At 67.8% G+C, this 45,494-nt stretch carries 46 protein-coding genes; 31 read left to right on the forward strand and 15 right to left on the reverse strand.

Going from position 1 to position 45,494, the window contains the following annotated elements; all coding sequences use genetic code 11:
- Positions 1–57: 57 nt before the first annotated feature.
- A complete protein-coding gene (locus tag EV647_RS25485) occupies positions 58–729 on the forward strand; it encodes a GPP34 family phosphoprotein (RefSeq protein WP_134007016.1) in 672 nt (223 codons plus the stop codon).
- On the opposite strand, the gene EV647_RS25490 is transcribed toward EV647_RS25485, so the two are convergent.
- Genes EV647_RS25490 through EV647_RS25500 form a run of 3 tightly spaced genes read right to left on the reverse strand, consistent with a single transcriptional unit; the run spans position 715 to position 4,218 of the window.
- Positions 715–2,280, reverse strand: a complete 1,566-nt coding sequence (locus EV647_RS25490) for an AMP-binding protein (protein WP_134007018.1) — start codon at positions 2,278–2,280, stop codon at positions 715–717. The genes EV647_RS25485 and EV647_RS25490 overlap by 15 nt on opposite strands.
- Before the next feature lie 10 nt (positions 2,281–2,290).
- Positions 2,291–3,412: a DUF5938 domain-containing protein gene (locus EV647_RS25495; RefSeq protein WP_134007020.1), complete on the reverse strand. Its 1,122-nt coding sequence runs from the start codon at positions 3,410–3,412 to the stop codon at positions 2,291–2,293.
- A complete protein-coding gene (locus tag EV647_RS25500) occupies positions 3,412–4,218 on the reverse strand; it encodes an SDR family NAD(P)-dependent oxidoreductase (protein WP_134007022.1) in 807 nt (268 codons plus the stop codon). Before EV647_RS25500 ends, EV647_RS25495 begins: the two co-directional genes overlap by 1 nt.
- Positions 4,219–4,420: 202 nt before the next feature.
- On the opposite strand from EV647_RS25500, the gene EV647_RS25505 reads away from it, so the two are divergent.
- Complete coding sequence (locus EV647_RS25505; protein WP_202872285.1) at positions 4,421–5,047, forward strand: TetR/AcrR family transcriptional regulator; 627 nt, start codon at positions 4,421–4,423, stop codon at positions 5,045–5,047.
- A 22-nt stretch (positions 5,048–5,069) separates the two neighbouring features.
- On the opposite strand, the gene EV647_RS25510 is transcribed toward EV647_RS25505, so the two are convergent.
- On the reverse strand, positions 5,070–5,615 hold the full coding sequence (locus EV647_RS25510) for a hypothetical protein (protein WP_238177385.1): 546 nt from the start codon (positions 5,613–5,615) through the stop codon (positions 5,070–5,072).
- Positions 5,616–5,656: 41 nt separating this feature from the next.
- Entirely contained in the window at positions 5,657–6,370 is a 714-nt protein-coding gene (gene deoD, locus EV647_RS25515; protein WP_134007026.1) for a purine-nucleoside phosphorylase, read from the reverse strand.
- 39 nt (positions 6,371–6,409) lie between these two features.
- Between deoD and nudC the strand changes: the two genes are divergently transcribed.
- Positions 6,410–7,333, forward strand: coding sequence for an NAD(+) diphosphatase (gene nudC, locus EV647_RS25520; protein WP_238175548.1), 924 nt, complete (start codon positions 6,410–6,412; stop codon positions 7,331–7,333).
- On the opposite strand, the gene EV647_RS25525 is transcribed toward nudC, so the two are convergent.
- Positions 7,334–9,691, reverse strand: a complete 2,358-nt coding sequence (locus tag EV647_RS25525) for a hypothetical protein (protein WP_238177386.1) — start codon at positions 9,689–9,691, stop codon at positions 7,334–7,336. It lies immediately after the preceding gene.
- A 92-nt stretch (positions 9,692–9,783) separates the two neighbouring features.
- Complete coding sequence (locus tag EV647_RS25530; protein ID WP_131285498.1) at positions 9,784–10,023, reverse strand: mycoredoxin; 240 nt, start codon at positions 10,021–10,023, stop codon at positions 9,784–9,786.
- Between the two features lie 100 nt (positions 10,024–10,123).
- Here EV647_RS25530 and EV647_RS25535 point away from each other — a divergent pair, with 100 nt between their 5' ends.
- The 4 genes from EV647_RS25535 (at position 10,124) to EV647_RS25550 (ending at position 13,496) form a co-directional block, all read left to right on the forward strand.
- Positions 10,124–12,250 carry an ATP-dependent DNA helicase UvrD2 gene (locus EV647_RS25535; RefSeq protein WP_134007030.1) on the forward strand — a complete coding sequence of 709 codons (2,127 nt, stop codon included), beginning with the start codon at positions 10,124–10,126 and terminating at the stop codon, positions 12,248–12,250.
- A 362-nt stretch (positions 12,251–12,612) separates the two neighbouring features.
- Positions 12,613–12,810: a hypothetical protein gene (locus EV647_RS25540; protein ID WP_131467411.1), complete on the forward strand. Its 198-nt coding sequence runs from the start codon at positions 12,613–12,615 to the stop codon at positions 12,808–12,810.
- Positions 12,811–12,959: 149 nt separating this feature from the next.
- Positions 12,960–13,247 carry a WhiB family transcriptional regulator gene (locus tag EV647_RS25545; RefSeq protein ID WP_131285495.1) on the forward strand — a complete coding sequence of 96 codons (288 nt, stop codon included), beginning with the start codon at positions 12,960–12,962 and terminating at the stop codon, positions 13,245–13,247.
- Positions 13,248–13,355: 108 nt separating this feature from the next.
- Positions 13,356–13,496 (forward strand): hypothetical protein, encoded by a 141-nt coding sequence (locus EV647_RS25550; protein ID WP_238150791.1) that lies wholly within the window; start codon positions 13,356–13,358, stop codon positions 13,494–13,496.
- A 66-nt stretch (positions 13,497–13,562) separates the two neighbouring features.
- Here the strand turns inward: EV647_RS25550 and EV647_RS25555 are convergent, their stop codons facing one another.
- Positions 13,563–14,090: an NUDIX hydrolase gene (locus EV647_RS25555; RefSeq protein WP_134007032.1), complete on the reverse strand. Its 528-nt coding sequence runs from the start codon at positions 14,088–14,090 to the stop codon at positions 13,563–13,565.
- Between the two features lie 49 nt (positions 14,091–14,139).
- On the opposite strand from EV647_RS25555, the gene EV647_RS25560 reads away from it, so the two are divergent.
- The gene (locus tag EV647_RS25560; RefSeq protein ID WP_134007034.1) at positions 14,140–14,928 is read left to right on the forward strand and encodes an alpha/beta fold hydrolase; all 789 of its coding nucleotides are present in this window, start codon (positions 14,140–14,142) and stop codon (positions 14,926–14,928) included.
- Between the two features lie 46 nt (positions 14,929–14,974).
- A complete protein-coding gene (locus tag EV647_RS42170; RefSeq protein ID WP_166680432.1) occupies positions 14,975–15,148 on the forward strand; it encodes a hypothetical protein in 174 nt (57 codons plus the stop codon).
- Between the two features lies 1 nt (position 15,149).
- Here EV647_RS42170 and EV647_RS25565 read toward each other — a convergent pair whose 3' ends face one another.
- Positions 15,150–15,941, reverse strand: coding sequence for a DUF899 domain-containing protein (locus EV647_RS25565; protein WP_134007036.1), 792 nt, complete (start codon positions 15,939–15,941; stop codon positions 15,150–15,152).
- A gap of 95 nt (positions 15,942–16,036) precedes the next feature.
- Here EV647_RS25565 and EV647_RS25570 point away from each other — a divergent pair, with 95 nt between their 5' ends.
- Positions 16,037–17,509 carry an MFS transporter gene (locus EV647_RS25570; protein ID WP_134007038.1) on the forward strand — a complete coding sequence of 491 codons (1,473 nt, stop codon included), beginning with the start codon at positions 16,037–16,039 and terminating at the stop codon, positions 17,507–17,509.
- Here the strand turns inward: EV647_RS25570 and EV647_RS25575 are convergent.
- Both EV647_RS25575 and EV647_RS42175 read right to left on the reverse strand, forming a co-directional pair.
- Positions 17,496–18,809 (reverse strand): AarF/ABC1/UbiB kinase family protein, encoded by a 1,314-nt coding sequence (locus EV647_RS25575; RefSeq protein ID WP_134007039.1) that lies wholly within the window; start codon positions 18,807–18,809, stop codon positions 17,496–17,498. The two genes, EV647_RS25570 and EV647_RS25575, sit on opposite strands and share 14 nt — an antisense overlap.
- A gap of 154 nt (positions 18,810–18,963) precedes the next feature.
- Positions 18,964–19,122, reverse strand: a complete 159-nt coding sequence (locus EV647_RS42175) for a DUF5679 domain-containing protein (RefSeq protein ID WP_012922897.1) — start codon at positions 19,120–19,122, stop codon at positions 18,964–18,966.
- A 523-nt stretch (positions 19,123–19,645) separates the two neighbouring features.
- On the opposite strand from EV647_RS42175, the gene EV647_RS25580 reads away from it, so the two are divergent.
- From EV647_RS25580 to EV647_RS25595, 4 genes are all read left to right on the forward strand, one after another.
- A complete protein-coding gene (locus EV647_RS25580) occupies positions 19,646–20,182 on the forward strand; it encodes a M48 family metallopeptidase (RefSeq protein ID WP_134007041.1) in 537 nt (178 codons plus the stop codon).
- Between the two features lie 187 nt (positions 20,183–20,369).
- The gene (locus EV647_RS25585; RefSeq protein ID WP_134007043.1) at positions 20,370–22,565 is read left to right on the forward strand and encodes an MMPL family transporter; all 2,196 of its coding nucleotides are present in this window, start codon (positions 20,370–20,372) and stop codon (positions 22,563–22,565) included.
- Between the two features lie 145 nt (positions 22,566–22,710).
- Positions 22,711–23,016: a hypothetical protein gene (locus EV647_RS25590; RefSeq protein WP_134007045.1), complete on the forward strand. Its 306-nt coding sequence runs from the start codon at positions 22,711–22,713 to the stop codon at positions 23,014–23,016.
- A 34-nt stretch (positions 23,017–23,050) separates the two neighbouring features.
- Complete coding sequence (locus EV647_RS25595; protein ID WP_134007047.1) at positions 23,051–23,593, forward strand: uridine kinase; 543 nt, start codon at positions 23,051–23,053, stop codon at positions 23,591–23,593.
- A 121-nt stretch (positions 23,594–23,714) separates the two neighbouring features.
- Here the strand turns inward: EV647_RS25595 and EV647_RS25600 are convergent, their stop codons facing one another.
- A complete protein-coding gene (locus EV647_RS25600) occupies positions 23,715–24,308 on the reverse strand; it encodes a CGNR zinc finger domain-containing protein (RefSeq protein WP_134007049.1) in 594 nt (197 codons plus the stop codon).
- A gap of 62 nt (positions 24,309–24,370) precedes the next feature.
- Here EV647_RS25600 and EV647_RS25605 point away from each other — a divergent pair, with 62 nt between their 5' ends.
- Both EV647_RS25605 and EV647_RS25610 read left to right on the forward strand, forming a co-directional pair.
- A complete protein-coding gene (locus tag EV647_RS25605) occupies positions 24,371–25,540 on the forward strand; it encodes an MFS transporter (RefSeq protein ID WP_134007051.1) in 1,170 nt (389 codons plus the stop codon).
- 36 nt (positions 25,541–25,576) lie between these two features.
- Entirely contained in the window at positions 25,577–25,840 is a 264-nt protein-coding gene (locus tag EV647_RS25610; protein ID WP_134007053.1) for a hypothetical protein, read from the forward strand.
- A 5-nt stretch (positions 25,841–25,845) separates the two neighbouring features.
- On the opposite strand, the gene EV647_RS25615 is transcribed toward EV647_RS25610, so the two are convergent.
- Positions 25,846–28,098, reverse strand: a complete 2,253-nt coding sequence (locus EV647_RS25615; RefSeq protein WP_134007055.1) for an FdhF/YdeP family oxidoreductase — start codon at positions 28,096–28,098, stop codon at positions 25,846–25,848.
- 146 nt (positions 28,099–28,244) lie between these two features.
- Between EV647_RS25615 and EV647_RS25620 the strand changes: the two genes are divergently transcribed.
- The 13 genes from EV647_RS25620 to EV647_RS25680 all read left to right on the forward strand — a co-directional run bounded on the left by EV647_RS25620 (position 28,245) and on the right by EV647_RS25680 (position 42,194).
- Positions 28,245–28,982, forward strand: coding sequence for a 3-hydroxybutyrate dehydrogenase (locus EV647_RS25620; protein ID WP_134007057.1), 738 nt, complete (start codon positions 28,245–28,247; stop codon positions 28,980–28,982).
- A 16-nt stretch (positions 28,983–28,998) separates the two neighbouring features.
- Entirely contained in the window at positions 28,999–30,306 is a 1,308-nt protein-coding gene (locus EV647_RS25625; RefSeq protein WP_134007059.1) for an MFS transporter, read from the forward strand.
- A 4-nt stretch (positions 30,307–30,310) separates the two neighbouring features.
- Positions 30,311–32,077, forward strand: coding sequence for a helix-turn-helix domain-containing protein (locus EV647_RS25630; protein ID WP_134007061.1), 1,767 nt, complete (start codon positions 30,311–30,313; stop codon positions 32,075–32,077).
- A 149-nt stretch (positions 32,078–32,226) separates the two neighbouring features.
- Positions 32,227–32,988, forward strand: coding sequence for an AAA family ATPase (locus tag EV647_RS25635; protein WP_134007063.1), 762 nt, complete (start codon positions 32,227–32,229; stop codon positions 32,986–32,988).
- A 46-nt stretch (positions 32,989–33,034) separates the two neighbouring features.
- A complete protein-coding gene (locus EV647_RS25640; RefSeq protein WP_134007065.1) occupies positions 33,035–33,385 on the forward strand; it encodes a type II secretion system protein in 351 nt (116 codons plus the stop codon).
- A gap of 85 nt (positions 33,386–33,470) precedes the next feature.
- Entirely contained in the window at positions 33,471–34,565 is a 1,095-nt protein-coding gene (locus EV647_RS25645) for a type IV pilus twitching motility protein PilT (protein ID WP_134007067.1), read from the forward strand.
- Positions 34,562–36,196, forward strand: coding sequence for a GspE/PulE family protein (locus EV647_RS25650; RefSeq protein ID WP_134007069.1), 1,635 nt, complete (start codon positions 34,562–34,564; stop codon positions 36,194–36,196). Before EV647_RS25645 ends, EV647_RS25650 begins: the two co-directional genes overlap by 4 nt.
- Before the next feature lie 3 nt (positions 36,197–36,199).
- On the forward strand, positions 36,200–37,405 hold the full coding sequence (locus tag EV647_RS25655; RefSeq protein WP_134007071.1) for a type II secretion system F family protein: 1,206 nt from the start codon (positions 36,200–36,202) through the stop codon (positions 37,403–37,405).
- Positions 37,402–37,851, forward strand: a complete 450-nt coding sequence (locus tag EV647_RS25660) for a prepilin-type N-terminal cleavage/methylation domain-containing protein (protein WP_134007073.1) — start codon at positions 37,402–37,404, stop codon at positions 37,849–37,851. The genes EV647_RS25655 and EV647_RS25660 overlap by 4 nt, the downstream gene beginning before the upstream one ends.
- On the forward strand, positions 37,845–38,477 hold the full coding sequence (locus EV647_RS25665; protein WP_134007075.1) for a type II secretion system protein J: 633 nt from the start codon (positions 37,845–37,847) through the stop codon (positions 38,475–38,477). Before EV647_RS25660 ends, EV647_RS25665 begins: the two co-directional genes overlap by 7 nt.
- Positions 38,474–40,603 carry a hypothetical protein gene (locus tag EV647_RS25670; RefSeq protein WP_134007077.1) on the forward strand — a complete coding sequence of 710 codons (2,130 nt, stop codon included), beginning with the start codon at positions 38,474–38,476 and terminating at the stop codon, positions 40,601–40,603. Before EV647_RS25665 ends, EV647_RS25670 begins: the two co-directional genes overlap by 4 nt.
- On the forward strand, positions 40,585–41,370 hold the full coding sequence (locus EV647_RS25675; RefSeq protein ID WP_202876310.1) for an A24 family peptidase: 786 nt from the start codon (positions 40,585–40,587) through the stop codon (positions 41,368–41,370). Before EV647_RS25670 ends, EV647_RS25675 begins: the two co-directional genes overlap by 19 nt.
- A gap of 158 nt (positions 41,371–41,528) precedes the next feature.
- Complete coding sequence (locus EV647_RS25680; protein ID WP_134007079.1) at positions 41,529–42,194, forward strand: response regulator transcription factor; 666 nt, start codon at positions 41,529–41,531, stop codon at positions 42,192–42,194.
- On the opposite strand, the gene EV647_RS25685 is transcribed toward EV647_RS25680, so the two are convergent.
- Positions 42,191–43,153: an NADP-dependent oxidoreductase gene (locus EV647_RS25685; protein WP_134007081.1), complete on the reverse strand. Its 963-nt coding sequence runs from the start codon at positions 43,151–43,153 to the stop codon at positions 42,191–42,193. The genes EV647_RS25680 and EV647_RS25685 overlap by 4 nt on opposite strands.
- A 103-nt stretch (positions 43,154–43,256) precedes the next feature.
- Here EV647_RS25685 and EV647_RS25690 point away from each other — a divergent pair, with 103 nt between their 5' ends.
- A complete protein-coding gene (locus tag EV647_RS25690; protein ID WP_133785548.1) occupies positions 43,257–43,661 on the forward strand; it encodes a helix-turn-helix domain-containing protein in 405 nt (134 codons plus the stop codon).
- The gene (locus EV647_RS25695; protein ID WP_134007083.1) at positions 43,658–44,281 is read left to right on the forward strand and encodes a DUF2064 domain-containing protein; all 624 of its coding nucleotides are present in this window, start codon (positions 43,658–43,660) and stop codon (positions 44,279–44,281) included. The genes EV647_RS25690 and EV647_RS25695 overlap by 4 nt, the downstream gene beginning before the upstream one ends.
- 485 nt (positions 44,282–44,766) lie before the next feature.
- Here the strand turns inward: EV647_RS25695 and EV647_RS25700 are convergent, their stop codons facing one another.
- Positions 44,767–45,309 (reverse strand): NUDIX hydrolase, encoded by a 543-nt coding sequence (locus EV647_RS25700; RefSeq protein ID WP_134007085.1) that lies wholly within the window; start codon positions 45,307–45,309, stop codon positions 44,767–44,769.
- Positions 45,310–45,494 lie beyond the last annotated feature (185 nt).

Raw genomic sequence — 45,494 nt, forward strand, 5'->3', positions numbered from 1 at the left:
GGCAAGTACGCCGCGCGGCGGATGTGCCGCAACCGCGGGCAGGCCTACGTTGGAGGCATGTTGATCGCCGAAGACCTCTTGTTGCTGCTGTACGACGACGAGACCGGAAAGCCGATCACTGGGTCGCCCGGTCTCGACTACGCGCTCGCGGGTGCGGTGCTGATCGAGCTGACGCTGAGCCGGAAGCTCGACATCACCATCGACGGCAAGGTGGGTCGTCTGCAGGTGCTGGACGGCGCACCGACCGGGGACGCGATCCTGGACGAGCGCTTGGCGTACGTGGTCAACAAGCCTGGCAAGAAGCCGAAGGACCAGATCGGTGCGCTCTCGAAGCGGCTGCGCAACCAACTGCTGGCGCGGCTCGCGGAGCGGGGTGTGCTGGAGGAGGACGAGGGCAGGGTGCTCGGTCTGTTCCCGGTGACGCGCTGGCCGGCCAAGGATGCGCGGCACGAGGCCGAGGTGCGTTCCAAGCTCGAGAGCGCGCTGAAGGTGGGTACGACGCCGGACGAGCGCACCGCTGCGTTGATCGCCCTCCTCAGCGCGCTGAACGTCGTACCGAAGGTCGTCACGGATGCGGTCGACAAGAGGGCGTTGAAGCAGCGCGCGAAGGAGATCGCCGACTCGGACTGGGCTGCCGCCGCGGTGAAGAAGGCGGTCGCCGAGATGCAGGCCGCCGTCACAGCAGCCATCGTGGTGGCATCAACCGCAGGAGCGTCAGGTAGCAGCTAGTCGAGCCTTGATGTCCGGCTTGACCACCTTGCCGACCTTGGAGCGTGGCAGGTCGGGCCAGACGAGCACCTCTTTCGGCGCCTTCACGCTGCCGACGCGTGCCTTCGCGAACGCGATCAGCTCAGCCGGCTGGATCTCACTGCCCGGCTGGAGCTGAACGACGGCCACGACCCGCTCGCCCCACTTCTCGTCCGGCAGGCCGATCACTGCGCAGTCCTGTACGTCGGCGTGCGCCATCAGCGCCTGCTCGACCTCGGTGGAGTACACGTTGAAGCCGCCGGTGATGATCATGTCCTTCGCCCGGTCGACGATGTAGAGGTAGTTGTCGTCGTCCAGGTACCCGATGTCGCCGGTGTGGTGCCAGCCGTACGCCGAAGCTGCTGCGGTGGCCTCGGCGTTCCGGTAATAGCCCTGCATCACCAGCGACCCTCGCACCACGATCTCACCGCGCTCACCGTGCGGGAGCAGCGTGCCGTCCGCTCCCATGATCGCCACCGTGACCAGCGGGGACGGCCGTCCCGCGGATGACAGCCGTCCCCGCGCAATATGGCCTGCGGTGTCGAAGTGTTCAGCGGGCGGCAGCATCGAGATCATCATCGGGGCCTCGGTCTGCCCGAACAGCTGGGCCATCACCGGACCGATCCGCTGCAGTGCCTCCTCGAGCCGGGCGACCGACATCGGTGCAGCGCCGTACCAGAAGCACCGCAGCGACGACAGGTCCGTGGAGTCGAGCTCCGGCGCTGCCAGCACCATGTAGATCAGCGTCGGCGGCAAGAACGTGTGCGTCACTCCGTGTCGCGGTATCAGCTCCAGGAACGCATGTACGTCGGGAGCTCGCATGATCACGATCTCGCCGCCGGACGCGAGCACCGGGAAGCACAGCACGCCTGCTGCGTGTGTCAGCGGCGCCAGCGCCAGGTAGACCGGTCGCTCGCCGAACGGATACCCGATCAGCGTAAGCGCGGTCATCGTCTCCAGGTTGCCGTTGCCGAGCATGACTCCCTTCGGACGCCCCGTCGTACCGCCGGTCCCGACGATCATCGCCAGGTCGTCCGGATCGGTCAGATCAGGTGCCGGCTGGGACGCGCCCCCGCAGAACGCGTCCCAGCCGACGGACCTCCGGCCAGCAGGGTGGGGGGTGAGGCCGGAGGTGGAGGGCTCCCCGTCGAGACACACAAAGGTGTGGATCTTCGGCAGTGAGTCCCGAATGCGGTCCACCAGCGACGCGAACGCCGCTTGGTAGATCAGCACTTCGCAGTCGAACTGGTCGAGCAGTTCACGGTTCTCGGCGGCTTCGTTGCGCGGGTTGATCGGGCACCAGACCGCACCGGCCCGACTGATCCCGAACACACAACTGAACGCCACCGGGTCGTTCGCGGACAGGATCGCCACCTTGCCGCCCGGCCGTACGCCGGTTGCCGCCAGCGCACCAGCGATCCGGTACGAGAGCTGCTGTACGTCGCCGTACGTCAGCGTCTCGCCGTCCGTGGTCAGGCAGGAGGCGTCCGGCGCCAGCGATGCGCCCTTGTCCAGGTAGTCGACCAGCCGCACGGCAACTCCTCTAGCGCTGCACCGTCAGCTGCGGCTCGGACACCAGCCCGAAGCTCCGCAGTACGCCGAGCAGCTCGCGGTGACCGAACGCCTGGCAGCCACTCGCGAAACCGACCCGCTTCGGCGGCGTCTGCAGCAGCGAGTACGCCGCGTACGCCTGAAGCAGACCGGTCTGCTGGTAGTTGCTGTTGCCGTGGATGACACAGTGCGCCCGTCCGAGCGGTCCGGAGGCGTGCACCGAGTCCAGCGTCTTGTTGACGCGTGGATTCTCCCGGGGCGGCATCTCGTTCATCACCTGGCGAGCTGTCTCGGTCAGTGCGATGTTGCGGTCCTCGGGCGACATGTCCTTCGTGGCTTCCAGCGCCGCGGCGACGATCTGCGGGACCCCGTTCATCAGCGCGGCGTTGAACACACCGCCCTGCGCCTTGCAGTTCGCGACCCGCGGATCGCGCTTGAACCACACCGGGTGCGACATGCCGCCCCAGGGCAGCGACAGCGCGAGCTCGTGCTGTCCGGGAACCACCAACGGCACCAGACCCTGCTCGGGGAACTCCGCGTACTGGTTGTTCTCCAGGTAGTGCGCCTTCGACGTCGCAGCGTTCACCAGAATCGTGCGGGTCGACGCAATGGTCGGGCTGCCGCCCCAGAACACGGCGACGTCCAACGTGTCCAGACCGGGCTGCTCGAGACACAGCTGCGCAGCGATCTCGCTGGTGGTGTACATCTGCGCGATACCCGGGGCCAGCACCAGGTTGGCCTCGGCGAACTGCGGACCGTACTTCTCGTCGCAGGTCATCAGCCAGTCCTGCTCACCGGTCGTGTCGGTGTAATGCGCACCTGCTGCGAGTGCTGCTTCCACAGCCGCCGGACCGAGCTCACTGAACGGTCCGACGGTGTTCAGTACGACGGAAGCACCCGAGAACAGCTCGGTGAGCGCAGCGACGTCATGGTCGACCGCAGCGATCTCGTAGTCTGCGGTCTCGATGCCAGGAACATGTGCGTCCATAGAGGCCTTGAGCTTCGCCTCGTCTCGCCCAGCCGCCACAAACGGCACGTGGTACTGCCGCAGGTACTCACACACCAGCCGGCCGGTGTAGCCGGAGGCACCGTAGACAACAACAGGCTTTCCCATCACATCCCCATTCCGCCGTCGACCGGCAGGCCGATGCCGGTGATGAACCGGGACTCGTCGGACGCGAGGAAGACGACCGCGTCGGCCATGTCGGCGACCTCGCCGAGCCGGCCTGCCGGGGTCAGTCCGATCACCGCGGCGACCGCGGCGTCGGGCGACTCGAACAGTCCGAGCTGGGCCACGTCGTTCGCCAGGCCGGCGCCCATCGCGGTCGGGACCAGGCCCGGGTAGATGCAGTTGACGCGGACGCCGTACCCGAGCTTGCCGGACTCCATCGCGGCGACCCGGGTCAGCCGGTCGACGGCGGACTTGGTCGCGGAGTACACGGCGATGCCGGGGAAGGCGATGGTGGCGGCGACCGACGCGACGTTGATGATCGCGCCGCCCTGGCCGGCCAGGCCTTCGGGACGCATCGTCCGCAGGCCCCACTTGATGCCGAGCGTGGTGCCGAGGACGTTCACCTCGAGCATCTTGCGGATCTGGTCCGCGGTGACCTCGGTGAGCAGGCTGGTGATCTCCACCCCCGCGTTGTTCACCAGGATGTCCAGGCCGCCGAGGATGTCGTTGGCGGCGACCACCGCGTTCTCCCAGTCGCCGTCGTCGGTGATGTCGTGGGCGATGAAGCCGTTGCCCGCGCCGTACTCCTGGTCGAGCGCGTCGGCGACCGCTTCGCCCAGGTCCTTCTGGATATCGCTGATCACGACTTTGGCGCCGGCGGCCGCGAGGGCCTTCGCCATCCCCTCGCCGAGTCCCTGCGCGCCGCCGGTGACCAGGGCCTTGCGGCCGGAGAGATCGAGTGAACCCATCTGAAGCTCCTTCTGCTTGCCGGGGTGTTTCACACTCTGGCCAGCCTTTTGACAGTCGTCAAGACTTTGTTTGACACTTGTCAAGAAATCTCCCCGCACCGGGACGCGCCTGGCCCGGGGCGGGGTACCCTGACGCATCGACCATGTCCGACCAAGTCCGAGCTGATCCGAGCCGGCCCGAGCTGGAGAGTGGGTGATTGCCGTGGCGTCCGCTGCTGAGGAGCGGCCTGCCCGTGTCTCCGGGATCGACAAGATCGAGCGCCGCCGGGTCGCGCTGGCGGAGTCGGCGCTGAAGACGCTCGGCGAGCTCGGGTACGCGCGCACCAGCCTGCGCGAGATCGCGAACAACTCCGAGTTCACGCACGGCGTCGTGCACTACTACTTCCGCGACAAGATCGACCTGATCAGTTACTGCGTGCGCTACTACAAGACCAAGTGCGCCCGGCGGTACGACGAGGTGGTCGAGACCGCGACGTCCGCCGACGAGCTCGCGACCGGCTTCCTGGGCAAGATGACCCAGACGCTGGTCGAGGAGACTCCGATGCACAAGCTCTGGTACGACCTGCGGGCCCAGAGCATGTTCGAGGAGCAGCTCCGCCCGGACGTCGAGGCGATCGACCAGCTGCTGGAGGAGATGATCTGGCGGATCCTGTCCCGGTACGCCGATCTCACCGGCACCACGCCGACCGTGGACGCGCCGACGGCGTACGCGCTGATCGACGGCCTGTTCGAGCAGGCCGTGGTCGGCTACGCCGCGAACCCGGAGAAGGTCCCGGACCTGCTGACCGGTCGGCTCCTGCAGGTCCTGCCCAAGCTGGTCGCGGCGTAACCAGACCTACTCCGCGCCGGTACTACTCGGCCCCGCAGTTCACCTTGCAGAGCTTGTCGGTGAGCGTGAGGATCGCGCCCGGCGCTTCGGAGTCGGACTCGGTCGAGAACTCGACGTTCCAGTCGCCGAACGTCGTCTGCGCGGACGTCTTGCCGGACTGCTGCTTCAGCCAGTCGACGATCTGACCCCGTGGGTTCACGTGCGCCAGCTCGAGTGCCTCCGGCGCGAACTCGGTCAGCTTCGTCGTTGCCTCAGCTGCGACCCCGGACGCCTGCAGCGACAGCACCGGCGGACGCGGGTGGTCGCCGATGAGCACCTGGACCGACGTGGTGCCCTGACTGCAGGTGTCGTACGCCTCGTCGGTGCTGCACTTGTACTGCTTCCCGGTGAACGCAGCCACGACCTGTGCGGCCGTGAGATCCGGCAGCGTCTCCTCAGGTCCTGCCGAGCTGTTGCTCGCGGCCGGCGTACTAGCGGCCGGCGTACTAGAGGTAGAGGTGCTCGTAGTCGTGCTGGGGCTCCCGTCCGACTCCGGCTTGTCACCGGAGCAGGACGTGGCACCTAGCACCAGTGCGGCGCAGGCCAGGACGGCAGCGCCGTACCGGCGGTTCAGACCGGCACCTCGATCGCCGCGTCGAGGGCGATCGTGATCATCTCGGAGAACGTCGTCTGGCGCTCCTCCGCGGACGTCACCTCGTGCGTGATCAGGTGGTCCGACACGGTCATGATGCCGAGCGCGCGGCGGCCGAACTTCGCTGCCAGCGTGTAGAGCGCGGCGGCTTCCATCTCGATGCCGAGTACGCCGTACTCCGCGGTGCGCGAGACCAGGTCCGGGCGGTCGTTGTAGAACAGGTCGCCGGAGAACACCTGGCCGACGTGCACGTTCAGCCCGGCGGTCTCGGCGGCGTCCACGGCCGCGCGGAGCAGCTTGTAGTCGGCGGTCGGCGCGTAGTCGATGCCGTGGAAGCGCAGCCGGTTCATCTGCGAGTCGGTGCTCGCGGACATCGCCACGATCACGTCGCGGACCCGGACCGCCTCGGTCAGCGCGCCACAGGTGCCCACCCGGATCAGGGTCTGTACGTCGTACTCGTCGAACAGCTCGTTCGCATAGATGGAGGCGGACGCCTGGCCCATGCCGGAGCCCTGCACGGAGATGCGCTCACCCTTGTAGGTGCCGGTGAACCCGAACATGTTGCGGATCTCGGTGTAGCAGATCACGTCCGACAGGTAGGTCTCCGCGATCCACTTGGCCCGCAGCGGGTCGCCCGGAAACAGCACCCGCGGTGCGATCTGCCCCTTCTCGGCGGCGATGTGAATACTCATGCGGGGATGCTCTCACGGGCGCGGGATATGTTGAGGCACGTGGCCTACTCCATCGCACCTGGTTCGCTAGCCCTGTCCCGGTCCGTACTGGACCGCGCCGCCGACCGCCGCCGTGACGACGACTGGCTCGAGAAGGCCTGGGCCGCGCCGGACACACAGGTGGTGGTCGTGGCCGGCGACCAGATCCAGGTGGTCGAGGACCGCTCCGCCCTGCGGTTCGTGGCACCGTCCGAGGCGCCGGAGGGCATCCGCGTCTTCCTCGGCATCGACCGCGAGTCCGGAGCCGGGATGACCGCGGAGGGCCGCGCGGTGTTCGGCGTACTGGTCGACAGTGCGGCCGACGAGTCGTACGGCGGACTCCGCGAGCTCGGTGCACTGCTGAACGACCGCGAGGCCGGCCTTGCCGTGCACGTGATCGGGCTGTCCAACTGGCACGGCGTCCACACGCACTGCGCGAACTGCGGCGAGCACACCGAGGTGGTGGAAGCCGGACACGTACGGCGCTGCCCGGCGTGCGGGCTGTCACACTTCCCGCGCAGCGACCCGGCCATCATCGTTCTGGTCACCGACGACCAGGACCGCGCACTGCTCGGTCGCAACGAGGCCTGGCCCGTCGGCCGCTACTCGACACTGGCCGGGTTCGTGGAGCCAGGTGAGTCGCTGGAGGCCGCCGTACGGCGTGAGGTCCTCGAGGAGACCGGTGTGATCGTCGGTCCGGAGATCGAGTACGCGGGCAGCCAGCCGTGGCCGCTGCCCGCGAGCCTGATGCTGGGGTTCTACGCGAAGGCGACGAACTTCGACATCGACGTGGACCAGGACGAGATCGCCGAGGCGAAGTGGTTCACCCGGGAGGACCTCCGCGCGCTGGTCGAAGCCGGCACGATGGCCCTCCCGGGGGCGATCTCGATCTCCCGCCGCCTGATCGAAGGCTGGTACGGCGAGAGCCTCAGCGGGAGCTGGTGATCACCGGCCCACGTCGGACCGGGCCGCTGCGATCCTGATCAGGACGCCCTCCCAGCGCTCGACCGAGCCGTCCGCCTCGAGCTGCCTGAGCTTGCGGTTGACCGCTTCGACGTACGCGCTGTGGCTCGGCCAGTCCGCCTCCGCGTCCGGTAGTACATCGGTCAGCGTGCAACCGTACGTCAGGAAGCGGTTCTGGACGTGGCTGTCGATGTTCCCGGTCCAGACCGTCGGCCGGACGTCGGACTGCGGACACGGGTCGACCGGTGGCGTGTACGAGGCCAGGTTGGTCGGGTTGATGTAACCGTCCGGACGCAGCAGCGTGTAGTAGGTACCGTCCGGCGTCTGGGTGAGTCGGTTGAGGCCGTGGTCGCGCAGTACGGTCGTGTGGCCGCTCAGGATGTCCAGGACGAACAGCCGGCCGCCGGTCACGCCGTACAGGTAGCCGTCGCGCCAGGACAGCGCGCCGTCCTGTGAGCCAGTGGCTCCGCTGAACACGGGCAGCATGCGCTGCACCTCACCGGTGGACGGGTTGACGGCGAACACAATGCCGTCCGCAAGACCCCAGATGTTGCCGTCCGGTCCCGTGATCAGCTCGTTGATGCTGGCCGCACCGGACACCGGAACGACGTCGGTGAGCACCTCTCCTGTCGCCGGGTTCACCTTGACCAGGTGCGCCTCGCTGGCCCTTGGGTCGGTGCCCTGACCACCCTCGATGCTGGAGCCGACCCAGACGTCAGCACCGGACGGAACGATGGAGGAGATCGTCTGGTCGGTCACCAGGTTGCGGTAGACCGTGTGGCCGCCGGTCGGTACGTCGTACACAGTCAGCGCGCCGCCGTACTCGCCGTACGCCGGTGTGGTGCCGACGTACACGCGGTTGCCGGCGGGGACCACTGCGACGGGCCTGTTCTGGTGGTCGCTGTCGACGAGGCTGAACAGTTCCTTCGGGTTGGTCGGGCTGTCCGGTTGCCGCGGGTCCCAGAGCGAGAGCCTGCCGTACGGGTAGATGCCGACGTACATCTTGCCGGTGCCGTCCCAGGCCCAGCCCTCCACCTGTCCCTGCCGGGTGGTGACAGTGGACTTGCCGGTCGCCGGGTCGTAGATGGAGGTGGCGCCGTTCAGGTAGACGTTGACGAACACCTTGCCCGTGCTGGGGGCGGCGAGGGTGTGCATGAGCGGCGACGGCACGTACTGGAACGGTGAGCTCCACTGCGCGAGCGTCCCGTCCGCCGGGTTGTAGCGGAACGTTCCACCGGAGTAGTTACCGGCCAGGCCGTACAGCACCGGTACGCCGTTCTCAGTCACCCAGCCGTAGCCGATGGACGCACCACGGGTCAGTGTGCGCGGCGGCGAGACCGGACCGACCGTGTTGGTGTCCAGGTCGTAGTGCGTGAGGGACAGAGTGTTGTTGGTGAAGTAAACGCCACCTGGCCCGGCTGCGGAGACACCGCGCGCAGCGATCGGGTAGTCCATCACCAGCTGGCCTGTGGTGCTGTCGGTGTACTTGACCTGCTCGCCGGTCACCGCGTCGACCACTACCAGGCGGCTGCTCGCGTTTGCGAAGACCTTGCCGCCGGCGTAGTCCAGGTCGATGAAGTCCTTCGCCGTCGTACCAGGGGGAGTGATGTCCTCGACCGCTTTGGTGTCCACGTCGATGCGGAGCAGCCTTGCGTTCGGAGTGGAGACGCCGACGAACAGCTTGTTGTGGTCGGGGTCGTAGACCGTGGACCGCGCGTACTGCTGCACCGGGTCGAGTGAGCCGTAGTCGGTGACCTGTCCGGTCGTCGCGTCGTACTTGAACGCGTGGGCGGTCGGGTACGTCCCGGCGTACACGTTGCCGGCCTGGTCGGAGGTGAGGCCGTAGATCTGGGACTCGCCGGGAATGGGCTGCCCCAGGTCGGTCACCTCACCCGTGGCCGGGCTGTAGCGATACAGGTGCGCGTTGGCATAGGTGCCGAGGTAGACGTCTCCGTTCGGCGTCACGACGATCGCCCAGCCGCCGGCGGCGCCGGGTAGCGGCACGGTCCTGACCAGTTGGCGGCTGTGCAGGTCGACGACGTTCAAACGGGCGTTTTCACCGGCGGGTACGGCGTACACGACGTCGCGGCCGTCCGGCGTGTGGCCGATCGCGCCTTCCATGATCGTGAGCGAGCTGACCGGCGAGCCGAGGTCCTTGATGACATCGCCCGACGGCGCGATCGGCCGCGTCGGGGTGCCGAGCGGCCAGTTCTCGGATGGAAACGGATCCGGCAGATCCCCGGGCGGGCCCGCGGTGGCCTGCAGGCCACCCGTCGCGAGCAGGCCGAGCGCGGCCGCGAACGTGACTAGGGCATACCGGAATTGACGGCGAGAGAACATGGGCGGACTCCCTGCGGCGTAGTTCACCGCAAGGTATAACGGTCATGACCGTAAAGTCCATAACTCAGGCGCTATGACCTGAGTCGGGTTTGTCAGGCGACGAGTTTCTCCGCGACCTGGGCGAGTGACGGGTTCGTCATCGCGGTGCCGTCGGGGAAGACCACGGTCGGCACCGTCTGGTTGCCGTTGTTGACCTTCTCGACGATCTTGGCGGCCTCCGGGACCTGCTCGATGTCGATCTCGGTGAACTCGATACCGGCCCGCTTGAGCTGGCCCTTGAGCCGGTGGCAGTAGCCGCACCAAGGCGTTGAGTACATCGTGAATGCCGACATCGGCGGACTCCTTGTGGAGTGGGGAGGGGTTTTGTCGGGCCGCCCGTCTAGGGTTGCCCTCGACGTATCCGAACCATGATGCAGGTGGTGCTGTTCCCGCATGTCCCAGCCCGTGAGCGACTTCACACGATCTGCCTCTGCCGAGAGCCTTCTGGAGGCTCTCGACCCGGAGCAGCGTGCCGTCGCGACCACGTTGCACGGCGCCGTCGCGGTGCTGGCGGGCGCGGGGACCGGGAAGACGCGGGCGATCACCCACCGGATCGCGTACGGCGTGCGCACCGGGACGTTCGACCCGGTCCGCGTGCTCGCGGTGACGTTCACCCAGCGGGCCGCGGGGGAGATGCGCGGCCGGCTCGCGCAGCTCGGCGTCCAGGGCGTGCAGGCCCGCACGTTCCACTCCGCCGCGCTCCGGCAGGCCCGGTTCTTCTGGCCCAAGGTGTACGGCGGGGAGCTGCCGCCGATCGTGGACCGCAAGTTCCCGCTGCTGACCGAGGCCGCGTCCCGCTGCCGCGTCCGGGTGGACACGCCCGCGCTGCGCGACCTGGCCGGTGAGGTCGAGTGGGCCAAGGTGAGCAACGTCCGGCCGGACGACTACGCGCGGCTGGCGCCCAAGTCGGCGCGGGCGCTGGCGGCCTTCGACCCGGCGACGATCGCCCGGATCTTCGCGGCGTACGAAGATGTGAAGCTGGAGCGCGGGCGGATCGACCTGGAGGACGTGCTGCTCTGCACGGTCGCGCTGCTCGCGGAGGACGAGCGGGTGGCGGCGGAGATCCGGCGGCAGTACCGCACGTTCGTCGTGGACGAGTACCAGGACGTCTCGCCGCTGCAGCAGAGCCTGCTCGACCTGTGGCTCGGCGGTCGCGAGGACGTCTGCGTGGTCGGCGACCCGGCGCAGACGATCTACTCGTGGGCGGGCGCCGACCCGGAGAACCTGGTGCGGTTCGCCTCCCGGCATCCGTCGGCGACCGTGATCAAGCTGGTCCGCGACTACCGGTCGACGCCGCAGATCGTCGACGTGGCGAACAAGATCCTCGACGCGGCCGGTCCGACCGGGCTGCCGGGGCGGGTCACGCTGCGGTCGCAGAAGGAGGCCGGTCCGGTTCCGGTCTACCGCGAGTACTCCGACGAGGTCGCGGAGGCGGATGCGGTGGCGCGGGCCGTCGTACGGCTCAAGGACGAGGGCGTCGCGCTGCGGGACATCGCCGTACTGTTCCGGACCAACGCGCAGTCGGAGAACTTCGAGCAGGCGCTGGCCGAGCGGAAGATCCCGACCGTGCTGAAGGGCGCGGAGCGGTTCTTCGAGCGCGCGGAGATCCGGCAGGCCGCCGTACTGCTGCGCGGGCAGGCCAAGGCCGGTCAAGCCGGGGACGACCTGGTGACCACGGTGACCAGCGTGCTGGGTGGTGCCGGGTGGACGCAGGAGCCGCCGACTGGGACCGGCGCGGTGCGGGACCGCTGGGAGTCGCTGAGCGCGCTGGTGACGATGACGGCCGACTTCGCGGCGGAGCATCCGGAGGCCCGGTTACCGGAGCTGATGGCGGAGCTGGACCGGCGAGCGACGATCCAGCACGCGCCGCTGGCGGAAGGCGTCACGCTGGCGACGCTGCACGCGGCCAAGGGCCTGGAGTGGGAGTCCGTCTTCATCGTCGGGGCACACGAGGGGACGCTGCCGATCAGCTACGCCCAGACGCCGGCACAGGTGGAGGAGGAGCGGCGGCTGTTCTATGTCGGCGTGACGCGGGCCAAGCAGCAGCTGTTCATCAGCTGGTCCACCTCCCGCTCGCCAGGCGGCCGGGGTACGCGGGGGCCGACCCGCTTCCTGGACCCGATCGGCGTCCGTACGGCGCGTTCCGAGTGGACCCCGTCGTCGTCCGTCGGCTGGGAGCGCCCGTCCCGCTCCGAGCGCTCCGAGAAGTCTGGGCGGCCGATCCCCAAGTGCCGGGTCTGCGGCCGCAGCCTGACCGACCCGGGCGCCCGCAAGCTCGGCCGCTGCGAGGACTGCCCGTCCTCGATCGACCAGAAGCTGTACGACGCGTTGATCGAGTGGCGTGCCGAGCAGGCGGAGTCCGAGAAGATGCCGGCGTTCGTGATCCTCACCGACGCGACGCTGACCGCGATCGCCGAGACCAAGCCCAGCGACGCCCAGGCGCTCCGGCAGATCCCGGGCATCGGTCACACCAAGCTGACCAAGTACGGCGAGCACATCCTCAACCTCTGCACACGCTGACCCGTGCCCTTTCGGGCAAACCTGTTGCCAGGCACGAGATTCGCGGCGCATCCTGGAGGACGTGCCGCGTTCTGCTCCCGGCAGACGTGGCAGTTAGGTGACAGAGGCAACGATCCCGGAGCGTGCGGATGGCGTCCCGGAGCGTGCCGGAAGACCACCTGATCGCTGCGTCGGCAATGAGATCGTGCCGCCGCAGCGGCAACTTCCGGCCAACTTCGCAAACTGGCAATAAATAGTTTGCGGGCTCCGGCGCGGACGGCGTACTGTTCTTTCTGCGGTCGAAGCCTGGCCGAAAACTTCAAACCACCATAGCGATCGAGCTAACCGCCCGCTTCGCCACAACGAGAGGAGGTGCCCTGGAAATGATCACCAACACGGTCAAGAAGCCGTTCAGCGACGCTGCCGCGCTGCCGTGCGCCCCGATTCAGGGTGCCTCGCCGCGCCTGCACGTCGCGACCGTTGTGCTCATGGCCTCCGGCGCTGCCCAGTTCAAGGGCGGAGCTGTCGGCGATGTGAAGTACGGCGGTTCGGGTTCTCGAGCATGGAGTCCACCGGTCTGACAGACGTCAGAGCCGGCACCTCCAGGCCGCGGAACCCACCTAGGGTCCCGCGGCCCTTTTGTTTGTCCCCAAGATTTGGCGGCCGTCACCCGGCAGCCGTCACCGACGACAAGAGATCAGCAACCAAAAGTCACTGGGAGGTGACCGGAATGAGCGTGAGCTTCCTCGATGTCTTCACCGAGGTCGCAACGTCGCAGGACCTGCCCTGTCGGTCCTACGCGCCAGAACTCTTCTTCGCCGAATCGCCGGCGGATGTCGAGTACGCGAAGTCTCTCTGCACGACCTGCCCGCTGAAGGCCGAGTGCCTGGCCGGAGCGCTCGAGCGTTCCGAGCCGTGGGGAGTGTGGGGTGGCGAGCTGTTCGTCCAAGGTGTGGTGGTTCCGCGCAAGCGGCCCCGTGGGCGTCCCCGCAAGAGTGACACCGTAACCGCCGCCTGAACGACTACAACCCATCCGAATCGAGTCAACGTGACCACTCAGACTTTCACCAGGAGCACCGAAATGCATTTACTTCATGAAGATCTCGCCCGCGCGCACTGTCGTAGCTTGCTGAAGGACGCAGAGCAGAACCGGCGCTTCCGCCTCGCTCACCAGATCGAGAAGGCGCAGAAGCAGGCCGAGCGGGCAGGCCGGCGAGCTGAGAGGGCCAGCGCACGCGCGCGCCTCGCACTCGCCCGCCTCGTCTGATCCACCAGAACCACAGCCTGACCAGCTGAATCACTGAGAGGCGGCACCCAAAGGGGGTGCCGCCTCTCAGCCACGTTCGGAGAGCAGTAACTGCTGCAGGCCGAGCAGGGTGATGCCGCTGACGATCTCGTGCCGGGCGATCATTCCGGGGATGTCAGCGAGCGGGATCCACTCGATCCGGTCCGACTCGTTCAGCTCGGTCGGCGGCCCGGCGTACTGCGCACTCGTCGCTCGGTACACGAAATGCAGCGAGTCCATGATCCCGGCGGCCGGCTCCGAGCGGATGAGCTCGGTGAGCCCGTCCGCCCGCCACCCGGTCTCCTCCTCGAGCTCCCGCGCCGCGGCAACCTCCGGAGTCTCCCCGGCCTCGATGATCCCCATCGGGATCTCCCACGCCCAGGTATCGGTCAGGAACCGGTGCCGCCACATCAGCAGCACGCAGTCGTCCCGGGTGACGACCGCAGCGGCGATGTGCTTCAGGCGCACCGCGTGGTAGTCGAACCGCTCACCGTCAGGCTGCTCGACGTCCAACCGCCGTACGCTCAGCCACGGATTGGACCAGGCCTCTTCCTCACCATGGATCACCCAGCGCATGCTGAGGAGCATAGGCCGGGCACGGGGCCCGGTCGGGGAGGCTCCGACCATGGAGCTCGTCGAGATCGCCGGCCGGCGGATCGCCTACTACCGAGCCGGCTCCGGGGAGCCGCTCGTACTGCTGCACGGCGGCTGGAGCGACGGCCGGGCGTGGCGCCCCCAGCTGACGGGGCTCGCCGACAGCTTCGACCTGATCGCCTGGGATGCACCGGGCTGCGGCGGATCGGAGGACCCCGCGGGCCCGATGACGATGTCCGACTACGCCGATGAGCTGGCCGAGCTCGTCGCAGCCCTGGACATCGGCCCGGCGCATCTGTGCGGTCTGTCCTGGGGCGGCGGCCTAGCCATTGCTGTCTGGCAACGCCACCCGGAGCTGGTGCGGTCACTGGTGCTGGCAGGGGCCTATGCCGGTTGGAAGGGCTCGTTGCCGGCAGCAGAGGTCGAGGCGCGAGTACTGCGGGCGCGCGCGGAGGCCGAACGACCGCCGGGGGACTGGATCGACGGGTACCTGCCGAGCTTCTTCGCCGGTCCGGTGCCGGCCGAGGTGCTGGAGCTGAATCGGACGATGATGGCCGAGAGCCGTCCAGCGGGGATGCTGCCGATGCTGACAGCGTTCGCCGAGGCGGATCTGAGCGCGGTGTTGCCCACGATCGAGGTCCCCACGCTGCTGTTGTGGGGTGAGTGCGACCAGCGTGCGCCGGTCGGAACCGTCGCGCGGACGCTGCACGCGGCCATACCGGGTGCGGAGCTCGTGCTGTTGCCCGGCGTGGGTCACTACAACAACCTCGAGGCACCTGACGCGTTCAACGCCGCCGTACGACGGTTCCTCGGGGACTGAGCAAGTCAGCCCGGTCGGGGTACCGGTGAGGCGGAGGTGCACACTGATGCCCGTGATGAAAGCTACCTGTGCGTTGTGTGGTCAGCAGGCGCCGTCTGAGGACGTGCCGCTGACCTGGATGACCTCGATCGAGGACGGTCGCAAGCTGCTGTACTGCGACCGGTGTGCCCGGGAGAACGTCCGCAGCATCGAGGGAAAGCTCGACTCGGTCTACTGGTGATTCACACGTCGTACCGGTCGGGGACGCGCATCGCGGGTCCGCCGACGTGGAGACCGAGCGGCTCGGCCCGCCCCTTCGGCTCCTCCCAGGCCTCCTGCCGGCCGAGGACGGTCAGGTCGAGGTACCGGTAGCAGTTGTGGAAGTCTTCGATGCCCCGGCCGAAGGTCGAGTAGGTGTGGAACACCTCGTCGCCGACCCGGACGAACGCGCTGATACCCGGCAGCTCCTCGCCGTTCATGTCAGGGGTCCAGGGGCCGTCCGACCACGGCGTCCCCTTCTCGTTCGCCAGCTGCTCCTGGGTGCGGAAATGCAGCAGCACCGGCGCGACCCGGTCGTCGAGCGTGGCATGGAAGTCGTAGTTGAAGTCGCTCCCGTACGACGAGTACCAGGGAAACGTCCACCCCAGCCGCTCCTTGAACGCGGCGATCTTCGGGTACGGCGCCCGCGACACGGCGACCAGTGACGTGTTGCGTACGTACAACTGGCGGAGGTTGCCGATCTCGTCGGCGGCGGACGAGCAACTCGGACAGCCCTCGTCCCAGTCCGGGCCGAACATGAAGTGGTGCATCACCAGCTGGTCCCGTCCGTCGAACAGGTCCAGCAGCCCGACCTCACCGTCCGGGCCTTCGAAGACGTAGGGCTTGTCCATCCGGACCATCGGCAGCCGCCGGCGCTCGGCATTCAGGCGGTCGCGTGCGCGCGTCACCTCCTTCTCCAGCCTCAGCAGCTCCAGACGCGCCGTGAGCCACTCTTCCGGCGACACGACCTCAGGCAGGTTATCCATCGTTGTCATCCCGACCTCCTGGAAGATTCAGTACCCCGCTGTCGATCTCGCAATATGCCGTCCGACGCAGTGAGTGACAACACTTCTGTGAAAGGACCCGGATCATGACCCTCAGCCTCGTGGCGGACCCCGTGTCCACCGGCAAGCGGCAGTGGATCGCGCTCGGCGTGCTGTGCCTCGCGTCCCTGCTCGTGTCCCTGGACCTGTTCGTGATGCTGCTGGCCGTGCCGGCCGTCACCGACGCGCTCGGCGCCACCAGTAGCCAGCAGCTGTGGATCCTGGACGTGTACGGGTTCATGGTGGCCGGCCTGATGATCACGATGGGCAGCCTGGGCGATCGCCTCGGTCGCCGTCGGCTGCTGCTGATCGCCGCTGCCGTGTTCGGGGTCGCCTCGATCGTGGCGGCGTACTCGGTCAACCCCGGCATGCTCATCGGCGCCCGCGCGGTGCTGGGCATCGCCGGAGCAGCGATCGCGCCGTGCACGTTGTCGCTGATTTCCACGCTGTTCCCGGACGAGCGGCAGCGGGCCACCGCGCTCGGCGTCTGGGGCGGCTGCTTCACCGTCGGTGCAATCGTCGGACCGATCGTCGGCGGAGTGCTGCTCAACCACTTCTGGTGGGGCTCCGCCTTCCTGATCGGCGTCCCGGCGATGGTGGTTCTGCTCGCGGTCGGGCCGTTCATCCTCCCGGAGTACCGGAACGAGAAGGCCGGGCGGATCGACGTACCGAGTGTCGTGCTGTCGCTGGCGGCGATCCTGCCGGCGATCCACGGGCTGAAGCACCTCGCCTCGCACGGCGCCGGTGCCCAGTCCATCGGGGCCCTGCTGATCGGTGGCACGTTCGGCTGGATCTTCGTACGGCGTCAGCGGCGGCTGGACGACCCGCTGGTCGACGTGCGGCTGTTCGCGCGGCGGACGTTCAGCGTGACGCTCGGCAGTATGACGGCGTACTCGATGCTGTCCGGCGGCGTGATGGTCTTCGTCGCGCAGTACTTCCAGCTGGTCAAGGGGATGAGCCCGCTCGACGCCGGCCTGGCGCTGGTCCCGGGCATGATCACGTCGACGATCGGCTTCCAGCTCGCGCCGCGGCTGGCGCAGCGGATCCGCCCGGGCATCCTGATCCCGGCCGGTGTCGCGTTCACGGTGGCCGGTATGGCTGTGGTCAGCCTGACCACCTCCACCACGGTGCTGGTCGTCGCCTTCGCGGTGCAGTGCCTCGGGCCGGGCGCGCTGGTCATCCTGGGGACGAACCTGGTCATCGGCTCGGTTCCGCCGGAGAAGGCCGGCTCGGCCGGTGCGCTGACCCAGACCGGCAACGAGTTCGGGTACTCCCTCGGCATCGCCGTCCTCGGCAGCGTGGTCACCGCGGTCTACCGCAGCCGGACGGATGGTCGTAGCGGCAACTCGCTGGGAGAGGCGGTCAGCCAGGGCGCGTCGGCCGACGTACTCGATCAGGCCCGGGACGCCTTCACCTCCGGACTGCACGTGGCTGCCGGGATCACTGCCGTCGCCCTGGCCGGGATGGCGATCCTGCTGGCGGTCACCCTCCGCGCCCTGCCCGCGCTCAGTCGTCGTTGAAGCCGGGCAGGAGCTCCTCCAGGACCGAGCGGAACGGGGCCTCGGCCTCGAGCTGGGACAGGACGGCCATGCCGCCGATCCAGACGCGGTGGATCAGCAGGTACGACGGCGGCATGTTGAGGCGGAGGGCGAGGGACGCGTTGGGGGACCGGAAGTCGCTGGTCCGGTTCGCCTGCGCACGCATCCAGTCCCGGCTGAACTGGAAGCGGTCTTCGCGGGCCGGCTCCGCGAACGGCGCGAGGTAGTCCATCAGCTGATCCGGGTCGATCTCCATCCGCGGCTTGATGAAGCCCTCGGCCTTGAGCCCGTCCCGGACCGCCACGCCGTCGCCCTTCAGCGAGATCCGCAGCAGCCGCCCGATCGCCGGCGGCAGACCGTCCGGGAGCCGCGCGCAGAGGCCGAAGTCGACCACGCCGAGCCGCCCGTCCGGCATCACCCGGAAGTTGCCCGGGTGCGGGTCGGAGTGCAGCAGACCGGCGTACTTCGGCCCGCTGAACATGAACCGGACGTACTTCAGCCCGATCGCGTCCCGCTCCTGTTTGGTGCCGTCGGTGATGTACGACGACAGCGGCCGGCCCTCGATCCACTCGGACACGATCGCCGCGGGGGAGTGCTTGATCACCCGCGGGACCACGAACTCCGGGTGGTCCTTGAACGCGTCGGCGTACTGCTGCTGGGCCTGCGCCTCGCGGTCGTAGTCGAGCTCCTCGCCGATCCGCTCCTGGAGCTCGGCGATGAGCGGCTTCACCTCCAGGCCAGGGACCAACGAGCCGATGGTCCGCGCGACCCGGCCGAGCTGACGCAGGTCCGAGCGGAGCGCTTCGGCGGCGCCCGGGTACTGCAGCTTGACCGCGACCTCACGGCCGTCCTTCAGCCGTCCGCGGTGCACCTGGCCGATCGACGCCGCGGCCGCGGGCACGTCGCCGAACTCCTCGAACCGGTCCCGCCAGCGCTTGCCGAGCTCACGGCTGAGGATCGTGTCCACGGTGGAGGCCGGCATCGGCGGGGCGGAGTCCTGCAGCTTGGTCAGGGTCGCCCGGTACGGCGCCGCGAGCTCCTCAGGCATCGCGGACTCCATCAGGCTGAGCATCTGCCCGAACTTCATCGCGCCGCCCTTGAGCTCACCCAGGACGGCGAACAACTGGTCCGCCGTACGGCGCTGGAACTCGGCGTACACGGCCTCCGCGGGCGCGCCGCCGATGCGCTTGCCCAGGCCGACCGTCGCCCGCCCGGCGGCACCGAGCGGCAGGCTGGCAAGTTTCGCGGTCCGGCTCAGCGCCTTACGAGGAAGGTCCGACACTCCTCCATTCTGTCCGGTCGCCCAAGCCCCGGCTGCGGTGGGGCCCCAAGTGTGTCGCCGTGTGTCGCCGTGTCGCTTGCCCGGGTACGACGAGAGGCGGTGCCCGGCACGCGCAACGTGCCGGACACCGCCTCTACGACTTGGTGCTGGTGCGTCAGGCCTTGCCGAGGATCCGGTTCAGGTTCGTACCGCACTCGGGGCACTTGGCCTTGGCCATGCGCGTGCCCTTGTCGTTGACCTTGACCTCGCCGTCGGCGGTGCGCTTGGCCTTGCACTTGACGCAGTAAAACTCGCCGCTCCAGGTCTCTGCCATGAGGGCCCTCTCCTTGCTCTGAATTCCAGCCCGGGGTCTCGCCCCGGGCAGTCGTTGGATGCTAACGGCAGACCGTCCTGCCGTAGGCCGTTCGGCCCAGTCGGGATTCACCCTACGGCCTCCTGGCGCAGGCTCAAGCGCACCTGCCGGTCCGCGTGCCGCGTGATTCCCCCGAGGAAAGCCCTTACCGAAACTTTCGCCGACGCGGAACAGGCTCCCGGTGATCCGCCTCCGTGACCACTCGGCTTCCCCTCCGAGCGGCCCCGGTAGCGGTCCGGGAGCCTGTTGCCGATGACGCTAGGAGGTACCGGCGGCGGTGGCAAGCCCGGGTTGTCCACCCCTGTGGATAACTCTGTGAGCAACCTGTGGGACGCGCCGCCGGACACTGTGGACGAGCGGGGGAACAGGATGTGAACAACCAGGGTCGGCAGGTTCAAGATCTGGCGTCTGACCTGCGGAAACGTCGATGCACAGGATGTGGACCGAAGAAAGTTGTCGGATTCGGGGGGTACATTTTTGAGCCATGGCCGACTCTCCACTGCGCCCGATCCCGCCTCACGTGGACATCCGTCGCAGCAAGCGCCGTAAGCGCACGGTCAGCGCATACCGGGACGGCGACCGGGTGGTCGTGCTGATGCCCGACCGGCTGTCCGCCGCCGAGGAGGCGCGCTGGGTCGAGACCATGCTGGCGCGACTCGAGAAGCAGCGCAGCCGATCGCGCGTGTCGGACGAAAAATTGTTGGCCAGAGCACACGAACTCGCGTGTCGCCACCTCCCGGAAGTGCCCGAACCTGCGTCGGTGAGGTGGGTTTCGAACCAAAACAGACGGTGGGGATCGTGCACCCCGGCGGACCGATCGATCCGGTTGTCGACCCGTCTGCAGTCGATGCCGGCCTGGGTCGTCGACTACGTCCTGGTCCACGAGCTCGCCCACCTGATCGAGCCGGCCCACAACGCCGCCTTCTGGGCCCTCGTCCACCGCTACCCGAAAGCCGAACGCGCCGAGGGCTACCTCGAGGGCGTCTCCGCGGCCTCGTCGCTCGACCTCGAAGACTTCTGAGGTCCGATCACCCGGGGTGCGTACGGCGTACGGGAAAGGGTGGGGTGGGGTTTGCCTCAGGGTGACCTGGGGGGCTTCCTGCATGGCCGCGACCGGGTCGCGGCAGCCAGGCTTCTTCCCGTAGCCAGCGCCACGCCAAGGAGCGCTGGGTGGGGCGCCGGTGGGTGCGCAGAGGGGCAGGGAACGTATGGCCAGGGGACAGATCACGGTCCGGGCAGCGCGCTGGAGCGCCAGCCATCCGTGGCGGGCGATCGCGATGTGGGTTGTCGTCGTGATCGCCTGTTTCGCGCTCGGGCAGGTGACCGGGACGAAGGAGTCGAAGAACGAGGGTGACATCGGTGAGGTGACCCGGGCGGACAACATCGTCAAGTCCGGCAACTTCGACGACCCGGACGTCGAGAGCGTGCTGATCACGGCGCCGTCCGGACAGCTCGACCACACGGCGGCGAACAAGGCCGCGGCAGTGGTGATCCAGCAGATGCGCGCCCTCGGTGGGGTCGCGGAGGTCGGTCAGCCTATGCCGTCGCCGAAGAACGACGCGGTGATCGTCCGGGTGACGATGAAGGACGTGCCGGAGGGCTCGGACGACGATGCCAGGGTCCAGCCGTTGCTCGACACGACCGCCAAGGTCCAGCAGCAGTACCCGGACCTGCGGATCGAAGAGGTCGGTGGACTGTCGATCGGCAAGGCGCTCAACGAGACGCTGGGCAAGGACTTCAAACGGGCGGAGATGTTCAGCCTGCCGGTGACGCTCGCGATCCTCTTGATCGCCTTCGGTGCGCTGATCGCCGCGTCCGTCCCGCTGGTGCTCGCGCTGTCCGCGGTGGCTGCCGCGATCGGCCTGTCGGCTGCGGCTTCGCAGTTGGTGCCGGCTGTGGACGCGGTCAACAGCGTGATCCTGCTGATCGGTATGGCGGTCGGCGTCGACTACTCGCTCTTCTACCTACGCCGCGAACGTGAGGAGCGCGCCAAGGGCCGCGGTCACGTCGACGCGGTCGAGATCGCCGCGGCGACCTCGGGCCACGCAGTCGTCGTGTCCGGTACGGCGGTCATCATTTCGATGGCGGGACTGTTCCTCGCTCGCGATGCCGTCTTCTCGTCCTTCGCGGTCGGCTCGATCCTCGTGGTCGCGGTGGCTGTCGTCGGTTCGCTCACCGTGCTTCCCGCCGTACTGGCGAAGCTCGGGCGCTGGGTGGACAAGCCGCGGATCCCGCTCGTCTGGCGGCTGACGTCCGGTAACAAGGAGCCGCGGTTCTGGCCGACGGTCCTCAAGCCGGCCCTGAAGCACCCGGTCGCCACTCTGCTCGTCGCCGTCACCGCACTGCTCGCGGTCGCGTCGCCGGCGCTGGGGATGACGCTGAAGTTCCCGGGCACCGAGGATCTGCCGCGTGACACCGCGGTGATGAAGGCGTACGACCGGCTGACCGCGGCCTTCCCGAGTACGGGTACCAGCCACGAGGTCGCCGTACGGGCGCCTGCGAACCAGCAGCCTGCGGTGAAGGCCGCGTTGGCCGAGCTGATGCAGAAGACCAAGGGCGACAACCTCTTCGCGTCGGACGGTCTCGAGGAACCGCGGTTCTCCAAGGACGGCACGGTCGCGACGCTCGAGGTCGCCACGCCGTACGAGGGCGGTAGCGACCAGGCGCGGGACTCGCTGACCAAGCTGCGCAAGGAACTGATGCCGGAGACGGTCGGCAAGGTGCCGGGAGTCGAGTACGCGGTCGGTGGGTTCGTGGCCGCGGACGTGGACTACGCGGCACACACGCGGGACAAACTGCCGCTGGTGATCGGGTTCGTGCTGCTGCTGACGATGATCGTGATGATGGTGACGTTCCGGTCGGTGGTCGTCGCGATCACGGCGATCGGGCTCAACCTGCTGAGCGCGGGCGCGGCGTACGGCGTCGTCACCGCGGTCTTCCAGAACACGTGGGCCGAAGGACTGCTGGACTTCCGGTCGAACGGCGCAGTGGTCAGCTGGCTGCCGTTGTTCCTCTTCGTGGTGCTGTTCGGGCTGTCGATGGACTACCACGTGTTCGTGGTCAGCCGGATCCGCGAGGCAGTACTGCGCGGTGTGCCGACGAAGCAAGCGGTGGCCGACGGCATCACCGGCTCGGCCGGCGTGGTGACCAGCGCGGCGGCCGTGATGATCGGCGTGTTCGCGGTCTTCGCGACCCTGAGCACGCTGGACATGAAGCAGTTGGGCGTCGGCCTCGCGGTCGCAATCCTGATCGACGCAACGATCATCCGCGCCGTCGTCCTCCCCAGCATCATGACCCTCCTCGGCGACGCCAACTGGTGGGCCCCCAGGTGGCTCCGCGGCAACACCGCCAAGCACGCCACCCCAACCCCGGAAGAAGAACGCGAACTGACCCCGGTCGGCTGACGGCCGATCGGACCGCCGCGGCCCACCTGGATTCTGAATCCGGGTGGGCCGCGTCTGTACGTCTAATGTCTCCCCTGAGCACCGAACGCGGCGGTCAACTGCTGGACGTTCTGGGCGACTTGGCTGGAGAACGGAGTTGATCGCGATGGCTGTCAGGATCGAGTTGTGGATCGACGGTCGCGTGGTCGATGGGGCTGAGCAGTGGTGGGACGACATCGAGGCCGCCCTCGCAGCTGACGACAGGGAAGCTGAGTTTCCGATGCTCGGCCGGGTGGACGCCTACGGGGACGTGCTGTTCGAGCGCGAGGAGCTAGGCGCGCTGGCGGCCGACGTCCGGCGGTTCATGTCCCACGCTCCGGAGAGTGTTCGTCCCTTCCTGGAAAGACTCACCGAGCTGTGCGAAACAGGCGACCGCGGCACCGCGGCGGAACTGCGCTTCCTCGGCGACTGACCGTTCCGATGGGAAGACGACGCTGGCTGATGAGTTGGCGGAGGTGCTGCGGGGGCGGAGTGGGCGGGAGGTTGTTCGGGCCGGGCTCGACTACTTCAAGCGGGCGCCTGAGTTGCGGACGGCGTACCCGATTGATTCGGCGGAGAGCTACTACTTCGAGATGTACGACTACGACGCGATCCGCGAGAAGCTGCTGCGGCCGCTGGGGCCAGGTGGGGATCGGCGATACACAGCCGGCCTTCGTGATAGCTCTGCCCGGACTGTGCTCGACTCGCCAGTTCAGACAGCTGCGAAGGACGCGATCCTGGTTGCTGACGGTGCTTTCCTGCAACGATCGGAGCTGGACACGTTCTGGGATCTGCGCATCTACGTCGCCGTCAGCTTCGAGACGGTACTCCGCCGTGGTGCCGCCCGTGATGCGGCCTGGATGGACTCGTTGGCGGCCGCCGAGGAGCGTTACCGCACCAGATACATCCCGGGCGAGCAGCTTTACGTCGACCAGGTCCGCCCGGCCGAACGCGCGCAACTGATCGTGAACAACGAGGACCCGGCCAGCCCGACCGTCACCCGCCGCTGACTCTTCTCGGCGAGTGCTGGAGCTGGAGACGCGCTGACTCGGCTTGGACTCGGGATACCCGCCGGGGACTGGGGACACGCAATGGCCTGTCCCAGGTAGCCATTGCCTATCCCCAGTTCGGTTAGGTGGTGGCCTGGCGGGCTCGGTGGGCGGCGGCTTTGACTCGGCTTTGGCATTGGGGGGAGCAGAAGCGGCGTTGGCCGTTCTTCGATACGTCTACGAAGACGCGGTCGCATTGGGAGGCTGCGCAGACGCCTAGGCGGCCGGCCAGGTCGCTGCCGACGGCCAGGGCGAGGCCTGCGGCGCAGCCGGCTGCCCAGCCGTTGGCCAGTTGCTCGTCGGGGCCGTGGAAGTGGAGGCTCCAGGGGCGGTCGCGGCCGCGGTCGAGCTGGGGGCGCGCGTTGGTGTCGAGGAGGAGTTGGTTGATCTCCGCCGCGGCGGCGTCGAGGTCGTCGGCGGCTGCGGACTCGAACACGATGCGCATGCGTCGAGCCAAGGCCACGAGGCGCCGTGCGTCGTCCACCGGAACCGACTTCGGCGGATGGCCGATCGCGGTCAGCGCGTCGGCGACCGCCGAGGTGACGGACTCGGGGTCGTCGGCGGGCGCGGCGTACGCGACGCCGCCGGCGTACCCGGGGGTCAGCCGGTTCACGTACTCGACCGATGCTGCCAGCACACTCCGCGCGTGACTATCAAAAGACACTTGACCGGTCATGGTCCCTCTCCGTAGGCTCTCGCGTGACCGATCATATCCGTTTAGACAGTCATGGAGTTGTGATGAGTGCTGTTTCCACCACGACGGCGCGCGGGCTCTCCAGGGCGGTGTGGATTCTGGTCATCGCCCGCGCCGTGAATCGGATCGGCGCGTTCACGCTTCCGTTCCTCGGCGTGGTGCTCGCGGTCGAGTTCAAGGCTTCGCTCGGACAGGTCGGCCTGATCCTCGCGGTCTTCGGTGCCGCGACGATCCCGTCCCGGCTGCTCGGCGGTCAGTTGGCCGATCGCCTCGGTCGCCGCCGTACGATCGTGCTCGGTCTGGCAGGTTGTGCGATCGCCCAGTTGTGGATCGCGCTCAGCCACTCGTTGTGGTCCGCCGTACTCGCGACGATCCTGCTCGGCCTCGTGTTCGAGATCTACGAGCCGCCCAGCCAAGCGATGATCGCCGACGTCACCGAGCCGGACGATCGCCCGGCGGCGTACGGTCTTTACAGCGCCGCACTTGCCGCGGCGGGTGTCCTGGCCGGCCTGCTCGCGGCTGCGATCAGCAATGTCGATCTCCGCTGGCTCTTCGTCGCCGACGCGATCACGTGTCTGTCCTGCGCCGCACTGGTCGCGCTTGCGCTTCCGGCCGACGTACGCCGGGAACGCCCGACGGATCGCCCCGCGGCAGTCTGGCGAGACCGGCGACTGCTACTGCTCCTCGCGGGCGGCACGGTGTTCGCGACGATCTACATGCAGCTCGTCATCGGCGTACCGCTGACGCTGCTCGAGCAAGGACTCCCGAAGTCGGGCACCGGCATCATCCTCGCCGTGTCCGCGATCACCCTGATCGTCGCCCAACGTGTGCTCCGCGTGCAGCACCTTGACGACTTCCAGGCCATCGCGATCGGCTACCTACTCGTCGCTGCCGGTCTGGTGGTCAGCGCGGTCGCTCACAACCTCAGCGTGTTCCTGCTCGCGTCGGTCCTGTGGAGCCTCGGCGAACTGTTCCTGCTGACCCGCTACCTCACTCAGGCGTCCGGCCTCGCGCCCGACGAGGCGCGAGGCCGCTACCTCGCGGTCTTCGGCCTGAGCTGGGGCATCGCCACCACGATCGCGCCAATCACCGTCACCCAACTCCTCAAGGCCGCAGGCCCAGCAGGTCTCTGGCTCACGACCGCCGGCGTCGCCGTCGTGCTCGCAGCTCTTCAACCGTGGGTCAGGCGGAGGTTGCGCTCCGTTGCCGATTGACGGATGCTTGGCAGCTCGATCCGGATCGGAGGAATGGTGACCGAGGCATCGCAACCGACGGGTGACCTGGACGTGGAGGCCGTCATTCAGGAACTGACGGAGATCGGCAAGGCCGGGAAGTACCTCGACGGTGGCCCCGGTGAGGCCCGTGCCCGCGAGCTCGGCGGTCAGCTGGACACCCACGGCGGGGTCCAGGGGATGCGTGCAGCGCTCGCCCAGGTCGCATCCCGGCTGCCGGATCCTGGCGCCGCCCGTGAACTCGAGTACGCATGGGACGGTATCGGCTCCTGGTTGGGCTGACGCCCTCAGCTACGCGGCTCGAGCCTGACTGTGAGGCCCTTGGCGACTGGGGTGTTGCTGCCCTTTGCGAGGTCGTCGGCCGACATCAGGACGTTGGTCTCGGGGTAGTACGCCGCCACACAGCCACGGGCCGTCGGGTACGAGACCAGCCGGAAGTGCAGGGCCCGTCTTTCGACGCCCTGGAACTCGCTCACAATGTCGACGTACCCGCCGTCCTGCAGGCCGAGCTCGGCCAGGTCGTCCGGATGCACGAAGACGACCTCGCGCGTTCCGTTGACGCCGCGGTACCGGTCCTCGAGGCCGTAGATCGTGGTGTTGAACTGGTCGTGGCTGCGCAACGTCTGCAGCAGCAGCCGGCCAGGCTCCGTCGGCAACCAGGTCAGCTCGTTCGCGGTGAACTGCGCTCGCGCGTCGGACGTCTTGAACACGCGCTTGTCCCGCGCCGCGTGCGCCAGCAGGAATCTGCCGTCACCGTCCCGCAGCCGCTGCTCATAGTTCTCGTATCCGTCCGCGACCCGCGCGATCCGCTGCCGGATCAGGCTGTAGTCATCGGCGAAGTCGGCCCACGGAATCTGCCCGACATCCGGTACGACGGCCTGCGCCAGCCCGCACACGATCCCGATCTCGGACTTCAGCTCCGGTGCAGGCGGGACGAGGTTGCCCTTCGACAGGTGTACGGCGCCTTGCGAGTCCTCGACGGACACCGATTGCGGACCCGCCGCGGTGTGGTCGTGGTCGGTCCGGCCGAGTGTCGGCAGGATCAGCGCCTCGCGGCCGGTGACGGTGTGCGACCGGTTCAGCTTGGTGGAGACGTGCACGGTCAGGTCGCACTGCCGGAGCCCGCGATGCACGACCTCGGTGTCCGGAGTAGCGGACGCGAAGTTGCCACCCATCGCGAAGAACACCCGTACGTCGCCGTCGCGCAGCCGCTTCACGGTCGCGGCGGCGTCGATGCCGTGCTCACGCGGGGAGGTGAACGAGAACTCGTGATCGAGCCGGTCCAGGAAGGCGTCCGGCATCTTCTCCCAGATCCCCATACTGCGGTCGCCCTGGACGTTCGAGTGGCCGCGCACCGGGCACGGGCCCGCGCCCGGCTTGCCGATGTTGCCCTGCAGGAGCAGCACGTTGACGATCTCGGTGATCGTCGCGACCGCCTCGCGGTGCTGTGTCAGCCCCATCGCCCAGCACACCACGGTCGCCTTGGACCGGATGAAGCGCTGCGCCAGCTCCTCGATCTCGGCCCGCCGCAGCCCGGTGGCCTGCTCGACCGCGGGCCAGTCGAGCTCGGCGTTGTGCTTGGCGTACAGCTCGAAGCCACTGGTGTGCGACTCGATGAACGACTTGTCCAGCACGGTGCCCGGCTTCGCCGCCTCGGCCTCGAGCAGAAGGTGGCCGAGGGCAAGGAACAGGCCCTGGTCGCCGCCGATCCGGATCCGTAGGTGCTGGTCGGCGAGCTGCGTGCCCTTGCCGACCAGACCGCGCGGCTTCTGCGGGTTCATGAAGGTCATCAGGCCGGGCTCGGGCAGCGGGTTCACCGCGACGATCGAGGCGCCGTTGCGCTTGGCGGTCTCGAGGTGGGTGAGCATCCGCGGCGCGTTGGTGCCCGGGTTCTGCCCGACGACGACGATCAGCTCGGACTCTTCGAGCATCTCCAGCGTGACCGCGCCCTTGCCGCTGCCGATCACCCGCAACAGCGCCGTACCGGACGACTCGTGGCACATGTTCGAGCAGTCGGGGAGGTTGTTGGTGCCGTAGGCGCGGACGAACAGCTGGTACAGGAATGCGGCCTCGTTGCTGGTCCGGCCGGAGGTGTAGAAGACGGCGTCGTTGGGGTCGGCGAGGGCCTTCAGGTGCCGGGCGACGACCTGGAACGCCTCGTCCCAGCCGACCGGCTCGTAGTGGGTGGCGCCGGCCCGCAGCAGCATCGGTTCGGTGATCCGGCCGAGCTTGCCGAGGTCGAACTCCGAGATCCGGTCCATCTCCGCGACCGAATGCGAGGCGAAGAACTCCCGCGGCACCCGTTTGCGGGTCGCCTCCCAGGCCACCGCCTTGGCGCCGTTCTCACAGAATTCGGCGGTGTGCTTGTGCTCCGGGTCCGGCCAGGCGCAGGAGGGGCAGTCGAACCCGCGGTCCTGGTTCATCTTCAGGAAGGCGCGGCCGGTGCGCACCGGCCCCATCTCGCGGAGACCGAACTTGAACGACGACAGCACGGCGGGCACGCCGGCGGCCTTCTGCTTCGGCTGTTCGATATCGACCATGTTTCAACAATAGGTCCAGCTATCGTGCCGCGCTGCCCTGATAGTCAAGGTTGTGGATGAGTGGCTCGCCGGGCTATGCGGCTGCGCCGGGTTGTGTGGCCGCATCCCATAGTGCGCCGGGGTCCGGATTTCTACAGTCATCGGCCATGGAGACCCGTCGAGCCCTCGTCACCGGCGCCGCATCCGGTATCGGCGCCGCGTGCGCCCAGCGCCTCGCCGCGGACGGCGTCCACGTGGTGGCCGTCGACTTCGACGAGGCCGGTCTGGAGACGCTCGGCGCGCTGGACTGCGTTGAGACAGTCGTGGCCGACCTGTCCGACCTGGAGCGGCTGGCCGACCTCCCGACGGACGTGGACATCCTGGTGAACAATGCCGGCGTACAGCAGGTCGCACCGGTCGAGCAGTTCCCGCCGGAGCGGTTCAGCTACATCCTGCGGCTGATGCTGGAGGCGCCGTTCCGGCTGATCCGGCAGACGCTCCCACACATGTACGGCGCCGGCTGGGGGCGGGTGGTGAACATCAGCTCGGTCCACGGGCTGCGTGCCAGTCCGTTCAAGGCGGCGTACGTCGCTGCGAAGCACGGACTGGAGGGACTCAGCAAGGTCGTCGCTCTGGAAGGTGCTGCGCACGGTGTGACCAGCAACTGTGTGAACCCGGCGTACGTCCGGACGCCGCTGGTCACCGCGCAACTGGCGGACCAGGCCGCGACACACGGCCTGTCCGAGTCAGAGGTGCTGGACAAGGTCCTGCTCGAGCCGGTCGCTGTGAAGCGGCTGATCGAGCCGGACGAAGTGGCAGAGCTGGTAGCCATGCTGTGCGGCCCGGCGTCCGCCTCCATCACGGGGAGCTCGTTCGTACTCGACGGCGGCTGGACCGCCCATTAACTCAGGAGCCCGCCCAATGACAGCTACAGAACCAGTGCGCACCCGTTCGTCGATCGTGCGGGTGGTCGGCGCGAGTCTCGTCGGAACGACGGTCGAGTGGTACGACTTCTTCCTGTACGGGGTCGCCGCATCGGTGGTGTTCGGCGACCTGTTCTTCCCGAAAGGCGAGGAGCTCACCGGAACGCTGCTGAGCTTCGCCACGTTCGCGGTCGGCTTCTTCGCCCGTCCGATCGGCGGTGTGGTGTTCGGGCACTTCGGTGACCGGCTGGGCCGCAAGCAGTTGCTGGTGTTGTCGCTGCTCATGATGGGCATTGCCACGTTCGCGATCGGTCTGCTGCCGACGTACGCACAGGTCGGTGCGCTCGCCCCCATCTTGCTGACGGTGCTCCGGCTCATCCAGGGGTTCGCGCTGGGTGGTGAATGGGGAGGCGCGGTGCTGATCGTGTCGGAGCATGGTGATCCGGCACGGCGTGGCTTCTGGGCGTCCTGGCCGCAGGCGGGTGCGCCGGCGGGTCAGCTGATCGCAAACGGCGTACTGGCCGGGTTGGCTGCGTTCCAGACGGATGCGGCCTTCGACTCGTGGGGCTGGCGCATCCCGTTCCTCTTGTCCGCGGTCCTCGTGCTGGTGGGGCTGTGGGTGCGGCTGCGCATCGAGGAGTCACCTGTCTTCCAGGAGGCGCGCGCTCGCTCGCAGGAGGAGCCGGCGGAAAGGCTGCCGATTCTCGAGGTGATCACCCGGTACCCACGTGAGGTGCTGACCGCGATGGGTGCGCGGATGGCGGAGAACGTCAGCTACTACATCTTCACCATCGTGATCGCGACGTACGCGAAGGAACACCTCGGCATGGGCAAGTCGTTCGCCCTGAACGCCGTACTGATCGCCGCGGCCGTGCACTTCTTCGCCATTCCGCTCTGGGGCGCGCTGTCGGACCGCATCGGCCGCAAGCCGGTGTACCTCATCGGCGCGGTCGGTGTCGGCATCTGGGCGTTCCTGTTCATCGCGCTGGTGGACACTCGCAACTTCGCCCTCGCGACGCTCGCTGTGACAGTCGGTCTGGTGCTGCACGGTGCCATGTACGGACCGCAGGCGTCGTTCTTCACCGAGCTGTTCGGGACGCGGGTGCGGTACTCCGGAGTGTCGGTCGGCTACCAGCTCGCATCGATCGTCGCGGGCGGTCTGGCGCCGTTCATCGCAGTAGCCCTGCTGAAGGCGTACGACTCCGGGTACGCGATCGCTGTGTACGTCGCGGCCTGCGCGGTCATCTCCATCGTCGCAGTGACGTCGTACTCCGAAACACATCGTCGGGACCTCACTACTCTGTAGAACCATGGAGGAGCTTCTGCGGCTGCTGGCCGAGGATGCGTCCGGGAGCGAGCTGGCCCGGGCGGCGGGCGAGGACGCGGTGGCACGCGACCTCGCCCTGCGGATCCGGGCGGGCATGGACGCCAGCAAGAAGCGTGAGGCCGAGCTGTCCGCACTGGTCGACGTGGCGCGGGAGCTGGCGTCCGCCCGCGACCCTGGCGGCGTACTGCACACCATCGTCCACCGCGCCCGCACACTCGTCGGCACGGACGTCGCCTACCTGACCCTGTACGACGAGACCCGTGGCGACACGTACATGCGGGCCACCGACGGCTCCGTCTCGGCCGCGTTCCAGCAGTTGCGGTTGCCGCTCGGCGCGGGACTCGGCGGACTGGTCGCGGAGACCTACAAGCCGTACTGGACCGCGGACTACCCCTCTGACCACCGCTTTCGGCACACCACGCCGATCGACGACGCAGTCGGCGAGGAGGGGCTGGTAGCGATCTGCGGTACGCCGTTGGTGGTCGACGGAGCGTTCGTCGGGGTGTTGTTCGCGTCCAACCGGACACGACGCCCCTTCAGCCGTGACGAGGTGTCGCTGCTCGGTTCACTGGCCACACTGGCCGCTGTGACCCTGGTGCAGGTACGTGCCGCGGCGGAGACCGCTGCGGCACTGGACCAGCTGTCTGCTGCACACGCGGGCGTCGAGCACGCAGCCGCCGCGCACGACCGTTTTGCGGAGATCGTGTTGTCAGGCGGGGATGTGGACGCCATCGCCGCCGCACTGGCCGAGCTGCTCGACATGTGGGTCGTACTGGTCGATGCCAGCGGCAACGAGCTGGCAGCGGCCGGAAACGTCCCCGGTACGCCGGTGCCGTGGCAGGAGTCCGAGTCCGGTCGATTGACTCGCATCGGTGACTGCTGGGTCGTGGCAGCGACCGCGAAGCGCGAACGGCTCGGTGCGCTGGTCATTGGCGGTGCCGACGACCTGTCCGGCGCAGATCAGCGCATCGTCGAGCGAGCAGCCGTCGTCACGGCACTGGTCCTGCTGTTCCGTCGACAGGCCGCTGAGCAATCCCAACGTGCACAGGCAGACCTGTTGGCCGACGTACTGAGCGGAAGCGCCGATCCGCGCGCTCTGACCGATCGACTCCGGTTGCTCGCTCCCAGCCACAGTCACGATCGCCTGGTCGTCGCAGTGTGCCGTGGCGACCACACCGCCGTACGTGCTCGGCTGTCCGCACCGCTGGAAGACAGACTGGTGCTGTCTGGTCCGTACGGCGGGGACTTGGTGTTGCTGTTTGCTCGTACGAGCGCCACGTCCACAGCACGCGACCTGTCCGAGCTGGCCAAGCGCACCGGCGTGACAATCGCTGTCACCGGCCCCGCGACCTGGGGAGAGCCCTTGGTCGAGGCACACCGACAGGCGTCTCGCCTGGTCACCACGATGCTCCGCCTGGGCCGCACCAGCGAATCCGCGACGCCTGACGACCTCGGCGTGGCAGGCCTGGTCGGAGCCTCCGAGGTCGACGTACGCACCCACGTGCACCATGTGCTCGGCAAGGTCCTCGACTACGACACCCAGCGAGGCACCGACCTCATCGGCACACTGCAGGCGTACTTCGCCGCCGGCCAGAGCCCAACCCGAGCCGCCACCTCACTCCACATCCACCCCAACACAGTCCAACAACGCCTCGACCGCATCACCGCCCTACTAGGCGACGGCTGGCAGTCTCCAGACCGCGCCCTCGACGTCCAAGTAGCCCTCCGCCTCCACACCGCCCTCGGCTGATCCCTGTCAGCCGTTCGGCTGACACCACGTCATCCGAACGATGTGGCCTGTCATCCGTTCACCCGCTGTGACGAAATCCGCTGCACCGCCACTCTTTAGGCGAGGTCAACGCGCAGTGCGGTGACACAGGGTGGCGTCAGGGGGTCGGGATGTCAGACGGGCGGATCATTACGGTCTTCGCGGCCAAGGACGGCAGTGGCAAGACCACCGTCGCCACGAACCTTGCGGTCGCCTTGAGCTCCCTGGGCACCCGCCGCGTCTGCCTGGTTGATCTGGACCTGCAGTTCGGCGACGTCGCCTGCATCCTCGGCCTGCGTCCGGCGCGCAGCCTGTGCGACGCCTTGCCGTGGGCAGGACGCCTGACCAGCGAACAAGCGGTTGGGCTGATGACGCCGTTCCGCCCGGGCCTGGACTGCCTGCTGGCTCCGACAGGTCCTGGCAACGCGATGCAGATCCCGCAAACCCTCATCGACGAACTCCTGCCCGTACTGCGTGATGCGTACGACTATGTGGTCGTCGACACGCCGGCGCAGTTCAACGCATCCGTACTCGCGGCGCTGGACGCGGCCGACCACCAGGTGCTGGTCGCGACGTCGGAGCGGCCGTCGCTGAAGAACCTGCGGCTGACGCTCGACGTCCTCGACCTGCTGTACGACGCGAGCGCTCGGTCGGTCGTGGTCAACCGGTCGGACCGTCGGGCCGATCTGACCGCGGCCGACGTGGACCAGCTGGTCAGGACTCCGATCACGGTCCAGCTCCCCAACTGGACCGACGTACCCGCCTCCATCAACCGGGGCGAGCCCATCACCGTCGGCTACCCGGACCACCCCGTCAGCCAGGCCGTGCGCGAGTTCGCCGACGTCCTGGTCGCGAGTGATGGGAGGTGCAGCCGCGATCCGCCCTCCGCGTAGCACCGCCTCACATCCATCAAATCCTTTGCACAGAAAGAGAAAACCAATGCTCAACCGAATCCACGAAGCCCGCAAGAACGAATCCGGCTTCACCCTGATCGAACTCCTGATGGTCATCATCATCCTCGGCGTGCTGTCCGGCATCGTCGTCTTCGCCGTCAACGGCATCCAGGACCGTGGCGCCGAGAGCGCCTGCAAGACCGATGTCAAGACGGTAGCCGTTGCCGCCGAGGCCGCCTACGCGCAGAACGAGGCCTACCCGCTGACCATGACTGCTCTCGTGGCCAGTGGCTTCCTGCACTCGGAGGCCGCCAGCGTGGAATACGCCGCGACCGCCACCGCGATCACGACGCTCCAGGGAGCGGCTACCAGCAAGTGCGCCGGCTTCAAGGGCTGATCGTCTGACTCCGGTGGGGAGGGGTTCCCCAAGGCCCTTCCCCGCCGGTTCCACGCTGCACACACCAACTACCTGGAGAAGCACCATGATCAGTCTTGCTCGTGGCAGCCGGGTCGACCTGCTGCTCGAAGAGCTCTGGAACGCCGGCGGCACCGACCTCCTGCTGACTGCGGGCATGCCACCACAGCTCCGCGTCCACGGACGCCTGTACTCCGTCAACGGGTTGGACCCACTGACCCGCGACGACACCGACACCCTTCTCGGCGAAGTCCTGACCGCCGAGCAAGCTGCACTCTGGAACACCAAGCACGAACACGACTTCTCGTTCTCCTGGCGCGACGAGGCCCGCATCCGCGGCAACGCCTTCACCCAGCGCGGTGACACGGCGGTCGCGCTCCGGATGCTCCCGCGCCAGATCCCGACCATGGACGAACTCGGCCTGCCGCCCGTCCTGTACGACTTCGCCCGCAAGCATCAGGGGCTGGTCCTGGTAACCGGCCCGACCGGCTCCGGCAAGTCCACGACCCTGGCCGCGATGATCGGCCAGATCAACACCGACCGCGCCTGCCACATCATCACCGTCGAGGACCCGATCGAGTACGTCCACGACCACAAGCTCTCCGCGGTCAACCAGCGCGAGGTCGGCAGCGACACAGCGAGTTTCCCGGACGCGCTGCGTTCGGCGCTGCGCGAGGACCCCGACGTACTGCTGGTCGGTGAGATGCGCGACCTCGACTCGATCCGCTTCGCCCTGACCATCGCCGAGACCGGCCACCTCGTCTTCGCGACCCTGCACACCAACGACACCGCACAGTCGCTCGCCCGCATCATCGACGTCTTCCCGGCCGAGCAGCAGGCTCAGGTGCGAGTCCAGCTCGCCGCCGCGCTGACCGGAGTCGTGTACCAACGGCTGATTCCACGGATCGGCGGTGGCCTGATCGCGGCGTACGAGGTGATGGTCGCCGACGCCGCCGTACGCAACCTGATCAAGGAAGGCAAGACGCACCAGCTGCGCAACTCGGTCGTCACCGGTCAGCGCGACGGGATGCTGACGCTCGAACAGTCCCTGTCGACGCTCGTGCAGAACGGCGTCATCACGTACGACGACGCCGTCGCGCGCAGCCTCTACCCGAAGGACGTCGAGGCGCGGCCGCGGCTGCGGGCGGGGGTGCCGGCATGAAGCTCCGCAAAGCCGCCCCCGAAGCCCGGCACGCCGCGCCGAACCTGCGGCCCGAGGTCCTTCCCGCCGCCACCGAACAAGACCTGCACATCGAGCGGACCCGCGCTCGTCACCTCGCCGAGCAGTACAACCTGGAACTGGTCGACCTGCGCACGGCCAGCCCTGACCCGACCGCCGCAGCCCTGATCGACGAACACACGGCCCGGAGTCTGGTCGCCGTACCGCTCGAGGTCCGCGACGACGTCGTCACGGTCGCGGTGGCCGACCCGTCGGTTGTCGAGGATCTGCAATCCGCACTCGGCCGGCGGGTGATCGTCAAGCTCGCGGCGCCGAGCGACGTCCTGCATGCGATCGGTACGGCCTACCGCGCGCTGACCGGTATCGACGACCGGGTCAAGGTCTTCGAGGCTCGCGACGCGGTTCGCAAGGATTTCCGCGAGGATGCACCCGGGGCCAGTGTCGACGCGCCCGTCGTGCAGGTCGTCCAGCTGGTGATCACCCAGGCGTTGCGTGACCGGGCGTCCGACGTACACATCGAGCCGCACGGCGACCGCGTCCGCGTCCGCTACCGCATCGACGGTGCGCTGCACGACGTACTCGAGCTGCCAGGGTCGATCGGCCCGGCGGTGGTCAGCCGGATCAAGATCCTGGCCGACCTCAACATCGTCGAGCGTCGACGTCCGCAGGACGGCCAGATCAGCATGGACGTCGAGGGGCGGCCGGTCGACATCCGGGTCTCCACGACATCGGTGGTCGGCGGCGAGAAGGTGGTACTCCGCTTGCTGGACAAGAGCCGGCCGTTGTTCCGGCTCGAGCAGCTCGGGATGCCGGACCAGATGGCCGCGACGTACTCGGGCCTGCTCAGAGCGCCGTACGGCATGGTCATCTGCGCCGGACCGACCGGCAGCGGCAAGACCACGACGCTCTACGGATCGCTGGGTGAGATCAACAGCCCTGAGCGCAACATCATGACGATCGAGGACCCGGTCGAGTACACCTTCGACTCGATCAACCAGATCCAGATCAACGAGGCGGCCGGCATCACGTTCGCCGGCGGTCTGCGGTCGATCCTGCGGCAGGACCCCGACGTGATCCTGGTCGGCGAGGTTCGCGACGTGGAAACCGCGCGGATCGCCGTACAGTCCGCGCTCACCGGCCACTTCGTGCTCTCGTCGCTGCACGCGACCGACGCCGCGACCGCGTTGCACCGACTGCTGGACATGGGGATCGAGACCTTCCTCATCGCATCCTCGGTGACGGCTGTGGTCTCCCAGCGTCTGGTACGACGGGTCTGCACGAACTGCCGCGAGTACTACGAACCGAAGGCCGAGGAGCTCGCGTTCCTTGCCAGCGCCGGTGGCGCGACGCCGGCAGACGGCTTCCTGCACGGCGCGGGCTGCAACTTCTGCGCCCAGACGGGTTTCCTGGAGCGGACCGGTGTGTACGAGCTGATGCCGGTATCGGACGCGATCCGTGAGCTGGTCGTCGACCGTGCCTCGCACGACGAGATCCGCAAGGTGGCGCGGTACGAGGGCATGAGAACCCTCACCGAGGAAGGCGTCCGGCTGGTCGAGCAGGGCATCACCACCGTCGGCGAGGTCATGCGTTCCATCTACATGGTCGGGAGCTGACCGATGACCAGATTCGCGTACGTCGCGATCGCGCCGGACGGCCAGGTCGCGAAGGGCACCGCCAAGGCGGAGAGCCGTGAGGATGCGGAGCTCGCTCTCTACGAGCGCGAGCTGCGCGACATCCGGGTCACCGAGAAGCGCAGCCTCCTGCAGTTGGAGATCACCCCGCGCCGGGTGAAGCGCGAGGAGGTCATGCACCTGTCCCGCCAGCTGGGCGCGTTCATCAGGGCCGGCTTGCCGTTGATCGACGCCGTGCACTCGCTCGGCGAGGAGGCCGACAACGCGTCCGTACGCCGCATGATGGCCGAGGTCGAGCACGGGCTGCGCGGCGGCGAGAAGCTGTCGGACTGCTTCGACCGCCATCCCAAGATCTTCCCTGAGTACTACCGCGGCATCCTCCGCTCCGCGGAGCTGAGCGGTCAGCTGGACACGGTGCTCGGACAACTGGCGAAGTACCTGGAACGCGACCTCGAGGCCCGTCGCAAGGTCAAGCAGGCCATGATCTACCCGTCGATCGTCGCCGTGATGTCGATGGTCACGGTGGTCGTACTGGCCGCGTTCGTCCTGCCCCGCTTCAAGGACTTCTTCGACAGCCTGCATGCAACACTGCCCCTGCCGACCCGGATGCTGCTCGCGATAACAGACTTCTTCACCGCATGGTGGTGGGCTGTCGGCGGTGGCGTCGCACTCTTCGCCCTGCTGATCCTCGGCGTGGTGCAGACCCACGGCGGCCGTTATGCGCGGGACAAGCTGTTCCTCGCTCTGCCTGTGCTCGGCAACACGATCCAGTTCGCACTCGTCGAACGGTTCTGCCGCATCCTGGCGTCGATGGTGGGCGCCGGAGTGCAGCTGCCCGAGGCCCTCCGGGTGGCCACCGGCTCTCTCCCGAATCTTGTCTTCCGGCGCTCCCTCGGCATAGCGAGTGAGGCGCTCCTGGAAGGAGAGGGTCTGGCCCGGCCCCTGGCCGCGACCAAGCTCTTTCCCAGGACGGCGGCCCAGATGATGCGGGTCGGCGAAGACACCGGAACGCTGGACACCCAGTTGGAAGTCACCGCCGAGTACTACGAGGGCGAGCTCGATTACAAGCTGAAGAAGCTGATCGGCCTGTTCGAGCCGCTCGTGATCGTTGTCATGGGCCTCATCGTGGGCTTCGTGGCGGTCGCGCTGGTCTCGGCGATGTACGGCATCTTCCGCCAGGTCCAGACATGACCAGCCCTCGCGGAGAGCAGGGCGAATCGCTGCTGGAGGTCCTGATCGCGGTCGCGATCATGGGCATCGCGGTGGTCGCCATCATGGCCGGCCTGGTGACCAGCGTGCTGGTCTCCGATGTCCATCGCAAACAATCGACCGCAGGCACCGCGGTCCGTGACTACGCCGAGGCGATCCAATCTGCGGTTGCTACGGGCAACTACCAGGCTTGCGGGACGAGCTCCTGGTACCAATCGCACTCCGGCTTCACCACTCCGGCGGGGTTCACCCCGACGGTCGTGACCGGCTCGATGCGGTACTGGTCCGGCAGCGCATGGCAGTCGAGCTGCACCACGGATCTCGGGCTTCAGCAACTCACGGTCCAGGTGGCCAGTGACGACGGTCGGGCCACCGAGCGCGTGGACGTCGTACTGCGGAAGCCGTGCGGACTGGAGACGTCATGCTGACCCGCAGAACCCGCCCCGAGGCCGGATTCACCCTGGTCGAACTGATGCTCGCGGTGGCGATCCTCGCAATCATCACGGTGCCGTTGGCCAACGTCGTCATCGGTGCCCTCCGGAACACCACCGACACCTCCGACCGGCTGGAACTGTCGCACGACGCCCAGATCAGTTCGTCGTACTTCGCTCGTGACGTCGCCGAGCTCGGCCTGCGGGACTGGGCCGCGATCAACGGAGACTCGGTGCCGTTCAGGCAATCGGTGCAGCTGAACGCGGCGTACAACGCCGGCGGATACACCTGCGGCTCGACGACCGCCGCGCTGCGGCTGCTCTCGGACGCATGGAATCCAGCGGTATCGATGCAGGACGCCGCCACCAATGTCGTCGCGTACTACCTGAAACCGGTCGGTGCCGTGAGTGAGTTGCACCGGATCAAGTGCCTTGGTCCCGCGATCACCGGGACAGACGTCGTCCTCGCGCACAACGTGAAGCCCGGGAGTCTCGCTGTGACCTGTTCGAGTGACTGCGAGAGCACCGACGTACCGGACCAGGTGAAGGTGACGTTCCAGGTCACGCGGGCATCCGTCGGCGACTACCCGATCACCCTCAACGGTCAGCGGAGGCAGCAATGAGAGACCGCATCGCGCGCGCCCGAGCTCGCGGCGACGAAGGCGCTGCGCTCGTCCTGGCGCTGATCGTGATCACTGTGGTCGCGCTCAGCCTGACCGCGCTCCTCAACCTCTCGGACACCAGCGTGCGCACCACCGTCGGCCTGCGCGACCAGGTCGCCGACACCTACAACGCCGACGGCGCAATGCAGGCCGCGATCAACAACCTCCGCAACAGCACCTACAACCACAACGCCGGCCAACACTGCTTCGGCGCGAGCGACACTCTTCAGCTGAGTAGCTTCTACGGATCGAGCTCAGCCGCGGTCACCTGCACGGCCGACCCGAAGAAGGTGCTCATCCAGTGCCCGTCGCTCTCGCAGTGCAACCGGCCCGGCAATGCCATCCTCACCCTGGGCAAGATCTCCGGAGAGGACGGACTGAACATCCAGCAGCCGACCGGTTCCACCTTCCGGGTTCACGGCAACGTGTTCTCCAACTCCAACATCAACGTGGTGAACGGAGCGCTGAACACCAACGCCAACGCCTGGGCGCGTGGTAGCTGCGCGGGCACGATCCAGGCCGTTCCGGCGGCGGACTGCAACATCGGCGGAGCGAGCAATCCGCTCGGGGACGACCCGGGTTATCTGCCGGCGGCGTCGATAGCAGGCTTGCCGCACCGGACACTTCCGAGCTGTACGACGCCGAACTCGGTGATCCGCTTCGAGCCCGGGTACTACGACGACGCCAAGGGCCTGTCCGACATGATGAGCTCCAGCAGCTCGTGCAAGGGCAGTACGTTCTGGTTCCCGCCGGTGTACGACGGGAGCGGCAAGCCGGCGGCAACCGGCGTGTACTACTTCGACTTCCACAACAGCGGCGACAACGCCAACCCGTTGCTGAACTCCAACGGTGGCGACGTCTGGACTGTCGACAACGGTTACCTGGTCGCCGGTACGCCGGTCAATTCCGCAGGCGCGATCATCTCCACCCCGCCCGTGCGACCGACCATCCCGGGGTCGTGCGACAACCCGATCAACAACGGCAACGCGATCGGTGTGCAGTTCATCTTCGGCGGCGAGAGCCAACTGGCCGTCAGGGCCGCACAGGCCGAGCTCTGCGGGACGTACGACTCCAACGCAGCGCCGGTGGCTCTGTACGGGTTGTCGTCGGGATCGGAGACGCCGACGGCGTGGGCCGACGCAAGCGCACTCAAGCTCGACGCCGTGAGCAGGGCGGGCGGATTCGGCGTCACGGCGTCCCCGTCGAGCTTGTCCGCCATCGACAACACTGGGTTCGCCACCTGGAAGAGCACGAGCAAGAACGACTCGACGGTCATGACTGTCGACGGCTTCGTCCCGCCGAGCGCGGTGCCGGCCGGATCGGTCCTGCAGTCCGCAGCGGTCAAGGTCGTTCATCGGCACAGCGATCCGGCCTCGACGGAGAAGTTCGATGTCACGCTGAAGGTCAAGCCTTCGAATCTGACCGTCGGTGATTCGATCACGATCCCGGCGAACAGCGGAGCCTTCCGCACGGATTTGATCCCGCTCGACGCTGCTCGCACCGGCGCGATCGCAGATGCCATTTACAAGGGGACCTTCAGCGGCGCGACGATCACCCTGACGCCGAACCTCGCCAACCCGGCCAAAACCGACCTGCTGGACATCGACGCGCTGCAGTTGGAGCTGAAGTTCACGCCGCCGGCTTTCCGGGCCGGCAGCGGATGTGTCCGCACCGGGCCGTACACCGGAACCGGCAGTACGAGCTGTGCCCTGGTGTCGACACCGAACCAATCCGGCAACCAGTTCTACGTTCAGGGAACGACGTACACGCCGAAGGCCGCATTGGACATCACGCTCAACAACGCGGCTGAACAGGTGTTCCGGTTCGGGGTCGTCTCCAGGTCGTTGTGGATCAAGGAGACCGGCAGCTTCTCCTATGGCGGTGTGGTGATCGAAGTGCCTGACGACTCGCCCGGGTTTGTCTTCAGCTTGTACTTGTCGGCGTACATCTGCTCCGGTGCGGGACCGTGTTCGGCCGGTGGGGCGCCGGTGCTGCGATCGAAGGTGGCCCTTGTGGACAGTAATCCGATGGCCCCCAGTCCAGGGCATCGGCAGGTGACTGTGCTCAGTTGGTCGAGGCCGGGATGATCGCGCTGTTCGCCGGGCTGCTCGGACTGGCCGTCGGGTCGTTCCTGAACGTGGTGATCTACCGGGTGCCGCGAGGCGAGTCGGTGGTGAATCCGCCGTCGCACTGCCCGCGGTGTGGCAGTCTCGTGCGTCCCAGGCACAACGTGCCCGTGATCGGGTGGATCATGTTGCGCGGGAGATGCGCGGACTGCCGGTTGCCGATCAGCGTGCGGTATCCGCTCGTCGAGCTCGCGACCGGCCTCCTGTTCAGCGCGATCGCCCTGCGGCTCGACACGGTTGCCGCGCTTCCGGCGTACCTCTGGTTCACCGGAGCCGGTGTGGCGCTCGCGCTGATAGATCTCGACGTACGACGGTTACCGAACGCGATCGTGGCGCCGTCGTACCCGATTCTGCTGGCGCTGCTCGTCGGCGCCGCCGCGTGGGACCACGACGGGCGGGCGCTGATACGGGCTGTGATCGGCGGGGCGGCGCTGTTCGGGTTCTACCTGCTCCTGGCGGTGGCGTACCCGGCGGGGATGGGCTGGGGTGACGTCAAGCTCTCCGGCCTCGTCGGCGCCGTACTGGCGTACCTCTCATGGCAGGCGTTGCTGGTCGGTGCCCTCGCGGCCTTCGTGCTCGGTGCGGCCGTCGGCCTTGTGGTGATGGGGATTGGGCGCGGTGGCCGGAAGACCGCGCTACCGTTCGGGCCGTTCATGATTGCCGGCGTCCTGCTCGCCGTCTTCGCCGCGGGCCCGCTGTCCGCGTGGTACGAGGCGCTCCTCGCCTGATGCTGCCTGGCCTCCGCCACTTGGTTACGGAGCGTTTAGGTCGTTTAGATTAAAAGCACCCGTTTGAAGTGCGTAACAATCCGTTGAGCGTGCCCGATCATAGTTACAGCAGGTGATACTCGTCACGCTGTGCTGGGGAGTCAACGGGGGCATACATCATGGGCAAGCCGATCACGGTCGTAGTCATCGACGGCCACACATTGACCAGGTACGGACTGATCCGGCTGGTCAGCGCCGACTCCGAGATCAGCATCGTCGGTGAGTGCGGGCTCGCCGCAGAGGCGCCGGCCCAGATCGCGGCCGCGCTCCCTGATGTAGTCATCCTCGACGTGATGCTGCCGGATGCTGACGGCCTTCGGCTCGCCCGTGAGTTGCGTGACCGGCATCCGGCACTGGGCATCGTCGTACTCACGTCGCACGACGAGGACGACGTCCTGTTCCGGGCCCTGGAGACCGGGGTGTCCGCGTTCGTGGGCAAGACCGCCCCGAACGCGGAAGTGCTCGGGGCGATCCGGCACGCTGCGGTGGCGGCCGTCTCCTTCACCGCGACCGGTCTCGCATCGGCTCTCGCCCGACGCGGGCAGGTTGCCCCGCGGCCGGTCACCACTCTTGCGCTCAGCCCGCGGGAGCAGGAAGTCCTGTCGTTGCTGGCCAGTGGGCACTCGGTGCCGGCGATCGCGGCCTCGATGTTTGTCAGTCTGTCGACGGCCAAGACGTACGTGTCCCGCCTCTACGACAAGCTCGGAGCGACGAACCGGGCCAACGCGATCATGGCCGGGCTGCGCCTCGGTCTGATCAAGTCCGAGCTGAGCGCTACCGCTTAGGGCACCAGCACCAGCCTGCCGCGCACACCGCCCCCAGCCAGGCGCTTGTAGGCGGCCGCGGCCTCCGTGAGCGGGTGAACGTCCGCGACGCGAGTCGAGAGCGGTCCTGCGTCGACCAGTCGCACCAGTTCCTCCAAATCACTCCGATTCGCTTGCACGAAGAGCTGCTTCAGGCTGATCCCTCGGAGGTGTGGTGGGCGCGGTCCTCCTTGTACGTGCACATGGCGGCCGCCGTTGCGCACAGCCTCCTGGGCGCCGACACCGACGACCGCTGCGTCCACCAGGGCGTCGACGCCGCCCGGCGCTATCCGCCGTACCGCTGTAGCTAGGTCCTGCGACCGGTCCACGAAGTGTTCCGCGCCCATCAGCCGCACCAGTTCCTCGTCGTGCGCGCTGGCGGCAGCGATGACGGTCAGGCCGAGGTACTTCGCAATTTCTACTGCGTACCCGCCCACTCCTCCTGCGGCTCCGGTGACCAACAGCGTCTGACCTGGCTCAGGCTCGAGCGCCTTGATCGCCTGCAGCGCTGTCAGGCCGTTGAGCCCGAAGGTCGCGGCCTCGGTCAAGGCGAGTTTCCTCGGCACCGACGTCGCGGCTTCCTCGTCCAGGACTACGTACTCCGCATGAGTCTTGAGATCGCGCCCGAGCAGGTCCGCAACTCCGACCGCAGTGTCCCCGATGCGAAGCCGGCCTCCGCGCGTGGTTTCGCGGCCATCGTTCTGGGTCGGCCCGAAGGCGTCCACGGTGCCGGCGACGTCCCAGCCGAGGCCGAACTGTTGCCTCGCGGCAGTCAGGCCGAACTCCACCGGCATCCCGGCACTGACCGCCAGATCGACGGGATTGACCGCGGCGGCGGCCACCTTGATCCGTACCTGCCCCGCGGCCGGCTCAGGTACGTCGGTCTCGATCAGTTCGATCGCCTCCGGCCCGTCCAGCCGGCGGGCGACTAGTGCGCGCATATCGTTCTCTCCTCGTGGTGTCTGGGACTGCACCACTCTCGGAGAGCTACTCTCTCCTGGGAAGTACGCACTTCGGAGTGCGTTCCGTACGTCGAGGAGAGCCATGCCGACCCGCACCGCAGCACAGCTCCGCGAAGAGGCAGCGCGCGAGTACGACGCGTTCCTGGCGACCTGTCCTGCGCGGCAACTCCTCGACCGCATCAGCGACAAGTGGGTGACGCTCGTACTGACCGCCCTCGCGGACGGCCCGCAGCGCTACTCGGACCTGTCGCGCCGCATCGCCGGCGTCAGCCAGAAGATGCTGACGCAGACCCTCCGTTCCCTGGAACGCGACGGCCTCCTGACCCGCTCGGTCACGCCGTCCGTCCCCGTCCGCGTCGACTACGACCTCACACCACTGGGCCGGACCCTGATGCCACTCATCTCCGCCATCAAGTCGTGGGCCGAAGCCCACATGCCCGAAGTAGCCGCCGCCCGCAGCACCTACGACGCGAGCACCCCAGCATGACCGCTTCGGACGGGGCAGATCGTCGGGTGGTGGTGGTTGTCGTGCCGGCCGCTGGGACCTGGGCTCCGCCGGGCAGGGACTCCGAGGCGTGGCGGTTGGCGATGGCCGAGGACACGTACGAAGTGATCGCTGCGCTCGACCGGGTCGACGTCGCGGTCGCAGTCGCCGGTAACGAGAACGCTGTGGCCGAGGTGCGCGCACTGACCTGGCCCGGCACACCGACGTACGCCGTCGATCCCGATCGGCCCGTCCTGCATGCGGTGGAACTCGCCGGCCCGGCCGCAGCAGTGGTCGCGGTGTCGCACGACGTACCGGACCTTCCCGGGCTGCTCATCGGCAAGCTGTTCCGTGCCTTGAGCAACGCCGACATCGCCGTCACGCCCGCCGAGGACGGCTCGCTGGCGGCCATCGGCGTGAAGCTCCCCGTCGCCGACTGGCTCGTCGAACTCGCCCCGACGTTCGACACTCCACTCGAACTCCTCGAGGCCCGCAAACCCCGCCGTCACGCCGTGGCGATCGGGCCCGGCTGGCACCGTCTGCGATCGAATGCTGACCTAGCGCGACTGGATCCCGGCCTCGAAGGCTGGGACGCCACGAGATCCATACTTCGTCACTCCTGAGCCGTCACCTTCCCCCCGCCCGCTCGTTCACCATGCAACGGGGAACGCGGGCAGTACGGGGAAGCCCAAGTGATCGCCGATGCCGTTCAGGGGCGGCACCCGACGACGACCCGACCGCACCGGGGGGATGCGGTTCGGGCCTGCCATACAACGGGGATCGCACCACAACGGCGTGCCGCAGTCGGGGACTGCGCACACCGGCAGCACCACGGGGACACGGGGATGCGGTATCACGGGGACGCGGTATCACGGGGAGCGCTGTACCTACGGGGATCATGGGGGACGCACGATCGCGGGGATCGCAGTACAACCAGGGGAAAGGCACGGGGGTGCCTGAAACCGCTTTACCAGCAGGCGATCACAGCACGGGGGCAGTACAACGGGGACACAGGTGGTTGTTGCGGGGCTGAGGTGGGGAGTGCCCTGCTGTGGGGAGGTGGGCCGGCTGACTTGAGTCGGCCCACACGCCTGTGTTCCTCGGGCGGTCAGGTCTGCGGGATCTGGTGGTTGGCTCGGGTTGCGAGGCTCTGGACGCTGGTGTCGGTGTCAACCGGAAGGGCGTTCAGCGGGAACCACGCCAGGTCGTCCGACTCGTCGCTGACGACGTACTCCGTCGTTGTCGCGGTGACCAGGAACTGCACGTCGAGGTGGTACGCACCTGCGCAGCCGCCGGCCTGCAGGAGATGGCGGGAGAGCTGGAGCGGTTCACGGCTCACCGTCAGCCCCGGGAGCCCGGACTCCTCGGTCGCTTCGCGTAGGGCAGCGCCGCTCAGCGTGGTGTCGCCGGGCTCGCAGTGGCCGCCGAGTTGGAGCCATCGGCCGACTGTCTTGTGCAGGGTCAGCAAGGTGTTCTGACCCGTGCTGTCGACGACCAGCGCGCTGGCCGTCACGTGCTCCGGTCGGCAGCTCCGCCACATCCCGTCCGGATGCGTCGCCAGGTGCCGCAGGTAATGCGCCCGCAGCTCCTCCTGCTCCGCATCGGGCGCACGCCACCGCTCCAAGACCTCAACCGCATCCCCATGAAGCATTCCGCAAGTGTCCCCACCCCGACCCAATCACTCCCAGGCGGGGTACGACGACCACCCCAGTCGGGGGGTAGGACGACCACCCCGAGGCGGGGGTAGGACGACCACCCCGAGGCGGGGGTAGGACGACCACCCCGAGGCGGGGGTAGGACGACCACCCCGAGGCGGGGGTAGGACGACCACCCCGA

This window comes from Kribbella sp. VKM Ac-2566, from assembly GCF_004366005.1.
Lineage (GTDB): Bacteria > Actinomycetota > Actinomycetes > Propionibacteriales > Kribbellaceae > Kribbella > Kribbella pratensis.

Bases quoted from the DNA above. Each gene is read 5' to 3' on its own strand.
- EV647_RS25485 (WP_134007016.1), top strand. From the start codon at position 58: ATGTTGATCGCCGAAGACCTCTTGTTGCTGCTGTACGACGACGAGACC.
- EV647_RS25495 (WP_134007020.1), bottom strand. From the start codon at position 3,412: ATGGGAAAGCCTGTTGTTGTCTACGGTGCCTCCGGCTACACCGGCCGG.
- EV647_RS25500 (WP_134007022.1), bottom strand. From the start codon at position 4,218: ATGGGTTCACTCGATCTCTCCGGCCGCAAGGCCCTGGTCACCGGCGGC.
- deoD (WP_134007026.1), bottom strand. From the start codon at position 6,370: ATGAGTATTCACATCGCCGCCGAGAAGGGGCAGATCGCACCGCGGGTG.
- EV647_RS25525 (WP_238177386.1), bottom strand. From the start codon at position 9,691: ATGTTCTCTCGCCGTCAATTCCGGTATGCCCTAGTCACGTTCGCGGCC.
- EV647_RS25530 (WP_131285498.1), bottom strand. From the start codon at position 10,023: ATGTCGGCATTCACGATGTACTCAACGCCTTGGTGCGGCTACTGCCAC.
- EV647_RS25535 (WP_134007030.1), top strand. From the start codon at position 10,124: ATGTCCCAGCCCGTGAGCGACTTCACACGATCTGCCTCTGCCGAGAGC.
- EV647_RS25540 (WP_131467411.1), top strand. From the start codon at position 12,613: ATGATCACCAACACGGTCAAGAAGCCGTTCAGCGACGCTGCCGCGCTG.
- EV647_RS25545 (WP_131285495.1), top strand. From the start codon at position 12,960: ATGAGCGTGAGCTTCCTCGATGTCTTCACCGAGGTCGCAACGTCGCAG.
- EV647_RS25555 (WP_134007032.1), bottom strand. From the start codon at position 14,090: ATGCGCTGGGTGATCCATGGTGAGGAAGAGGCCTGGTCCAATCCGTGG.
- EV647_RS25560 (WP_134007034.1), top strand. From the start codon at position 14,140: ATGGAGCTCGTCGAGATCGCCGGCCGGCGGATCGCCTACTACCGAGCC.
- EV647_RS42170 (WP_166680432.1), top strand. From the start codon at position 14,975: ATGCCCGTGATGAAAGCTACCTGTGCGTTGTGTGGTCAGCAGGCGCCG.
- EV647_RS25565 (WP_134007036.1), bottom strand. From the start codon at position 15,941: ATGACAACGATGGATAACCTGCCTGAGGTCGTGTCGCCGGAAGAGTGG.
- EV647_RS25570 (WP_134007038.1), top strand. From the start codon at position 16,037: ATGACCCTCAGCCTCGTGGCGGACCCCGTGTCCACCGGCAAGCGGCAG.
- EV647_RS42175 (WP_012922897.1), bottom strand. From the start codon at position 19,122: ATGGCAGAGACCTGGAGCGGCGAGTTTTACTGCGTCAAGTGCAAGGCC.
- EV647_RS25580 (WP_134007041.1), top strand. From the start codon at position 19,646: ATGGCCGACTCTCCACTGCGCCCGATCCCGCCTCACGTGGACATCCGT.
- EV647_RS25585 (WP_134007043.1), top strand. From the start codon at position 20,370: ATGGCCAGGGGACAGATCACGGTCCGGGCAGCGCGCTGGAGCGCCAGC.
- EV647_RS25590 (WP_134007045.1), top strand. From the start codon at position 22,711: ATGGCTGTCAGGATCGAGTTGTGGATCGACGGTCGCGTGGTCGATGGG.
- EV647_RS25600 (WP_134007049.1), bottom strand. From the start codon at position 24,308: ATGACCGGTCAAGTGTCTTTTGATAGTCACGCGCGGAGTGTGCTGGCA.
- EV647_RS25605 (WP_134007051.1), top strand. From the start codon at position 24,371: ATGAGTGCTGTTTCCACCACGACGGCGCGCGGGCTCTCCAGGGCGGTG.
- EV647_RS25615 (WP_134007055.1), bottom strand. From the start codon at position 28,098: ATGGTCGATATCGAACAGCCGAAGCAGAAGGCCGCCGGCGTGCCCGCC.
- EV647_RS25620 (WP_134007057.1), top strand. From the start codon at position 28,245: ATGGAGACCCGTCGAGCCCTCGTCACCGGCGCCGCATCCGGTATCGGC.
- EV647_RS25625 (WP_134007059.1), top strand. From the start codon at position 28,999: ATGACAGCTACAGAACCAGTGCGCACCCGTTCGTCGATCGTGCGGGTG.
- EV647_RS25630 (WP_134007061.1), top strand. From the start codon at position 30,311: ATGGAGGAGCTTCTGCGGCTGCTGGCCGAGGATGCGTCCGGGAGCGAG.
- EV647_RS25635 (WP_134007063.1), top strand. From the start codon at position 32,227: ATGTCAGACGGGCGGATCATTACGGTCTTCGCGGCCAAGGACGGCAGT.
- EV647_RS25640 (WP_134007065.1), top strand. From the start codon at position 33,035: ATGCTCAACCGAATCCACGAAGCCCGCAAGAACGAATCCGGCTTCACC.
- EV647_RS25645 (WP_134007067.1), top strand. From the start codon at position 33,471: ATGATCAGTCTTGCTCGTGGCAGCCGGGTCGACCTGCTGCTCGAAGAG.
- EV647_RS25650 (WP_134007069.1), top strand. From the start codon at position 34,562: ATGAAGCTCCGCAAAGCCGCCCCCGAAGCCCGGCACGCCGCGCCGAAC.
- EV647_RS25655 (WP_134007071.1), top strand. From the start codon at position 36,200: ATGACCAGATTCGCGTACGTCGCGATCGCGCCGGACGGCCAGGTCGCG.
- EV647_RS25660 (WP_134007073.1), top strand. From the start codon at position 37,402: ATGACCAGCCCTCGCGGAGAGCAGGGCGAATCGCTGCTGGAGGTCCTG.
- EV647_RS25665 (WP_134007075.1), top strand. From the start codon at position 37,845: ATGCTGACCCGCAGAACCCGCCCCGAGGCCGGATTCACCCTGGTCGAA.
- EV647_RS25670 (WP_134007077.1), top strand. From the start codon at position 38,474: ATGAGAGACCGCATCGCGCGCGCCCGAGCTCGCGGCGACGAAGGCGCT.
- EV647_RS25680 (WP_134007079.1), top strand. From the start codon at position 41,529: ATGGGCAAGCCGATCACGGTCGTAGTCATCGACGGCCACACATTGACC.
- EV647_RS25685 (WP_134007081.1), bottom strand. From the start codon at position 43,153: ATGCGCGCACTAGTCGCCCGCCGGCTGGACGGGCCGGAGGCGATCGAA.
- EV647_RS25690 (WP_133785548.1), top strand. From the start codon at position 43,257: ATGCCGACCCGCACCGCAGCACAGCTCCGCGAAGAGGCAGCGCGCGAG.
- EV647_RS25695 (WP_134007083.1), top strand. From the start codon at position 43,658: ATGACCGCTTCGGACGGGGCAGATCGTCGGGTGGTGGTGGTTGTCGTG.
- EV647_RS25700 (WP_134007085.1), bottom strand. From the start codon at position 45,309: ATGCTTCATGGGGATGCGGTTGAGGTCTTGGAGCGGTGGCGTGCGCCC.